Raw genomic sequence first — 57,671 nt, forward strand, 5'->3', positions numbered from 1 at the left:
TTGCTCACTCCGCTTCTGTTGCCACACATTGGTTGGCGTGGCATGTTTGTGTTGGGTATTTTCCCTGCCTTAGTGGCTTGGTATTTACGCAGCCGTTTACATGAACCGGAAATCTTCACTACTCAACGAGCGGTTGCGCCAAAAAGTGGCAAGCTGGAATCCTTTAAATTACTGATTAAAGATAAGGCTACTGCGAAAGTCAGTTTAGGGGTGGTAGTGCTCACATCTGTACAAAACTTCGGCTATTACGGCATTATGATTTGGATGCCGAATTTCCTGGCTAAGCAATTGGGCTTTAGCCTCACTAAATCAGGTATTTGGACAGCGGTTACGGTATGCGGTATGATGGCTGGGATTTGGATTTTTGGCCGCTTGGCGGACAAAGTCGGACGTAAGCCTTCTTTCCTATTATTCCAAGCGGGTGCAGTGGTAAGCATTATCGCCTATTCCCAATTAACCGATGCTGGAGCAATGCTGATTGCTGGTGCCTTCTTGGGGATGTTTGTGAACGGTATGATGGGCGGTTATGGGGCGTTGATGGCGGAAGCTTATCCGACAGAGGCTCGAGCTACCGCACAAAACGTGTTGTTTAATTTAGGCCGTGCAGTGGGCGGTTTCGGCCCCGTTGTGGTGGGAGCTATAGTGTCGGCATATTCTTTCAGTTTAGCGATTGCATTCTTAGCGGTGATTTACTTGATTGATATGGTGGCGACGATCTGCCTAATTCCAGAATTAAAAGGTAAAGAATTACGCTAATTAAATTGGCTCGGAGAAGATTGACTAGGGACGGTTTCTACCGTCCCTTTTTCGTGTGCTGTGAGATGTCGGTTGAGGGAAAACGCTATTTTTTCAATTTTAAAATCAATTTTAATAAAATCAATGGGTTAGCTTGTATTTTTGCAAAAGCTCTGAATTTTGATAGGGCGTTTTATTGATTGATGAAGTCCATCTGACCATTATCGTGTACCGCTAAAATCGATGGGCGGTTGATTCGCCAATCGCCTAACACAATACGCTGACCCGCGTTAGTTTGGTGTTGCGCTTGGCGATGGGTATGGCCGTGAATCAATTGATGTACGCCAAATTGCACCATGCAGGCCGCGGTAAAGGCGGGATTGACATCCATAATGGCCGCACTTTTTCCTTGTTTGTCCCGTTGGCTACGGGCGCGAATTTTCTGGGCAATGCGTAATCGCCAAGCCAACGGCAGATGGCGGAATAGCCATTGTCGCCAAGGTTGATGTACCTTGCGGCGGAATTGTTGATATTTTTGATCGTCAATGCAGAGCGTATCCCCATGGCAAATCAAGGTTTTTTTACCGTATAGATCAATCACTTGATATTCCGGTAGAAGCGTCAACCCACAACTTTGGGCAAAATATTTTCCTAATAAAAAGTCCCGATTACCATGGATAAAATAGCAGGGCACACCGTGCTGCACGAGGGTTCGGATATGGTTTTTCACCAGTTCGATAAGTGGCGACTGCTCATCATCACCAATCCAAAAATCAAATAAATCGCCCAGAATATAGAGCGCATCGGCATTCGGCGCTCGCTGACGCATAAAATCGACGAATAATGTGGTGAGTTCGGGGTGATTTTCACTGAGATGGAGATCGGCGATAAAGTAGGTGGTTTTCATTGAATTAACGGCTAATTTTTTCGTTAGGTTAGCACAAATAGGCCGCTAATTTGCTATACTGCGGCAAAATTTTTTGTCTTGATTTTGGTTAGGTAGCTTATGTTAAAACTGGCCCGTGTGATTTTAGTCGTGATCTGCTGCATTTTAATTTGTGTGCTCGGCACGATTTACTCTTTTATTCGTTTTCGTAATCCCAGCAATGTGGGCGTGATGGCTCGTTGGTTTGGTCGTTTGCATCCATTGTTCGGGTTAAAATTGGATTATCGTTTTTTGCCTCAGGCACCATCCCGTTGTATTTATATCGGTAATCACCAAAACAATTACGATATGGTGACCATTTCTTACATGGTATTGCCACGCACCGTTAGCGTGGGTAAAAAAAGTCTGATTTGGGTGCCATTTTTTGGCATTTTATATTGGGTGACAGGTAATATTTTGTTGGATCGCGATAACCGTTCTAAAGCCCATAGCACAATGAGCGAATTGGCACACAGAATCAACGACGATAATTTATCGATTTGGATGTTCCCGGAAGGTACGCGTAGTCGTGGGCGTGGTTTATTACCGTTTAAGACCGGCGCGTTTCATGCCGCGGTTGCTGCCGGAGTGCCAATTGTACCGGTAGTTTGTTCGACAACGCACAATAAGATCGATTTAAATCGTTGGGATAATGGCAACGTCATTTGTGAAATGATGGAGCCAATTGATGTCTCTACCTATACGAAAGATAACGTGCGCGAATTAGCGAATTATTGCCATGATTTAATGGCTCGTCGGATTGCCGAATTGGATGCGGAAGTTGCCGAAGGAAAATAATATGAAAATGCTTCCTTGTTCTCGCCGAGAGTTTATACAACGTACCCTGCTGGCTGGTGCCTTGGCCGGTTTGCCACAGCCTTTGCTGGCTGCCAACCGCCCGCCCTTGCAATGTCCGCCGTTGATTGAAGCGCGACGTGGTCGACCGATAGTGCTGACAATGGAAGAGATGGGATATAAGTTGGATGGTAAACACTCGGTTGCAGTATGGGGGTTTAATGGTAATTATTTGGGACCAACCATTCGGATTAAGTCAGGTGCTTTTGCAAAATTAAATTATCATAATAATTTGCCGCAAAATGTGGCCCTGACTATTCAGGGCCTGCAGGCCTCCGGTGAGTTATTCGGCGGCGCAGCGCGGGTGCTACGCAAAGGGGATTCTTGGGCACCGATTGTGCCTATTGAACAACCGGCAGCAACCTGTTGGTATCATGCGGCCACTTTGGCCAATTCGGCTTATCAAACCTATCGCGGCTTATTGGGGATGTGGCAAATTGAAGATGATGCCAGCCAAAAAGCCAATTTACCGCACAATTATGGCGTCAATGATATTCCATTGATTTTACAGGATATGGAATTTAATCGTGATGGTTTGCAGCTGTTTAAGCAAAATCAGCCACATTTTGTGGGTAATCGATTGTTGGTCAATGGCTTGGAATCTCCTTATTTGGATGTACCACGTGGTTGGGTGCGTTTGCGCTTACTGAATGGTTCTCTGGCGCGAGCCTATGATTTGCGTTTGGATAACGACCAAACCATGTTATTGATCGCTCGAGATTTAGGTTTTCTCAATGAGCCACAGGCCATTGAATCCCTAGTTTTAGCACCGGGTGAACGGGCTGAAGTTTTGGTTAATCTAAATGAAGGCGATAGCATCTGTTTAATTTCTGGAAGAAAACGGGATTTCTTTGATAAAGTAAAAAATGTATTTGGTTCCGATGGCGATTTCTCCGATAACACGGTATTAGAACTACGCCCGCAAGGGGAAATTTCTGCTTTTGCCAATAAGCCCGGTGGCAATTTTGTTTCCGATGCAGCAACTCTACTCAAAGCAGAGGTGGTCAAAACCCGTCAGTTCCAGTTGGATGTAACAAATGGTTTAATCAACCAACAGCGTTTTGATCCGCGACGGGTCGATGTTTTCGCTAAACAGGGGACAGTTGAGCGCTGGATCATTGATGCTACCTTACCTATTGGTTTTACCTTGCAGGGGGCGAAGTTTATTGTGGAAAGCCGTAATAATGAAATGACATCGGAAGCCATGTTGGCCTGGAAGGATACAGTGTGGATTAACGGCAAAACACAAATCTTGGTGCGTTTTGATAATCAATCCTCAAATAATTACCCGTTCCTGTTCGGTTCATCTAATTTGATGTTAGCTGATATGGGGTGCATTGGTGTGCTAGTCGTGCAATAAACTTTTTTTACAAACTTTTTTTTGTGGTCGGACTTCAGTATAATGCCGAACCTCGATTTAACCTATTATTCTAATAAACCCAAGGATCTCTAAATGAAAAAAATCGCTATTGTGATCAGTGCCTTGCTATTGTCGGCACAAAGTTTAGCTTCATCAACTGAACAATCTCAAAATCAAAACGCTGAACCAAGCAAAGATATCTATTTGTCTGTGTTCGATAAAGCAACGGAACCGATGAATGATCTGAAAAAGCGCGAACTTTCCCGTAGTTTGAAGGCTGAAGCAGTCTGTTGGGTGGTCAGCGGTAAATTCCCAAAAAAAGTGAAAGTCGTGGAAACCTTTAAAACTCAGGCAAAAGCGAAATTCACCATGGAAAACGCTAAAATCGAAGTTTCACCGAATGAAAAATTACATACAATTACCTCGACCATAGATAGTGTCAATAATGGTGATTATGTGATGAATTGCTGGGAGTTTGGTCGTTGGGACCCACTTGGTAAATATCGTCTGACAGTTCAAGTCGGCGATCAAAAATATGAAATGCAAAGCTTTGAGCTGTTGCAGTAGCAATCAAAAAAACGGTGAAAAATACAGATTTTTCACCGTTTTTTAATAAGGACAAATTATGCAATCTTTGACCGGCTATGTGATTTATAGCCCAACTGAACGTTATCAACTTTCCGCTTTTTTACAGGCGGCCGAGCAGGTTCGATTTAAACCTCAGGCAGTTATTGAAGCTGATACGGCAAGCCTTTCCTTAATGTTTAATGAGAAAAAGGCGAAAACGGTATTAGGACGGGCATTAACTCCACAGGAAATGCGGCAAACCCTTTCCCACATTGCAGTATGGCAACAGATCGCAGCTGATTTTAATTTGCAGGACGAAGATTTTGTTTTAATCGCCGAGGCGGCACAGCAACCCCAAGTGGGATTTAGTCAGGCCGCAATTACTTACGCGAATACTTATAATGGGTATGGGCTGATTAATTTACAACATACAGACCCAGAGCCACATTTTACCTGGTATCAGACTGATGAACCTTTGGAAGCCTTAGTTTCTCAGAATAAAGGGTATTACAATGGACATGGTGCGGGTTTTTATTTGTTAAAAAAATCCTTGGCTAAAAGATTGTTGACTGAATTGGCAACAGAAAAGGTGGCTTGGCGGGTAGAGGATTTTGCTGATTATTGTCCCTTATCGCAATTAGCACAGGCTCGCGTGTTATTAAGCCGTTCTCGTCGTCCGTTGATCAATACCAAACAGACACCTCGTTTTAGTATTATTGTGCCAATTTACAACGTCGCTCCTTATTTGGAGCAATGTATTGAGTCGGTATTGTCACAACAATATGCACATTATGAATTGATCTTAGTGGATGATGGTTCGCCCGATCAAGGGTTTGAGATTTGTGCTCGTTATGCCCGCGAATATCCACAAGTTGTCCTGTTGCATAAAATCAATGGTGGAGTAGCGCAGGCACGTAATGATGCTATTCGTTTAGCGCGTGGCGAATATATTATGTTTTTGGATGGTGATGATTATTGGTCGGGGACGCAGATATTAAGTGAACTATCGGCCTTAATCGAGCAGCGGCAGTATCCGGATGTAGTATTTACCTATATGACCAGCGTATATCCTGATCATGTCCATTATCATCAGCTCGCTTGTGAGGTGATGCAGGGGGATCTTCACCAGCATTTTGAGCATTTATATAAAAAAGGGGTTTATGTCGGTTTTTGTATGCCTAAGGTAATTAAACGGACTATTTTTAATCAACCCGATACCTTCTTTCCAGCAGTAGACACTTTTGAGGATGTAGTTTGGAGCTATCGTTTAGTGAAATATTTACATTCCTTTGCTATTTATCCGAATACCTTTTACATGTATCGACGAGAGCGTGAAGGCTCAATTACTTCAACAGTGAGCGTGCCATCACAAATTGATCAGTTTGCCAATTTTATGTTGATTATGGATGAGTTGGAGTTGATTGAAAGTCAGCATCCTACGCTTTATCCGATGATGAAACATTATGCTCGGGAAATTCATCAATATTGTATGAAATGCTTTGAGCTATTGTTACCGGAAAATCAACAGATATTGAGTGAACAAAAAGAGAAACATTTAGCTATTGTGCAGCATTATTTGTCCGATGAATAAAAAAATCCCGCGTGATAAACGCGGGATTTTTCATAGTTAGCATGTTAGCAATCTTGTTTGCCGTAGGCTTCTTGACGTAACAGTTGGCGAACCGCCTGATCAAAGTCGCTTAAGACTTGGTCTGCATCCTTCGGATCTTGTCCGCGGGCATCCAAATAGAATTTGATTTTTGGTTCTGTGCCTGATGGACGAACAATTAAGCGGCCGCCATTTTGTAGCATAAAGACTAAAATATCGCTTTGACGATCAGTTTTGGTGTGGTCGATAAATTGTGCCACAGGAACCACACCAATTTGGCTTGGTGGATTGCTACGTAAGGCACTCATTAGTTTACCGATTTCACTTAAATCGCTAACGCGAATGGAGATTTGGCCACTGACATAAGCACCAAATTCGGCAGTGAATTCGTCGGCGTAATCTGCCAAGGTTTTACCTTGTTTTTTCAGATGACGAACTAAATCCAAGAACATGATAGCAGCAGAAATACCATCTTTATCACGTACTTTATCTGGGTCAACTAAATAACCAAGAGCTTCTTCGAAACCGAATAATAAGCCTTGTACTTTACCGATATATTTAAAACCGGTCAGGGTTTCTTCGGATTGTAAACCGTATCTTTTCGCAATTTCTGCTAGCGCCGGAGAGGAAACCAATGAACAGGCAAGAATACCTTTTTGGCCTGCGGCTTGGTATTGTTTAGCCAAATGCCAACCTAAGAAACAACCCACAGTATTACCGTGTAAAGGTTTCCAGTTGCCTTGTGCATCTGGTACAGCAACCGCTAAACGGTCCGCATCCGGGTCATTGGCAATAATGAATTCGGCATTTTTTTCTTTCGCTAATTTAATGGCTAAATCCAAGGCACCTTTTTCTTCTGGGTTAGGGAAGTTTACGGTTGGGAAATTGCCGTCCGGCCAAACCTGTTCAGCAACCACATAAGGTTGTGGCAATCCTGCTTTTGCTAAGGTTTTACTTAATACTTCATAGCCAACCCCATGCATTGCGGTATACACATAATTAATGTCGCAAGCCGGCTCTTTGGCAATGGCTGCAGTTTTTTCAATATAGGCATTGATGACGGTGTCATCTAATACTTGATAATCTTCACTGCGCGGTAAATCGTTGATATTGCCAGCAGCTACTTTATCGATTAATGCTGCGATATCTTTATCCGCCGGAGAAACGATTTGACCGCCACCGTTGGCTTTACCTAAATAGACTTTATAGCCGTTATCTTCCGGTGGGTTATGGCTAGCGGTCACCATAACACCGGCGGTGGTATCAAAATACTGGATAGCATAAGCTAGCACCGGAGTTGGTAATTTACGTGGCAATAAATAGGCTTTAATACCGGCTCCAGCCATGATTTCTGCGGTATCGCGAGCAAATACATCAGAGTTTTTACGGCCGTCATAACCGATTACGATAGAAGGTTGTTTGTCATAATCTTTTAAATAATCTGCCAAACCACCTGCAGCTTGCGCGACTAAAACACGGTTCATTCCCATAGGGCCTGCTTGTAATGGACCACGAAGTCCAGCGGTACCAAATTGCAAACGGCCATCAAAACGCGCTTCCAATTCCGCTTTGGCCTGGGTATCGCCGCTTTTTGCCGCGTCTAACAAGGCGCTTAATTCAGCATGGGTTTCGGCATCCGGATCTTGAGCCAACCAACGTTGTGCGATATCAAAAATTGCAGTCATAATTACCTCTTTTTAATTAAGCAAGAAAATTCAGAATAGACTAACGGAAAAGCCGCTAAATTGGAAATGACAAAGGGGGCTTTTTTAGCTTTTTTTGACCTAGATACGGGAAATGGTTCGAGTTTGGTTTTGTTTTGTGATGTAGGTCACATTTTTGCGAGCTCAGTTAAAGCTAATATTTTTTGATTTTTAAACAAACTCCAATAAAATCAATGGGTTAGGTGTTGTTTTTTGGAAAAATTTGGTTTTTTGTTGGGGCATTTTAAAAGCAAACAGGCGGAAAATCCCGCCTGCTGGTTAGAGTAATAGGGCTGAACCCCATTTAATAATGTCGAAGAAGAATTTATTTTGGTTGGTGGCAACGCCATCGGGCGAGGTCGACTTGCCGTCAGCAGTTTGTTGGGTTTGAACCATCCCATCGATATATTTCCCTTTCACCACTTCTAAGTCTTCTCGTGCCTGTTTGCGCAATATTGCACATTTTTTCTCGTCTAAGGCATCGACTTCCCCCGTTTGGTCACGGAATTTTTTAAATTGTAGGGTGGCGTAATTCATTGATTTCTCATCTTTTTGGATGATTTTTACATAGTCTTCACCGATGATTTTTTCTAGCGGATAGAAAAATACGTATTGCGAATGAATATAGCTGTCTTCCTTACCAAAATGTTGTTGTTGAATACGGGTTAGGTTCGGGTAAATACATTGTTCGGCCTGTTTACTGGCAAATGCCCATTGTTGGGCATCTTTGTCGCTTAGTAAATAATCGGCGCCGGCATATTCCGCGGGAATCGCGGATTGGGGGGTACTGAATAACGAACAGCCGCTGATCAATACGCTTAAGGCAAAAATTGGAAATAATTTCACAAATGGATCCTTCAAGTAAAAATAATGGGCGCGATTTTAGCAATAAGGCGCCTCCGATCAAAGGGGAAATTTCTTTTTAGATTTAGCAAAGTTTCGCTATAATGCGGCGATTTCATCGGTGGGCTGGCTGTTTTGTCGCTCGCTGCCTGTTTATTAATAGAAGGAATTTTCCATGCAAAATCCAAAAGATGATGTGTTATATGCGCCGGTAGAATGGGTGGATCATAGTGAAGGTTATACCGATATTCGCTATCACAAATCCACCGATGGCATTGCCAAAATCACGATTAATCGTCCGGAAGTGCGTAATGCATTTCGTCCACAAACCGTGAAAGAAATGATCCACGCGTTTTCCAATGCGCGTTTCGATGAGAAAATCGGCGTGATCGTATTAACCGGCGAAGGCGAAAAAGCATTTTGTTCCGGTGGTGACCAAAAAATTCGTGGTGACTACGGCGGCTATAAAGATGAAAGCGGTGTACATCATTTAAATGTTTTGGATTTCCAGCGTGATATTCGTACCTGTCCGAAACCGGTTGTAGCGATGGTGGCCGGTTATGCTATCGGTGGTGGCCATGTATTGCACATGTTATGCGATTTAACAATTGCTGCGGAAAATGCAATTTTCGGCCAAACCGGCCCGAAAGTGGGTTCCTTTGATGGTGGCTGGGGTGCAAGCTATATGGCACGTTTAGTGGGGCAGAAAAAAGCGCGCGAAATTTGGTTCCTATGCCGTCAATATAATGCCCAAGAAGCCTTAGATATGGGCTTGGTGAACACGGTAGTGCCTTATGCCGATTTAGAAAAAGAAACCGTGCGTTGGTGCCGTGAAATGTTGCGTAACAGTCCAATTGCCTTACGTTGCTTGAAAGCAGCATTAAATGCGGATTGTGACGGTCAAGCCGGGTTGCAGGAGCTGGCCGGTAATGCGACTATGTTGTTCTACATGACTGAAGAAGGTCAAGAAGGTCGTAACGCGTTCAATGAAAAACGTGCACCGGACTTCAGCAAATTTAGACGTAATCCTTAAAATAATCTATGCGGCGGATCAGGCAGATTCGCCGTATTTTTTTGGAAAAATAATTAATACAGCCGTTCACAATACATTTTTAATTCATTTCTAATAAAATCAATGTGTTAGCCGTTGTTTTTGGCAAAATGTTGTAATTCGGTAGGGCGTTTATCAGGAGATTGCCATGGAAAATAAATCCTTTAATCTTTACCGCTATTCGATTCCCGTGGATAGCCAGCTGGTGCTACGCGATCGTTTTTTAAAGCGTCGTGAAGGACTCATTGTTCGGGTGGCTTGCAGCCGTGACGGTTGGGGTGAAATAGCGCCCTTACCGGGATTTAGTCGGGAAACCTTAGATGAAGCTCAGGCTCAGGCAATTGAATGGTTAACCGCTTGGCAGAATGCGAGTTGTGAAGCTCCACGCGTACCGCTGGATGGTTGCTATCCATCGGTGGCCTTTGGCATTAGTGCAGCGATGGACGATATGAAAGGTTATTTGCAGGATGCTGGGAATTATCAGGCTGCGCCCTTGTGCTATGGCGATCCCGATGAATTGTATGCCGAGTTAAACAATTTAGAGGGGGAAAAAGTTGCAAAAATTAAAGTGGGTATGTATGAAGCCAATCGTGATGGCTTGATCGCTGATATGTTTTTAGAGGCCATTCCCGATTTGCAATTACGTTTGGATGCCAATCGCCAGTGGAGTCTGGAAAAAGCATTGCAATTTGCCACGAAGGTTAAACCGGAACATCGAACACGTATTCAATTCCTGGAAGAACCTTGTAAAACGCCGGAATTAAGTCGCGAATTTGCTCGGCAAACGGGGATTCCTATCGCTTGGGATGAAACAGTGCGCGAGGCGGATTTTGCGCTGACTCAGGAGGCGCATTTAGCTGCAATCGTGATTAAACCAACATTGGTTGGCTCGATTCAGGATTGTGTGCATTTGATTCGACAGGCGCAGGCATTAGGCATGAAGGCAGTCATTAGTTCTAGTTTGGAAAGTAGTTTGGGATTAGGTCAGCTCGCCCGCATGGCGGCACAATATACGCCAAATGTGACGCCGGGATTGGATACCTTGGATTTAATGAATTATCAAATTTTGCGTCCATGGCCTGGCTCAACATTACCATTATTGAATTTGGACTCGGAATTCATTGAAAAAATTATTTAGAGATTCGACCACCGAAAAATTAGAAAACGTTATAATCAGCGCGTTTCAAAAGGAAAGAAAATGAGTAAAAAATTCAATATCTTGCTGTTAAATGGCCCGAATTTGAATATGTTAGGCGCTCGTGAACCTAAACATTATGGCCATCTTTCATTAGCTGCAATAGAAGAGAATTTGCAACGCTTGGCTACACAACAGCAGGTGCATTTGGAATGTTTCCAAGCCAATAGTGAAGAAAAGCTGATTGATAAGATTCATCAGAGTTTTCAACAGGTTGATTTCATTTTAATTAATCCTGCCGCCTATACTCACACGAGTGTAGCATTGCGCGATGCGCTCTTGGCGGTGGCTATTCCTTTTGTGGAAATCCATTTATCCAATGTGCATAAACGCGAACCTTTCCGTCATCATTCCTATTTTAGTGATGTAGCGGAGGGTGTGATTTGCGGATTGGGCGCTAAAGGGTATGAATGTGCGTTTTCTTTCGCATTGGAATTTTTAGCTCAAAAAGCGTAAAAATTCATATTTTTTCAATAATTTTGTCGCCAAAAGGCTCGTTTTGCGGTAATCTTGCGCGCGCAAAACTCCATTTCTATAAGCCGTCCTTTGAGAGATTTGTACAAAGGGCGGTTCTATTTTCACTTTTTTAGGAAGAACGTATGGACATTCGTAAAATTAAAAAACTCATTGAGTTAGTAGAAGAATCGGGTATTACCGAATTAGAGGTTTCCGAAGAAGAGGGGACAGTTCGCATTAGTCGTGCTGCACCTGCCGCAGCGCCTGTTCAATACAGCGTGCCGGCAGCTGCACCGGTTGCAGCTGCCCCTGCAGCGAGCGCTCCGGTAGCTGCAGCTCCAGCGGCTAGTGCTGCAGCTGCTGAAGTAAGCGGTCACCAAGTGCGTTCACCAATGGTTGGAACCTTCTACCGTAGCCCAAGCCCGGAAGCTAAAGCTTTCGTGGAAGTGGGACAAAGCGTGAAAGTCGGCGATGCATTATGTATCGTTGAAGCGATGAAAATGATGAACCGCATCGAAGCCGATAAAGCCGGCGTCGTGAAAGCCATTCTTGTTGAAGACGGCGAAGCGGTGGAATTCGACCAACCGTTAATCGTTATCGAATAATCCTCCAAACTCAATAATGACGGGGTTTCCCGTCATTTTTTTACAAGCGGAATTTGTTATGTTAGAAAAAGTGGTAATTGCCAATCGTGGTGAAATCGCCTTACGTATTTTGCGTGCCTGTAAAGAATTAGGCATTAAAACCGTAGCCGTGCATTCCACCGCCGATCGTGATTTAAAACATGTTTTATTGGCCGATGAAACCGTCTGCATTGGTCCTGCGCCTTCAACTAAAAGTTATTTGAATATTCCGGCGATTATTGCCGCGGCAGAAGTGACCGGCGCTGATGCGATTCACCCAGGATATGGTTTCTTATCGGAAAATGCTGATTTTGCCGAACAGGTTGAGAAATCCGGATTTATTTTTATCGGTCCAACAGCCGATGTGATTCGTTTAATGGGCGATAAAGTTTCCGCGATTCATGCGATGAAAAAAGCGGGCGTACCTTGTGTGCCGGGTTCTGATGGTCCGGTCGGTAACGATATTGCGAAAAATAAAGAAATTGCTAAACGTATCGGTTATCCGATCATTATTAAAGCTTCCGGTGGTGGCGGTGGTCGTGGTATGCGCGTAGTGCGCAATGAAGACGCATTGGAAGAATCCATTGCGATGACCAAAGCAGAAGCCAAAGCAGCCTTTAATAATGACATGGTGTATATGGAAAAATATTTGGAAAACCCACGTCACGTGGAAATCCAAGTATTGGCAGATACCCATGGTAATGCCGTTTATTTAGCTGAACGCGATTGTTCAATGCAGCGTCGCCACCAAAAAGTGGTGGAAGAAGCACCTGCTCCAGGGATTACTGAGGAAGTACGCCGTGATATTGGTTCGCGTTGTGCTAAAGCTTGCGTAGAAATCGGTTATCGTGGTGCGGGTACTTTCGAATTCCTTTATGAAAATGGCGAATTCTATTTCATTGAAATGAACACCCGTATTCAGGTGGAACACCCGGTTACTGAAATGATTACCGGTGTAGACTTAGTAAAAGAGCAGTTGCGTATTGCTGCAGGCTTACCGATTTCTTTCAAACAGGAAGATATCAAAGTGAAAGGTCATGCAATCGAATGCCGTATCAATGCAGAAGATCCAAGAACCTTCCTTCCTTCACCGGGGAAAGTTGAGCATTTGCATTCACCGGGTGGTTTAGGCGTACGCTGGGATTCCCATATCTACGGCGGTTATACAGTGCCTCCACACTATGATTCGATGATTGCCAAGCTGATCACTTACGGTGATACCCGTGAAGTAGCGATTCGTCGTATGCAAAATGCTTTATCGGAAACTATTATTGATGGTATCAAAACCAATATTCCGTTGCATGAATTGATTTTGGAAGATGAAAACTTCCAAAAAGGTGGTACCAATATTCACTATTTAGAGAAGAAATTAGGAATGCACGATTAAGTGCTAATCTCGTAATAAATAAAATGGCAGATAGTAATATCTGCCATTTTTTTATGTAAACATGAGAAAATGTGATTAATGTCACATAAGTTGTTGTTTTATTTACACTTCTTTACAAAGATTTACACAAATTTACCATTTTCCCTATAGGTTATAAGGGAAATTCTTGTTAAAATTTTCCCCGCAATCTAGGGAACCAAATCCTAATTTGCCTATTTTATAAAATCTATAATTTTAATAATGAAGGGGCAACCCATGAAGAAAAATCTCCTAAAGTTTGGCTTTAGTGTTCTTGCCGCATTTACCTTAGCTGCTTGTAGTAGCGGTGGTGGCAATGATGGTGATCCTGTACCGCAAGCCAATAATAATGCAGTACAAACGCAGACCCCGTCTAACCAGAACCAAACCGGTCAAGATAATACTAATCAACCATCTACTGCAGCTGCAGTAGCTTATACCACAAGCGGTAAAAAATTATCGACAAGCGGTTCGGGGATTAATAGTATTGTGGTTAATGGACAAACTTTACGTTTGGTTCATCCGAACCTTTATGCCGGTACCTGGCAAAACTTGAACGGCCAAAACGTTTGTTGTGGTAAGTTTAGCGATGTGCGTGTAGGTGCGTCTAAGGTGAATGGTGAAGATGTTGTGTTCTACACCGGTAATGCTACTCAGTCTATGCCAAATAATGGTGTGGCAACCTATAAAGGCTATGCTGCTATTCGTGATGCATCTGGTTTGCATACAGCCTCCGCAGAAAATACCGCAGTATTTACCGCAGATTTTGCAGCGAAGAAACTAACAGGTTCCTTTACGGCGGATAGTAAAACGGTAAATGTTGATGCGGCAATTGATGGTAATGGATTCTCTGGCACGGCGAACTCAGCTCAATTAGGCCAAGGTAAAGCGGAAGGTAAATTCTATGGTAACAACGCCAAGGAATTAGGCGGTCTTGCACAGGGTAATGATAATTCTTGGAGTGCAGTCTTTGCGGCACAACAATAGAGCCTAATCACCTTTTAAAAAGCAAGCGTAATGCTTGCTTTTTTATTGTGTAAATTCATTGAATGCTGCTGTCGGTCATTAATGCTGTTTATTGTTTAGTAGGTATGGGGTTTATGTATAGGTTTTTTATAAAACCTCGTAGTTCAATTTATTCCTTTGGTTTAAAAAATGTGAACTAGCTAGCATTATTGATAATAAATCACCATTTTATGGCGAGATTTTATGCTGAACTGTTAATCTCCCTATAGGTCCTAGGGGAATCTTCTGTTAGAATCCGCCACTCAATTTTACGGGACCTCATCCCGATTTGCAGATTTTATAAATTTACAATTATACCTAGGATCCTCTATGAAAAAATTAATCTTAAAATTTGGAATTACAGCCCTGACCGCATTTACGTTGGTTGCTTGTAGTAGCGGTGGTGGTAGCGATAGTGCACCTGCGCCGGCGGCACCACAAGCCAATAACAACGCAGCACAGAATCAACCCCAGCCAAATCCGGCTCAAAATAATCCGGTTCAATCAGTGCCAGCCGTGGCCTCTTATAGTTTATCTGGTGACAAATTATCGGTGACCGGTTCTGGTATTAATCGAATTACTGTTGAAGGGCAAGAATTAGATCTGACCTATGATGCGAATCCAGCCACTATTTGGAGCAGTAAAAGTGGCCTATCTTGCTGTAGTAAATTCACTGATGTGCGTGTCGGTGCTGGAAGAATTGGGGATTTAGTCAATTTTAAAGATGTCGTGTTCTATACCGGTAACGAAACTCAAACTATGCCGGAAAGCGGTGTTGTAACTTATAACGGCTATGGATTGATTCATAGAGTGGCTGCTCCAGGATACACTACAGATGATGCTCAAGGCTATGCAACCTTTACTGCAGATTTTAATACTAAGAAGCTGACAGGTTCTTTTGGTAATGCAGATGTGGAATATGAAACCGTGAGTATCGATGCAGCAATTAGTGGCAATGGTTTCTCCGGTACAGCAAATTCTCCGCAGTTAGGTCAAGGTAAAACCGAAGGTAAATTCTATGGTGAGAATGCCAAAGAATTGGGCGGTGTTGTATTGGGTGATGATAAAACTTGGGCTGGTGCTTTCGCAGCGCAACAATAAACACCTCCGTTCTATCGAAAAAGCAAGCATCGGCTTGCTTTTTTATTCTGTAAGTTTATCGGGGTAATCTCATGAAGTTGAATGCATTAATGTGTTGTTTACTAGCAATACTATCCACACCTCTGGTTCAGGCTGAAGTTGCACAGTCAAAGAATGATAGTTTAGATGAGCGTTTGTCCATTGCTCGGCCGTCTCAGCCTCAATCCCTTTCACAAGCAGCGCAAAAAACATCAGGCCAAACTCTCAATCTCAGCAAGCAGGAACTGGCAAATCGCCCAGATCTTATTGTGCGGGCATTGATTCCGGCGGTGTTAGAAAATAACGCTAATGCGGTGAAATTGCTCCTGCCGTTGTATCAAAATGTGCCGCAGCAGGATCCATTTTTATTGCAATGGGCACAAGCTATTGATGCCCGTGAGCAAGGGCAATATGAGCTGGCGATTCGTCATTATCGTCGTCTGTTTGCCCAAGCACCGGAAAATTTGGCAATTCGTTATCAATTGGCGCAAGCTTTGTTTTTAAATAATGATAATGAAGCGGCTCAGGATCAATTCCAAAAATTACGAGCTACTCAGCAAGATCCTGAAAACTTGCGATTGTTTGATGCTTATTTGAATGCGCTCAATCAACGTGATCGTTGGAAGATTTCCGGCGGGCTTTCATTTCTCAATGAAAGTAATATAAATAATGCACCGAAGGCGGGAACCCGTATTGGTAACTGGCAGGCATGGGAGCGGGAAAGCGCAAGGGGATTATCTTATTCTCTCAATGTTGAGAAAAAATGGTCACTGGCTAATCATTTGTTTAGCAAAGTACTGTTGGAAGGCAATGGTAAATATTATTGGGATAACAAAAAGTATAATGAATTTACAGCCCGAGTTGGTGTCGGCTTAGGTTATCAAAATGCCCGGACAGAATTTTCCGCGATTCCCTTTACGGAGCGTCGTTGGTATGCTGGCGGCTCAAGAGGCAGTAAGTCATTAAAACGTTATTCCCAAAATAGTGGGTTACGCCTAGAACTGAATCATTGGCTCAATCCGCAATGGCAATATGCCGGCGCATTGGAATATGGTGAACAGCGTTACGTTACTCGCAAGCACCTCAATGGTAACAATTATCTCTGGTCAAATACGCTGATTTATTATCCCCAAAATGGTCAGTATTGGTTTGCGGGTGTGGATTATAGTCGGGAAAATACTCGTGATGCGGATAACGCCTACCAACGTAAAAATGTGCGTTTGGGGTGGGGGCAGGAATGGTCTTGGGGAATTTCTACTCGCGTGTCCTTAGGCTATGCGAGACGAACCTACAAAGGTGCCGATCTTTTCCAAATTCGTCAGAAAAATAACGAGTACAGCGGCGCTTTCAGTATTTGGCACCGCGATCTCTATTTTGGGGGAATCACCCCTCGGTTAACTTGGGCATATCAAAAAATCGATAGTAATCATCCGTTTTATAGTTATGACAAAAATCGGATTTACTTAGAAATGAGCAAAACCTTCTAATCCTCTAATCCTCAATACGGGCGGCTTTAGCCGTCCGTGCTTTTTCAAACGCCCCCTCGATTTTAAAAGTTTCTCTAAAAATACAATGTAACTAATTGATTTTATTAGGGTTGTGTTTGAAATCGAAAAATCCTCAGATTTTGTCGTTGTTGTAGCTGAAAAAAGTCTGGTCAACGCATTGCATTTAGCACCTCCATCGCGCAGAATATTTGCCTTTCGATAAATGCCTTGGAGGGATCAAATGACATTATCGCAACGCTATCGCCAAGCGGCGAAGGAAGCCCGTTGGGCGTTGGGATTAAGTTTGTTATATGTGATTGGTTGGTGTGTATGCGCCTATTTGCCAAAGGGGACTGCCGGACCGTTGGGATTCCCGCTGTGGTTTGAGCTTTCCTGCATTTATCTGCCGATTTTATTTATTGTGTTGGCGTATTGGATTTTACGCATTGTTTATCAGGATATTTCCCTGGAGATTCCCACACAGACAGATGAGTCGGAGGATAAACAATGAATTTAGGAATCATACTGCCATTGGTGATCTATTTGGTCTTTGTATTCGGTGTGGCACTTTATGCTTATATCAAACGTACCAAAGGCGATTTTTTAACCGAATATTATGTGGGGAATCGCTCAATGACCGGTTTTGTGTTGGCGATGACCACCGCCTCTACCTATGCTAGTGCCAGTTCTTTTGTGGGGGGGCCGGGAGCTGCCTATAAATACGGCTTAGGCTGGGTGTTATTGGCGATGATTCAAGTGCCAGCGGTGTGGCTGGCATTGGGTGCATTAGGGAAAAAATTTGCGTTATTGGCGCGTGAAACCAATGCGCTAACCCTCAATGATCTTTTTCTTTATCGTTATAAAAATAAATATTTAGTCTGGCTTTCCAGTGTAGCGTTATTGCTAGCATTTTTTGCCGCGATGACCGTGCAGTTTATTGGTGGAGCCCGTCTATTAGAAACCACAATAGGCATTTCATATACGCAGGCGCTATTGATTTTTGCCATTACCGTGGGCATCTATACCTTTATCGGTGGTTTCCGTGCAGTGGTTCTGACCGATACCATTCAAGGGACGATGATGATTGTGGGCACGCTGATTTTGCTCGGGGGCACGATTTATGCCTTGGGTGGCGTCGATGCAGCGATGACTAAATTAACTCACATTGATCCGGCCTTAGTCACGCCTTTCGGGCCCAATAATTTCTTAGATTTACCTTTTATGGCATCCTTTTGGGTGTTGGTCTGTTTTGGGGTTATTGGTTTACCACATACGGCGGTGCGCTGTATGGCATTTAAGGATAGTAAGGCGCTGCATAGCGGAATGCTGATCGGTACTGTGGTGTTGTCGATTATTATGTTCGGGATGACCTTATCAGGCGCCTTGGGACGGGCAATTCTGCCGGAATTAACAATTTCTGATCAGGTTATTCCAAGTTTGATGTTAACCGTGTTGCCACCGATTGTGGCCGGTATTTTCTTGGCAGCACCAATGTCGGCCATTATGTCGACGATTGATGCGCAATTGATTCAATCCTCATCAATTTTTGTCAAGGATTTGTATTTATCGGTGCGCCCAAAGGCAATTGAAAATGAAAAACGCATCAGTCGGATTTCGTCTTTAATTACCTTAGCCATTAGTGCACTTTTGGTGTGTGCTGCGCTTAATCCGCCGGATATGATTATTTGGTTGAATTTATTTGCCTTTGGTGGTTTGGAAGCGGCTTTTCTATGGGTGATCGTATTAGGAATTTACTGGGATAAAGCGAATGCAACGGGCGCACTAAGTTCAATGGTTGTTGGACTCGGTAGTTATATTGCTTTAAGCCAATTTGGCATTAAATTGTTAGGCTTTAATGCGATTGTTCCGGCACTTATTTTGGGGTTGGCAGCCTTTTTAATTGGTAATCGATATGGAGCAGCAAAAAACGCAGATTAAACGGAGGGAATATGATTTATCAAATTCTGGCCTTATTTATCTGGAGTAGTGCTTTCGTCGCCGCCAAGTTTGTATTCGCCATGCTGGATCCAGTATTGATGATTCAAGCTCGTTTGTTAATCGCCACTCTGATTGTGTTGCCTCTCTTTCTGCGGCGTTGGAAAGGCGTATCGGGCGAGATGCGTAAACAGTTGTGGTGGTTGGCTTTTTTAAATTATACGGCAACTTTTTTACTGCAATTTATTGGGCTCAAATATACCAGTGCCGCCAGTGCTAGCACGATGTTAGGACTAGAACCCTTATGTGTGATTTTTATTGGCCATTTATTTTTTCAGGATAAGGCCAAATGGTTCCATTGGTTGTGTGGCTTACTCGCTTTTATTGGCGTGGGTGTATTGATTATCGGTGGGCAAGATAATAGCGGACATAGTGAAATTAATGTATTCGGTTGCCTATTAGTGTTGGCGGCCAGTATTGTTTTTGCAGCTAGTTTGCGTTGGACGAAGAAGGTAATTGCGAGTGTCGGTACCGAAGCCTATACCTCGATTACGATTATGCTGGGCACGATAGCAACGATCCCTTTTACTTTGTTACTCACAGAAAGTTGGCATATTGAATTTAATTGGTTGGGCTTTTTCGGCTTGCTATATCTTGGCATCGCTTGTAGCTGGTTTGCATTTTGGTTATGGAATAAGGGACTAAATTCCGTCGATGCAAAAATTTCCGGTATTTTGGTTGCACTAGAACCAATTTTCGGTAGTTTATTGGCGGTGTTATTGCTTGGAGAACAACTTTCTTGGCTTTCCTCCCTTGGGATTGTACTGATTATTGCTTCTACTATTGGCGCTAGTTTGCTGCCGAAGTTATTAAAAAAGAACTAAGGATTCAAAACAATTTCAACGCTTTCGGGTTTAAACACCGCGGTGATTTTGGAATAATGTAAACAATTTATTAGATAAAAAAGGAAAAGAATATGGCGTGGGTTCAAATTCGAATCAACAGTACTAACGAACAGGCCGAGCAAATGAGCGATTTCCTAACGGATATCGGTGCGGTGTCAGTGACTTTTATGGATAGTCAGGATACGCCAATTTTTGAACCTTTGCCGGGAGAAACCCGTTTGTGGGGTAATACCGATGTTATCGCATTGTTTGATGCGGAAACCGATATGCAGGAAATCGTCGCACAATTGTCTGCAGAAGGACATTTAAATGCGCAAAGCGCCTATAAGATTGAACAAATCGAAGATAAGGATTGGGAACGTGAATGGATGGATAATTTCCACCCAATGCAATTTGGTAAACGTTTATGGATTTGTCCAAGCTGGCGTGAAATTCCTGATCCGCACGCAGTTAATGTGATGCTTGACCCAGGCCTCGCCTTTGGGACCGGCACCCACCCAACCACGGCGCTTTGTTTAGAATGGTTGGATGGATTAGATTTGCAAGGCAAAACAGTCATTGATTTTGGTTGTGGTTCAGGAATTTTAGCAATTGCGGCATTAAAACTGGGGGCGAAACAGGCTATCGGTATTGATATCGATCCTCAGGCAATTTTAGCCAGTCGTAATAATGCTGAACAGAACGGCGTAGCGGATCGTTTGCAGCTCTTTTTATCGGAGGATAAACCGACGGATTTACAAGCTGATGTGGTTGTAGCGAATATTTTGGCTGGCCCATTGAAAGAGCTTTATCCAATTATTTCCCAATTGGTTAAGCCGCAAGGTGATTTGGGATTATCCGGTATCTTAGAAAGCCAATCGGCATCGGTTTGCCAAGCTTATCAAGCGTCCTTTGATTTAGAACCGGTAGCAGTCCGTGAAGAATGGTGCCGCATTACCGGGCTAAAACGTTAAACGCTTTTGATTTTTATAGAGCAATGTCTTGTGGACATTGCTTTTTTTATGCCAATTTTATAGCTAATAAAAATGGGTTAAAGAGGGGGTGAAAACGTATTTGTCAATCAAAAAAAGTGCATTTTTTAAACAAAATTTACTTTGCAAAGGTTGGCAAAGTGCGTATGATAACACCCCTTGTCGACGGGCCAAGGCTTGTCGTAATTGGGTTCTCGGAGGTTTAGCTAACAATGCGGATTGGTTCTTATGAATTAAAAAATCGCATTTTGCTGGCGCCTATGGCCGGAATCACCGATCAGCCGTTTCGCCGTTTATGCGCTCATTATGGTGCCGGTTTAACCTTTTCGGAAATGATGTCCGCCAACCCGCAAGTATGGCATACGGAAAAATCCAAACTCCGTTTAAGCCATAGCCGTGATGCCGGTTTAAATGCCGTGCAAATCGCCGGCGCTGATCCCTTGGAAATGGCTCAAGCAGCCGCGATCAATGTGGAATATGGCGCACAGATCATCGACATCAACATGGGCTGTCCGGCCAAAAAGGTCAATCGTAAACTTGCCGGCTCTGCGCTTTTACAATTTCCCGAATTAGTGGAGCAGATTTTAAAAGCGGTAGTGAGTGCCGTTGATGTACCGGTGACCTTAAAAATTCGTACCGGTTGGGATAAATCCCATCGCAATTGTGTGGATATCGCCAAGATTGCCGAGCAATCGGGAATTGCCGCGTTAACCATCCATGGGCGAACCCGGGCCTGTTTATTTGAGGGCGCTGCGGAATATCAAAGTATTCGGGCAGTAAAACAGGCGGTAGGCATACCGATAATCGCTAACGGTGATATTGGTAGTGCTGAAAAAGCACAGCAGGTATTGGCCGAGACCAATGCCGATGCAATTATGATCGGCCGTGCCGCATTGGGCAATCCCTGGCTATTTCGGTCAGTGGAAGGCTTAATTGAGCATGGCTCGAACGTCCAAATGCCGGACTTACGTGAAAAATGCGCACAAATCTTGCAACATATAAGTGAACTTCATCGCTTTTATGGTTGCCAAAAAGGTTATCGTATTGCCCGTAAGCATGTGGCTTGGTATTTACAGGGAATTCAACCTGATTCCGTTTTTAGACAGACTTTTAATGCCATCACTGAGCCGGCGGCTCAGTTGGCGGTATTGGAAGAGTTTTTAAATTCACTTTTGGATAAAGAAAAATGTTAGAACAACAACGTAGTCCGGCCGAGGCCTTAACGGTTTCGGTGTTAAACTCACAAGCACAAGTGACCAACAAGCCTTTGCGCGATTCGGTAAAACAAGCATTACGCAATTACCTTTCCCAATTGGATGGTCAAGATGTGAATGATCTCTATGAATTGGTTTTGGCGGAAGTTGAGCACCCGATGTTGGATATGGTTATGCAATATACGCGCGGTAATCAAACCCGTGCAGCGAATATGTTAGGCATTAACCGTGGTACCTTACGTAAAAAATTGAAAAAATACGGTATGGGCTAATCGGAACAAACAGTCAAGCGGCATCATTGCCGCTTTTTTTATATCTGAATCCTAACAACATAAAAGGCAGCGTTTAAAACGCTGCCTTGTTTTTTGGAGTTTTTCTTAAAATAACCTGTAACTCATTGATTTTATTATAGGTTGTTAAAAAATCTTAAATCAGCTCAAGAACATTGATATCCAAGCCATTTTCCAGTAATGCGACTAATTGGGGCGCATGTTGTTGGAAAAATGGACTAGCCAAATGGGCGTCTAATGCCTGTTTATCGGCCCAACGTTCAATAAAGCAATAATAACCCGGTTTATCGTTAACCGCACCACAGTCATAACTGATGCAGCCTGCGTGAGTTCTGCTTTCTTTAATAAATTGTTGGGCTAGTTCGATAAAGGCGGCTTGTTGGTCGGTTTTTACCAGACCGGTTGCATAAACACCAATCATTTTCTCCTCCTCTCAATTAAACCGGATCCAATCCTAAAACTTTACGGCCGTTGATGCTGGCGATATTAATCATGGCATCTAAGTGTGGGAAGCGGCAACCGGCAGCCAATAGGCTAAGTTCCTGCCAGAGATCCCCTTCACATAACGGCACCATATAATCGCAAATATTATCGGTACCAAGTGCTACCGTAATTCCTTCCGGGATCATTTCATCCGCCGGCGTTAGCGCATTATGGAATGGTTGTAAATCTTCTTTACGGTTACTGTCAATCCAAGCCATTGGGCAGGCAATCATCATCATTTTAGCTTGGCGCATTTTTTCATAAAGTTGATAACGATACTCTTTGGAATGCGCGCCAATGGAAATGCCATGAATACCAACAACGCGCCCTTGCATACCGTGTTCGATGGCTTTATCACAGAGTTGTTCGGTTTCTTTTTCATTTGGATTATTGAATTGATCCACGTGGACATGGCACATAATGCCTAAGGATTTGGCTTTATCGAGCAAAATATCCATGGCTTCTAAGCCTCGTCCATAATCCAATTCATCACGATAAGGCAATCCGCCAATCATATCGACCATTTCTGAGCCAATGTCAAACCATTTACGCGCGGTTGGTTCGATTACGCCTTTTAAGGTTTGGTTGGCGAATTTTAAGATGATGTCATGTTTATAGACTTCGCGTGCTTTATGTGCAGCGATAATGGCGCGATCTTCGCAAATTGGGTCGATATCCACAAAGGTTCCGAAGGCGGTAACCCCTTGTGAAATCATTAATTCGATGGCTTGACAGAAGCGGGCGTAATAATCATCCACCGATGAAGTACGTTTAACCTCATCCACCAAATCCCATTTTTGTTGCAAGTTACTGGAATGGTAGATGCCGATTTTTTCCGGTGTCATGGTAAAGGCGCGGTCGGCGTGTGCGTGGGCGTTTACCCAGCCCCCTTTTTTGATAATTTCATCGCGGATGTAGGTTTTAAAACTACGCACATGATTTTTCATAATAACTCCGTCAAAAAGAAAAGAAGGGCGACGTTGAAGAGCATTAATTAGAAAAAGGGCGGTAATCCGCTGGGAATGTTTACAATGTTATGAAAAATTCTCTGATTTTAATTAATAACATCTTTTCGTCTTGAACGGGCGCTGAGTATAAGCGTTCAACGCCCAAAAAGCTATTTTTTATTTGTCAAAAAAGCGCCGTTCCAGTTTGAATACATCTAGGAATAATCCGAGCGGTGGCCGACTGGATGACTGTTCATGGTAATCCGCATCAAATTTTTTGTAGTTCCCTTTGTTATCAATATGGTATTGGTTGCCATCCGGTGTAATGATTACGTTCCAGCGATGGTTGGAAGCTAATACCCAATTATCACCAGACAAATTGAATAAATTATGTCCTTGGGCGTAATCAGCGAGAGGATTTTGAGTATTAAAAATATCGTTCATAAGCGCCGGTAGAATATCGGTGTGACTGGTTAATTCGTTACGATGTCCAATAGGCAGCTCCTTCCAATACACGAATAACGGCACTTGAATCATATCTCGCCCGAAATAGTTTTCCTCTGCTTTGTTAGCTTGGGCATCAAAACTAAGACCGTGTTCAGCGGTGATAATCACCATGCTGTTGTTTAATGGGGTCGCGCTTAATAATTTTTCCAATTGGCCATCTAGAGCAGTTAGTGCGCCGCGATATTCGGCTTCGGTGGTACCTTTAAGATCCAGATCAACATAGCTAAACCAAGGCTGTTGCTCATTTTGTTGGGCGATAAAACTGAGATATGCCTGTACCGCCCCCTCATTACCATTATTGACTTTGGTCGTTTTCAAACCCCGGAACAAGGCTTGGCGGAAAAGGCTATCCTTGAAGTTTTGGGCCGAGAATAAACCGAAGCGATATTTTTCACTTTGTAGTTTATCGATTAGTACCGATGGCGTATGGGCACGTAAGATACTGTCGGTGTAATTGGCGTTGAGGCCATAGAAAATGCCTACCAATCCGGCATTATTACTGTTACCAGTACTGTAATGGTTGGTAAAACTTGTCGCGCTTTCGGCAAACTCATTGAGTTTAGGCATTTTTTCGTTATCTACAGCATCAACACGTAAGCCGGAAATCGTGATAATTAGAAGGTTTGGTTTTTGTGTAAGTGCGGCAAACTGTAAGGGTTGTTTCGGGTAGTTAATCTTAGGAGCATCTGGACGCCCCTCTTGCTCCAATTTTTGGCTATATTCTTCGCGGTCAATAAATCCTTGTTTTTCTAAGAAGGTACGCGCAGTCATCGGATAGGAAAGCGGGAAGTTCGAACGCTGCATCGTGATTGGTCGATACACAAAAGCGTCCGCCCAAGCATAGATTAGATGGGTTGCGATGAATGTAAGGGTGAGCGTAAGACCAACTGATTTTAACCACTTTTGTCGTTCCAAACTGCGTAGCTTCTGCCAACTCCAGCGTGAAAATAGCATTTGTAGCATTAAAATAATTGGCATTGGCGCGAAGAAAATCTGCCAATCTCGCGAAAGTTCGCCATTTTCAGGGTTAACCAGCAGATTCCAAACGACTGAGGACAGGTGCAGGTTGAAACGGGCAAATACTTCCGTATCAAAGAGTAACAAGGTACTGCCAAGCGTTGCAATAATTACTGTGAGACCTCGGAAAGTGCGGTTATTCTTGATCAGAAAACTGAGCGGAAAAATGACCAACAAATACAGGGCAAAAACACAGAAACTGAAATGCCCTAACAGGCTGACAAAAAAATACAGTCGTCCCGCTAAAGTATCCGGCCAATCGATGAGAAAGGCGTAACGGGAACCAATAAGAATTGCGATGATGATATTAAAAAAAGCAAACCAATGCCCCCACGAAATTTTTCGTGAAGTTTCTTCGCGGTATTCGCGGCCATTGAAACCTTTCTTAAACCACCACATCGGATTATTTTTTTATTGCATTGATGAGTGAATTGGCAAAAGCCTGAGCAACGGCTTCGCGTTGGGCAACAGGTACATTGGCGGTTAAGATGTTGCTGGCCAAATTACCTAATACGATAAGCGCTAAATCGGCGGGCGCTTTATGATTTTCCAATATGCCAATCATTTCGCCGGCAATCGCGTTAACTTGTGCATCGGAATATTTTGAACGTTGTGCCATGGGAAGATCCAAATCAAAAAATTGCGCTTATGATACCTGATTATTGCCCTGAGCTGAATAGCAATTATTTTTAAAACGGGCAAAATGCGGTAGAATTTTGTTCCCTTTGACTAAGGAAAGAATATGAGTATCAGCGTAAATCAAATCGTGTTGCACCAATTGGTAAAACACAGTGAAAACGAACAAACCAACATGCAATCAATTCTTCGTGAGCAATTACTGAGCGTGACGCCAGAAGTTGAACAAATGATGTTGCAACTGCATCAAGGTTACCAAAATAAAACCAAGGCCTTCGGTTTGTTTAAGGAAGACTCTCTTTTTGCCCAACTATTGAACCGCTTGTTGGAAAATGAGATGGAGTTTTTAGGATTTAGTCAACAGTCCACCAAATTATTAGCAGCAGAGTTGGGCAAATATAATTTTGCCGATAGCGGAACCTTAATTCTTTGCCGCTATAATTTCTTGGCAACCGATTATTTGTTTATCGCGTTGTTGGATAGCCGTAGCAGTATGTTGGTGGATGAACACTTGGATATCCATCGCACGAGTTACTTGGATATTACGCAATTTGATATTGCTGCTCGGATTAATTTGACTGAGTTGCAAATTAATGCAAATTCCAACCGTTACCTGACTTTTATCAAGGGGCGTGTCGGCCGTAAAATTAGTGACTTTTTTATGGATTTCTTAGGGGCTGAGGAAGGTTTTAATCCACAGTTACAAAATCAATGTTTATTACAAGCGGTTAGTGATTATTGTGAAGCCGGTGAATTGAATAAAGAACAGACCCAAGCGGTTAAAAAACAGGTATTTGAATATTGTAAGGGACAATTGGCTGAAGGTGATGACATTGCTTTAACCGAACTTTCTGCCAATTTACCTACTTTAAACGACAAACCGTTTGTCAATTTTGCCGAAGAGCAGGAGTACGGTTTGGAAGAAAATATTCCGCCGTTACGTGCAACGTTAAAAAGTCTCACTAAATTTTCCGGTGCCGGCAAAGGGGTCAGCTTAAGCTTTGATGCCGATTTACTTAATCAACGAATTTATTGGGATCCAATAACGGATACTCTAACCATTAAAGGGATTCCGCCAAACTTAAAAGATCAGTTGCAAAAAGCACTGAAAACCGATAATTAATTTGGCAAGGCTATAAACTTTCGGTATCATTCGGCCAATATTTTCGTCTTTAAAAGGTAGATATTAATGCAATTTAAAACGTTTTTCGGTGCGGCGGTTTTAGCGCTCGCACTCACTTCCTGTTCTAGCGTGCAGAAAGTGGTTTATCGAATTGATGTGCCGCAGGGTAATTATTTAGAAGCGGCAACCGTTGCACAGGTAAAACCGGGCATGACAGCACCGCAGGTACAGTATCTTTTAGGTACGCCGGTATTAATTGATCCTTACAGCAATTTAACTTGGTATTACGTATTCTTAGAGCAACAGTCTTATCAAAAACCGGTTCAACATACTTTTGTAGTGAATTATAACCCACAAGGCGTGGTTACTGCGGTGGATTTGGATAAACCATTGCCGGAAGTGGCTCATCAAGATGCTAACAATACTATTATTAGTACGCCGGAGAGCGCATCGAATAAGTCGAAACGTTGGTGGCAATTCTGGAAATGATAGAATACCTGCTTGATCGCTCAAGCAGGTATTTTTATCTTATTTGCAACTAATCCGTAACGAATTTGTAACAAGATATCTGAATTTTGGAGGAAATAATGTCAAGGATTTTATTGGTTGATGATGATGTTGAACTCACCGAGTTACTGGCTGAAGTATTGCGCTTCAGTGGGTTTGATGTAGATGTTGCCAATAATGGACAGGAAGCCTTGGATAAATTAGACAGTAGCTATCAATTGGTGCTACTCGATGTGATGATGCCGGTGCTTAACGGTATTGAAACTTTAAAGCAAATTCGGCAAAAATCGCAGGTGCCGGTGATGATGCTAACAGCGCGTGGCGAAGATATTGACCGAGTCTTGGGGCTTGAATTAGGAGCCGATGATTATCTGCCGAAACCGTTCAATGATCGTGAACTAATTGCCCGTATTAAAGCGATTTTACGTCGCACTGAACAACAATCGCCATTTGCTGGTCATGCATCTAAAGTACCGGATCGTTTATTTGACGAAGGTACTATCGAATTCGGTGGGCTAAAATTATTAACCGGCCATCAGCAGGCGTTTTATAACGGTAGCGACCTTAATCTCACCGGTACCGAATTTGCGCTATTGCAAAAATTAGCCTGTTCTCAAGGTCGGGTGATTTCCCGTGAAGAACTCAGCTATGAAGTACTTGGTAAAAAATTAATGGCTGCGGATCGTACCATTGATATGCATATGTCCAATTTACGCCGTAAACTGCCGTTGCGTGAAGACGGTACACCTTGGTTAAAAACCATGCGGGGTAGTGGTTATTTGTTGGTTACCGAGTAATGCGCTATAAATTGATCAACTTCAACCATTTAACAGTTCGCACATTCAGTGTTTTCTGGTTTTCTTTTCTAACATTAGTGGCAATGTTGGTAGCATTGCCCTATTTTGATACTCGTACCTATTCCGCCCTGAATGAAAGTGAAATAGCTTTTTATCAAAAGAAATTGGTTGAATCGATCCGTTCTAATAAAATCAAAGCGATTATTTCCGGTGTACCTGTATTGCCTAGCGATCGTTTTGATGCAGCCCGTCCGGTTTTAATCGATACAAAGACCCATCAAATCATGGGCGCGTTAAATAGTGAAAAGCTAGATCTGATCCGCTTTGCTGAAAATACCGATAGTTTTTCTCCACCGAAACGTAAAAATTTTCGTGATTTGCAAATTGCCGGCCCTTTTCCTCTTTATGTTGATGAGGCAGAAGATCCTTATTCATTATTTTTTCTTTCCTATGTAGATAGCCAACAAGAAATTCTCCGCTATATGTTGGATAACCCTTGGTTGTTGCTCGGTCTCGCTTTGTTGATTACGACACCGTTATTATGGTGGTTTACCTACACCATCGTGAAACCGATCACCCGTTTACAAAAAGCAGCCAACAATGTTGCTGCAGGAAACTTTAAGGTAGATCCTCAGCTGGCAGCTAGCGGACCGGCGGAATTTCGCGAAGTCGGAAGTAGTTTTAATAAAATGTCGGCAGCGATTGATAATTTGATTTCTAACCATCACAATTTACTTTCTTCTATCTCCCACGAGTTGAAAACTCCACTTACCCGCTTGCAATTATCCGTTGCATTGATACGTCATCAAGTCGGCGAAACAGAATCGGTACAACGCATCGAAAAAGAAATCGGGCGGATGGATAAAATGATTAGTGAATTGTTGTTACTTTCCCGGCAGCAAATGGATTCACGTATTCAACATGAGATTTTCAGTATCGATCAGATTTGGTTAGATGTTGTGAAAGACGCCCAATTTGAAGCAAAACATCGCGGTATCCGTTTTAATCTAAGTATTCAAATTGAACAACCGGGACAATTGCCAATTTATGGAAATCTGGATTTGTTACAAAGTGCAACCGAAAATATTGTGCGTAATGCCCTCAAATATACGAAGGATGCTATCGCGCTCAAAATTTTTCTGCAGGAAGACGAAAAAAATGAATACTTACGTATTCGAGTTGATGATAATGGGGCAGGGTTGGATCCGTCTGAATTCGAAAATATTTTTAAACCTTTCTATCGGGTGGATGAAACCCGTACCCGTTCTACCGGGGGCACAGGATTGGGATTGGCGATCGTGGCGAACGTGATCAACGAACACCAAGGGAAAGTTTGGGCAGAACAAAGTCCATTAGGCGGTTTGGCCGTCATCATTCAGTTACCACTCTGGCAGTAAACGCCCCTTCAAAAATTTAAGTTTTTTGAAAAATAAAAGCTAAGTTATTGATTTTATTAGTGTTGATTTTAAAAATAATCGCTAATTCATTTTTTCTGAAAAAATACTGATTTGGTTATAAATTCATCATTTCTTATATTTTTTAGAGCTAAAATATAAGCCCTTCAATTGTTTTAATCTATTTATTTTCATTATTTATCGAATAAATCCTTATTTCATATAGGGATATTCTATCTAAAGTCCTTTCTGTTTTCTCTTAAATTAGGATTCAATATATTGTTTTTATTAATAAAAAATAAATTTTAACCATATATTAACAATGTGCGACATTATTCATTCTACATGGTTCAAAATAAAATGGTCTGACAAGCAGGGGTGTTGCAATGTGCTAGAGTCTTGATGTCCAAAGTTGTACAAACTTTGGAGTGTAATCCCGATTAGAGGATTTTTCTCATGGAAAAGCTGTGAGGCAAAAAATGAAGAAACAAACTTTTTGTTTGCAAAAATCACTACTGCTTTCACTAGGAGTTTTGGCTATTTCGTTTAGCGCGATGGCCGGCTCACAAAGGGTTACTGTTAACGGGAATATTTATAATTCCTCTAGCGGTAGCGGTAAGGCAATGGTGAATATTGGTTCTACTGTCGGAAAACGCATTGGTAATAATTCACAAAATGTTTCTGTAAGAGGTAACTTGGTGAATCGCGCCAGCGGTAGAGGCAGAGCCAGTATCAATATAGGTTCAGTGGTCAATGACGGTGGGAGTTATGTCCAAGCCGTGAGCGTCGCTGGCTCTATAGTGAATGCCGCTTCGGGAGGTAAATCCGAGGTGAATATCGGTTCTATAGTAAGAGACTTTTAGTCTATTTAGTATAGGAATTCAGTGAAATAATCATTCATTTAATGGGAATTTAAATTCCCTTTTAAAGAGGAAATACTATGAAAAACTTGATTAAAATCGGTTTAGCTGCAACTTTTGCTGCATCTCTTGCTTTATCAGCTAATGCAAAAATTGAAATCAGAGGAACCAATGATCAGTCAGTGAATGTTCAAGGTGCTGTAACTAATATTGCGGTTAGCAACAGTAAAGCCACTCAAAACTTAGCTTCCAACCATGGTAAAGTGACAATTAACGGTAACAATAAACAGCATGTTGAGATTACTGGTGCAGTGACTAATATCGCAGTCAATGACAGTAAAGCTACTCAAAACTTAGGTTCAAATAGTAGTATTGAATAATATGTAATTAATTGGTTATTGGAGAGATTCCAATAACCAATTTTTCTATTTTAGACCTGAGAACTCTTTTGAGGAGGGTTATCTGATGAAAAGCTATCGATATCTTATCTTTTTCAGCATCTCGTTTTTTGCTGTTAGTTCTTTTGCCGGTAATAATGAAGAGTTGGTGCCACGTAAAGGCTTAGGACCGCTAGATCGAGCAAAGGTGAATAATGTACAGGCTCAGAAGTGGGCGCGTATTGGTATGGGCATCGGTGAAGGGGACGAGCAGGCGGATGATACAAGAAATAATGCTAATTCGATGAGCAGTGGTTATGGTGGTATGCGTTCACGAAACTGTTCAACCAATGTCGGAACAATACAGAATCAAAAAGGTGCAAGCTCTGGACGTTACGGCCCTAGAGGCAAGGGAAATATCGTTGTTGTGAAAGGCGATGTCATTAGCGTTTGTAAATAATTAATAATAACAATTTGGATATATTATGAAGTTGCGTAAGACTTTTATTTCATGTTTCTTAATCTCTAATTTAGTCGGTTGTTCATTGTCACCAACCAACTTAAAGGATGATCGACCATATATTGGTTCAACTACTACACATAATTCGCCGGCAGTAGAACCTGTGCGTGCAATGACCAGTTTTAGTGATAGTTTGAACTGTATGGATGACCTATTACGTCAAACTGGTTTGGGCGAAACAGTTGTTGCGGTTAAGACTGTGAAAGATCCTTCCGGCAAGGCTGCTGCTGCGGCAAACGAGATGATAGTTACAGCACTCTCGCAAATGTCACGAACCAGCGGTGCATTTAAAGTTGTTGATTTTGAGGTTGATCCGTTGAAACAGGATACCGTACAAACATTGACTAACCTTCTACTACCTACCGGCTCTATGCAAATTCCTGCGCCACAACTTTATATTTCCGGTGCCGTATCCTATGTTGATCAAAATGTCCTACGAAAATCCAATAGCGCCGGTGTGTCCTATGGCGAAGATGGTGAGTTGGGTGTTTCCAATGATTTAATGACTACTGCTTTAGGCTTAGAGTTACATATCGGTGATTTCTTAACACGTACACTTTATCCAGGAATTGATTCGGCCAATGAAATTGTGGCGGCGGCTAAGGGACTTGGTGTGGATGCGGGAGCCCGAATTAGTAAAACAGGCGTGCAATTTTCCTTTGAGCGGAATTTATCCCAAGGGATAGGGGGAGCAATTCGAACCTTGGTAGATCTAGGGACTATCGAGTTAGTCGGAAAGCTATCTAAGGTTCCTTATTGGCAATGTTTATCCCTCGATCAGGCGCATCCTGAATTCCAACGGGAGTTGCTCGATTGGTATGGTGGTATGGGAGAACGTGAAAAAATTAAGTTCTTCCAAACAGGGTTGAGAAATTTAGGTTATTACAACGGCTCTGCTAATGGTAAGAGTACGATTGAATTCCGTCAGGCATTATCAGCCTTCCAAAAGGATAATAATGCAACACCATCCGGCTTTATTAATTTTGAAAGCTATGAACGCTTAATGAAAAATTATGTACGAGCTGATGCTAATGGTAATTTCAAAAAAGTAGGAATGACGGCCTCAAATACCAATGATAAAGAAAATGAACCACGTGAAGGATATCCTTACTTCTATTCGGATAAAGAATCACCGATTAACGTGGCTATTCGTTTGGATAAACCAACTTATAATCGTGGTGATAGCTTGCAATTGGATATAGCGGTGGATAATGACTCAACCTATTTGGCCTGTTTCTACCAGGATACATCCAATACAATTAGCCAAATTTATCCAAATCCATTAGAGCCAGAACGTTTGGTTTCTAAAAATAATCCGCTAAAAATTCCTGACTCAGATGCCTTTAACTTAAGTTTAAGCAAGAAGGGGAAAGAATCGGTTATGTGTATGGCTTCTTACTATAGCGTGACAGATAAACTCAATAATAATTTGGGCGCGGCTTTCCAACCATTGAAAGTAAAAAATATGGAACAATTGGCAAACCAATTAAAATCTATTTTTGGCGAGGATATAAAAGGTATACGAACTGTCAACTATCAAGTGAAGTAACACTGCGAGAGGATAAACATGTCGTGTAATTATGTAATGTTAAGAAACTGTATCCCCGCAGTGTTAGCGGGGTTCATCAGCCTTACCACGCAAGCGGAAATTGTGATTAATCGTCCATTGGAGCTGCCACAAACCCCTAGTGAAGCATTATCAACGCAGGATTCTGGCTACTCTTTGGTAATGGCTTATGACAGTTACCATAATAAACAGTATCAAGATGCTTACGAAGAATTTGAGTTTTTTGCGAAGAAACAAGATCCTAAAGCATTGATGGCAAATGCCTATTTGTTATTTAGTGGTTATATTTCTAAAGATTTCGCTAAAGCCTCGGAATACCTTACGAGGGTAGCTTCTTTAAAGTATGCTCGTGCGGTGTATTTGCAAGGATTACTTGAAGCCAATCGGAATTCTGGCCGATTGAATAAAAGTGCGGAGCGTTTTATTAATCAGGCAGCTGTGATGGGGGATTATGTAGCGGCCAATGCATTGGCAAATTTTCATTTTCAACACGGAAATTACGCATTAGCTCAACGCTGGAATGAAAAAGCCGTTGAGTTAGGAAGTCCGGCAGCACGCCAGAATCAGCGAATTATATTGAATTCATCAAGAGAGGTGAGCACTCAACCAACGATTTCCAAAGAGGTTGTGAATTCCTCCAATACAGGCGTTATTGGTGAATTGCGTCAACGTTCATTGGCCGGTGAAGGTGGTGCTAGTTATGATTTAGCGGTACGGTATCATAAAGGGATCGGTGTCGCGGTAAATTTCGGTGAAGCAATTCGGTTATATCAATTGGCGGCTAAGCAGGGAAGCAAAGAGGCGAAAAAAGTGTTACCGATTTTGCTTTCCCGGCGCTCACCAAGTGGTAATTTAAATAGTATGTGGATGCAGGAGATGTCTAATATGATGCCGAGCCCGGTGATCGTTCAAGAAGCTCCAACACACAAGATGACTGAGCATAATTTAGCTGAGCGTGCAGCAGAGCAAGAGAAAATATCTGCAAATATCCAACCATTACAGGAAGATGATCCCTTAGATGGTTTACTGCGTTTAGCTCCTAATCAATAATTTATCAACAATAAATAAAGGAAGGTCTCAATGAAACTCACTTATTCTAAATTGGCTATTGTGCTGTTTGGCTGTTCAGCATTATTTGCTCAAGCGGATAATAATCAATCAGTTTCCATTAAGGGGACGATAATTAATTCTTCTAGTGGTGGTGGCGAGTCCGTACAAACAATTGCAGGTAAAAAAAGTACCGTAGTGAATGGCACAATTATTACGCATAATGGAGAAACTATTGTTAATACCACTAATGAAGGTGGGGCGAGCACTGGCAACATTAATGCAACATTAAATGGTAAGGATTTTTCTGGTCAAAATTTAGCAGGACAGAAATTTGTTAATTCAGATTTAGAAAATACGAATTTTAGTAATGCAAATTTGAGCGGTGCGAATTTTATTAATGCAAACTTGCAAAATGCTAATTTTTCTCAAGCAAATCTGCAAGGCGCCAATTTTACTAATGCGAATTTGGAAAATGCAGATCTACGCGGTGCTAATTTGAAAGATGCAATTCGTGTGAATGCTAATTTAAATGGTGCAAAAACCCAAGGTACACTTTGGGAATAATGCTACTACTAATAAAAAAACCGTCATGATTGACGGTTTTTTTATGGATGATAAATAGCGAATTTTATTAGAGAAATTCTATTCTCCTTTTAATCCAGCCAAAATTGGGCAGTCGGGAGAGCTATCTCCTTGGCAGCTATCATGCCAGGATTGTAATTCCTTAACCATTGCTTGTAATCGTTCGATTTGTTGATTTAGTGTTGCAATATGGGCTGCGGTAAGTGCTTTGACTTCACGACTGCAACGATGAGGATCATCCTGTAATCGTAGGAGCTGTTCAATTTGTTGTAAGGAAAAGCCAACATCCCGCGAATGTCGAATAAAGGCCAAGCGTCCTAAATCCATCTCTTCGTAATAACGATAACCCGCAGCAGTACGTTTGGCTGCACCGAGTAGTCCTAATTTCTCATAATCCCGAATTTGTTTAGTGGAAAGTCCAACAGCCTTTGCAGCTTGACTAATATTCATAAAAAACACTTGACCTTAACCTAATGTAAAGCTTTATAGTAATGATGTTTCAAACAAAATCAACCCAATCTTAGGAGGTCCTATGAAAACTATTACTTTAACTGTTGAAGGCATGACTTGTGGTGGTTGTGTCAAAAGTGTCACCCGTGTATTAGAAGAATTAAGCGGAGTATCGCAGGTAGAAGTGAGCCTGGAAAAGCATAATGCAGAAATTACTTTTGATGAATCACAAGTGAATGTTGCGCAATTAATTGAAGCGATTGAGGAGGCTGGATTCGATGCCAACGAATAAAAAAATTGCTATTCAAATCGAGGGCATGACCTGTCAAACCTGTGCCAATCGAATTGAGAAAGTCCTCAATAAGAAGCCCTTTGTACAACAGGCTGGTGTTAATTTTGCCGCGGAGGAAGCTCTAGTGGAGTTTGACTCGTCGGCTGCATCCGAACAAGACATCTTAACCATTATCCAAAAGGCCGGTTTTTCCGGTAAGGTTAAAACCGATGCCATCGAAGCGCCACAGAAAGTTGCAAAAGTGAGCCTCAGATTGTGGTTGCTATTGGCAATAAATCTGGTTTTTTTAGTCGGCATGGCAGGAATGTTGCTCGGTCGTCACGATTGGATGTTACCGCCGTTGTGGCAATTAGTATTAGCGGGGATCGTCCAATTCGGTTTAGCTTGGCCATTTTATCGTAGTGCTATTGGCAGTTTGCGCGGTGGTATGGCTAATATGGATGTATTAGTCAGTATTGGTACGCTGACAATCTACGGCTATTCGGCCTACATGCTATTTACCCGTGATGCGATGCATGTTTATTTTGAAGCATCGGTGATGGTGATTGGTTTTGTTAGTTTGGGCAAATTCTTGGAAGATCGAACCAAAAAACAAAGCCTAAATAGCTTGGGGTTATTGTTGCAACTGACACCGAATCAAGTGAATGTGCAACGCGATGGCCTGTGGCAGTTGCGATCCTTGGATAGCGTCGCGGTGGGCGATGTGTTGCGCGCTAATCATGGCGAACGTATTGCTGCCGATGGTGAAGTAATTCAGGGGAGTGGTTGGTGCGATGAAAGTCATTTAACCGGTGAGTCTCTCCCATTACAGAAAGTACCGGGGAGTCAGGTATTGGCCGGTGCATTGGTTAGTGAAGGTTCCCTTATTTATCGAGCGCATCAGTTAGGGCGTCAAACCCTACTCGGCGATATGATGCATGCATTGTCTGAAGCACAAGGGACGAAGGCGCCAATTGCCCGTTTTGCCGATAAGGTGGCCGGCGTTTTTGTACCGACAGTATTATTGCTTTCCTTTATCACTTTTTTACTGACACTATGGTTTGTACAGGATGTCACTACGGCGGTTATCCATGCCGTGGCGGTATTAGTGATTGCCTGCCCGTGCGCCTTAGGGTTAGCTACTCCTGCCGCGATTATGGTGGGGATGGGGAAGGCGGTGAATGCTGGTATTTGGTTTAAGGATGCGGCATCCTTGGAAGAAAGTGCCCATGTAAATTGCGTTGTACTAGATAAAACCGGCACCTTAACCAAGGGCGAATTGACGGTCGCTGCAGTTTGGCAAGCACAGGACTATTCGCTAGATGCGGATACGCTTTATCGCTTGGCTGCCAGCGTTGAACAAACTGCTAATCACCCATTGGCGCGCGCTATTGTTCAGGCTGCGCAAGCGCGAGGGCTCACCTTAGCTTCTGCAGAAAATGTACAATCCTTGGCTGGCGAAGGTGTTGCTGCGGATATTGCTGGGGTCGGACGGATAAAAGTCGGTAGTGCAGCTTTCTGTGGTTTAACGCTCCCAACAGATTTACCCTCAATTTGGTCGATTGCTAGTATTGTAGCGGTGGCCGTAAACGATCGACCAATCGGTGCATTTGCTTTGGCGGATAGTCTGAAAGAGGATAGCCGACAGGCGATCACGCGTTTGCAGCAGGCTAATATTGAAGTGGTGGTGATGAGTGGTGATCAGCAGTCCGTGGTCGATCATATTGCTCAGCAATTAGGCATTAAGCAGGCTTTTGGACATTTGTCGCCGCGTGATAAGGCCGCCCGTATTGCCGAGCTAAAAGCGCAAGGGAAGATTGTTGCGATGGTTGGTGACGGAATTAATGATGCTCCGGCCTTAGCGATGGCGAATGTTAGCTTTGCTATGAAAGGGGGAGCCGATGTTGCACAGCAAACGGCGTCAGCAACATTGATGCAGCATTCGGTAAATCAATTGGCGGATGCCTTGGTGATTGCCCGTGCGACCTTGAAAAATATTCGGCAAAATCTCTTTTTTGCATTGATTTACAATGTGTTAGGGATTCCGTTGGCCGCCTTAGGGTTTTTAACACCGGTATTGGCCGGTGCGGCGATGGCAATGAGTTCGGTATCGGTGCTGATGAATGCCCTACGCTTAAAACGGGTAAAAATCCGCTAAATTTCAATGTAAAAGACCCGCAATCCTATCGGTTTGCGGGTCTTTTTTTATTAACTTTAATAAAATCAAAGGGTTATCTGCTGTTTTAGACAAAACTCTGATTTTCATCGGGGCGTTTGGCGAGGCGTTGAAACTAGTAATCCCATTGCTCGGGATCGATGCCTAATTCACGCATTACTAATTTAGCATCCTCGGGGATCTCATCACTGCGTTCTTTCATTAAATCTTCATCGGTTGGTAAGGGTTGACCGGTAAAGGCATGCAAAAAAGCTTCGCAGAGTAGCTCGCTATTCGTAGCGTGACGTAGGCTTTTCAGTTGGCGGCGGGTGCGCTCATTGGTGAGAATTTCCAACACTTTAATTGGAATAGATACCGTAATTTTTTTGACCTGTTCGCTTTTTTTGCCGTGTTCCGCGTAAGGGCTGATGTATTTGCCGTCCCAATTTGCCATAACTCACCTAATAAACGTTAAAAGACTGTGGGTATTTTAGAGAAAATTATCAAAAATAACAATCTAGACGGCTAAACTGCCATCCGTCTTTACAAAAATATCTTAATCTTTACAAAGATTTACCTGAATTTACAGAACTTTAAGGCATATTCTTAGACTAATCACGGCGTTGCAATGGCAACGACATATATTTATTAGAGGATCATTATGTCTAAAAAACTTTTTGCTGAATTTTTCGGTACTTTTTGGTTAGTTTTCGGTGGCTGTGGCTCAGCTTTATTTGCCGCATCCGTTAACTTGGGAATCGGTTATCTTGGCGTTGCTCTGGCTTTCGGTTTAACCGTGTTAACTATGGCATTTGCCGTAGGGCATATTTCTGGCGGGCATTTTAATCCGGCGGTAACCTTAGGCTTGGTTGCGGGCGGCCGTTTCTCAGCCAAGGAAGCGATTCCATACATTATTTCTCAAGTGCTCGGTGGTTTACTCGCCGGTGCCGCTTTGTATTTGATTGCTAGCGGTAAAGCAGGCTTTGATGCAACGGCAGGTTTTGCATCTAACGGTTATGGCGAACATTCGCCGGAAGGCTATTCAATGGCTGCGGTATTTATTGCTGAAGCGCTATTGACCGGTTTCTTCTTGTTGGTGATTCATGGTGCTACCGATAAACGTGCGCCGGCAGGCTTTGCTCCAATCGCTATCGGTTTATGTTTAACCTTAATCCATTTGGTATCTATCCCGGTATCCAATACATCTGTGAATCCTGCACGTAGCACTGCCGTGGCTTTCTTCCAAGGTTCTTGGGCGGTAGATCAATTATGGTTGTTCTGGGTGGCGCCAATTGTTGGCGGTATCATTGGCGGTTTGATTTACCGCGTATTGCTTGAAAAGAAAGATTAATTGAGCAGCAAATAAAAAGCACCGTTAGGTGCTTTTTTTGTTGCTGACAAATCCTTCAAGAGCCTTAATTACCTGCTCAATTACCTCCGGCCAATAAATTAACGGAGAGCTCTGACGGAATGCTTGTATCGATGGATACCATAGATTTTCTCGCTCTAATCCCCAGCGCCAGTCCATGACAAATGGCAGCAATAAGAAAGTGGGCACATTCATGGCGCCGGCCAAATGGGCCACTGAAGTATCTACGCTAATTAAGAGATCCAGATTTGCTAAAGCGGCTGCAGTATCACTAAAATCGCGGCAGTTCGGGCCGATGAGTGGCACACTATAACGCTCCATTAATGCTTGTTCAGCCTCATTCAACTCTTTTTGTAGGCAAAACCACTGATATTCGTTGTGCGATAATAAGGATTCGACTGGCGCCAAATGATGAATTGAGCGACAGTGATCGTTTTCATGGGTCGATGAGCCCCGCCATACCAAGCCGATTTTTAATCCTGTGTTGGCTTTGATACGTGGAGCCATGGTGGCGACACGAGCCGGATCGGCAAATAAATAGGGAATACGTTTTGGTAGTTCGGCAAACGGCTGTGAGACATGAGCTAGAATGCTATGCGGATAAACCCAATAATCGAACTCGATAGATTGCTCACGCCAACTCTCGGTATCGATAATCTGATCAATATCCGGGTGCGAACGCATAATTTCTGCAATTGGCGGTTGCACAATAAAGGTTAACTGCGCCGGCTTTAAGGTTTTGAGGTAATGGGCCAGTTGGCTAAACATAATCTCATCACCGAGGCCGAACTCACTCCATACCACTAAATGTTTCCCCGCCAAGGGTTCTCCTTGCCAACATTTATGAAGTAGCTCAGCGGATGGCGGGATAGTGCTACGGATGGAATGACGCTCTCCCAGAAAGAATTCCCGTTGCCGGAATCCACGTGGGTAATCACCGATGTTTAGGCGTTGCAATAGGGTGAAATAATGCAGATTTGGTTGTGGGTTGCGGAAGAAGTAATGCAACCAGCTGTTGACAGCAGCTTCGGTTACCCCTTGCATATTATAAATTTGAGCTCTTGTATAAGGCGCTAGCCGTTCTCGCGGATAACTTTGCTCTAACTGATTGAGGGCATTTTGTACCCGATAATCGGTAACCGGATAATTAAGTAATTGCGTGCTTAAATTTTGTTGTAATAGCTCTTGGGCGGCCAATGGCTTTTTGCGTAATAACCAAATATCCCGATTATCGGTGACTGGTTGATATTCAAAAATCATCTCCAAATTATCTGCCAACATTTGTGGATTACAGTCTTCAATCGCTTCTAATGCTAAATATCCCCCTGCGCTTAGGGCATCTCCCCAACACAACAGATGTTCTGTATCGTAGGAAAGACCGCTATCGACAAAAATGATATCCATAGAACCGCTTTTGACTCGGGATAAACGATCCCGAGGTCCCATGGATTTATCCCAATCCTTCAGTTCTAAGGAGGCTAGAAAATCAGCTGTAAAATGCTTCAGAAACGCCTCATCACAGAGTTTAAGTCCGGCTGTTGGGTTACTCACCGAGATTCTCCGCATTGCTTGGTTTACGACGTTTACCGATATTCTTACTGTCTTGATGACGAAGTTTGACTTTTTTCTTTTGTGCGTCTTTTTTCTGTTGCGCCTTCTTATCCTTAATCCGCGCTTTCTGTTTTTTCGAAACGGATTTGATTTCACCGTCTTTTGGTGCTTTGGTACGTGGTTCTAATCCTTCAATGACCCGCGCTTTTAGCGGCTCTTCGGTATAGCGTTTGATTTTACCAAGCAATTTATAATCGTGGGCTTCCACCAAAGAAATTGCATTGCCCTTTTTACCGGCACGCGCCGTACGGCCAATACGGTGAAGATAGGTATCGGCGCTATATGGCAGGTCAAAATTAATGACCCAGTCCACATCGGCAATATCAATACCGCGTGCGGCAACATCGGTTGCTACGAGCACATTGACCACGCCATTTTTTAGTTTATCGATTGCATTATTACGCTGGGTTTGTGCCATTTCCCCTTCCAAGTAGGTGGAACGGATACCGCGTTTGCGTAAGGTTTCTGATAATTCCCGTACCGCTTCGCGTCGACGGACGAAAACAATGCCACGAGACACCTGTTCATTGTCGATCAAACGGGCCAGCAGCTTGATTTTGTGTTCCAGATTATCGGCGTGATAGTACCATTGGTTGATTTTTTTACGTTCACGGCGGCTAGGCTCGGCATCAATTTTCACCGGATCATCTAATAAACGGGCAGCAAAGTCCTGTAATAGCTCGCCTTCTAAGGTGGCAGAAAAAAGCATGGTTTGCTTGCGCCAGCGGGTTTCTGCGGCAATTTTTTCCGCATCTTGGCCAAATCCCATGGCCAACAAGCGATCTGCTTCATCCAAAATTAAAATTTCTACCGCCCGGCAGTCAAAGTTTTCTTCTGCGATATATTGCAGCAGTCGTCCCGGAGTGGCGACAACGATATCTTGGTTTTCATTGAAAATTTCACCGTGGTTTTGGTAAGCCACACCACCGGTAATAGTGGCGGTTTTTAAATTGGTGAATTGGCAGAGCTGCTCTGATTGCTCGGCAACCTGCATCGCTAATTCGCGTGTTGGGGTGAGTACCAGTACCCGTGGGGCACCCGGTTTACGGCGCGGATAGTCCAATAGATGTTGAATGGCCGGTAATAAAAATGCGGCGGTTTTGCCGGTACCGGTTGGTGCGCTTCCTAACAGATCGCGTCCTTCCAATGCGGTCGGAATGGCCTCATTTTGTACCGCGGTAGGGCGGCTATAGCCTTTTTTATCAATGGCTTTAAGGAGTTCCGGGGATAGCTCGAAGGCTGAAAATTGGCTGAGATTCATTATTTTGTCGTCGCTTGGTAAAAGTTTGCTAAAATCGCGGCGGATTATACCTGAATAGATATAAAAATGCTGTGAATTTGCAGGATAGAAAGAGATTTCATTGTGGCCGATTTTACCTTTAAACAATTTCAAATTAAGCAACAGAATTGCGCCATGAAAGTGGGAACCGATGGCGTATTATTGGGCGCTTGGGCGCCACTGGATAATGTTCAACATATATTGGATATGGGGACCGGTACCGGGCTGTTAGCTTTAATGGCCGCGCAGCGTGCGCCTCAAGCGACAATTAGTGCGGTGGAATTAGATGCAGCAGCTTGCCACCAAGCAGTACAAAATGTGGCGGCGTCCCCTTGGTCTGAGCGAATTGAGCTGTATCATGCGGATGTAGGGGCGTTTTGTCGCCAGACAACGCAAACCTTTGATTTGATTGTTGCCAATCCGCCTTATTTTCCAGTCGGAGTGGCTTGTGCATCGCCATCCCGCGCGCAGGCTCGCTATCTGCAAGAATCCCATTGGACTTGGTTGAATTGGGCTGGATGCTGTTTAGCTGAACAAGGACGTGTGGCCATGGTGTTACCTATGGAGGCGGGGCAGCAACTGATTGCACAGACACAGAACGAACCGGCTGCTGCTTGGCATTGTATTCGGCAAACTCAGGTGATCACCAAAGCGGGTAAGATGCCACAACGAGTATTACTGCTTTTTGCGCGCTATGCGCAGCTATGTGTGAGCGATAGCTTAACGGTGTATGATGAGAATAATCGTTATACGGAAGGCTTTATTGCACTAACCCGTGACTTCTATTTGGCTTTCTAGAACGCCCCATGGGAAATCAGAGTTTTTTGTTAAAATGCATGTAACCAATTGATTTTATTAGATTTTGTTTTAAAAGTTGGTTTGGAATTTGAATGCCGGGATAAAATAAAAAAGGCGAATTAATATTCGCCTTTTGAGTTTTGGATTATTGTAAAGTAAAGCTGATTGGAACGCTTAATCCGCTTGGGAAGCCTGCCGGTTTCGGGCCAACTGCGTTGGCACTTCTCACAGCTTCTAAGGCTGCATTATCCAAACTTTCGTCACCAGATGATTGGGCTATCCGTTCACCATTTAAGGAACCATCCCCTCCAACGTTAAAGGCTACGGTGACGACACCTTGTTTACGCATCATGCGGGCGCGTGCCGGATAACGTTTTTGCCGTTCGATAGCTTTGCGGATTGCACTACGATAAGCCGCAATTTCATCGGAACTGGCTCCTGAACCGGCGGTTTGTCCGCTATTACCGGTTTGTCCGGTGGTCGTTTGCTTGGAGTTTACCGTGGCCTGTGAATTGACGTTACGATCACCGACCGGCAAGTTTTTCGGCATTTCGACCGGTTTTTCCTGCGGTTTTACCACTTCTTTTTTCGGTTTTGGTTTTGGCTTTTCTTTTGGTTTTTCCGGTTTTTTCTCAGGTTCTTTTTTCTTTTCCGGTTCCGGTTTTAAGGTCGGATCGGCAACCACTTCCTGTTTTTCCGGTTCCGGTTCGCTTTGCGGCTCGGGTTCCGGTGCGGGCTCTTCCATACGCATGCCTTGGATCATTTCCATCGAGATAGTGGTTGAGATTTCACCAGGCATGGAATTGGCTGCTTCCTCGTGCTTTTGCCAACCCCACCAAAGAGCGCCCACGATCAGACCGTGCACTAGTAAAGAAACCAGTAAACCTAAAAGTGATCGTTTGGCTTGTTGCTCGTTCATTGACTATTTCCTGTGGCCGGGACATTTTCCGTTTTTGCGCCTTGCGCGTTTTGCTCTTTTTTGGCCGGAGCGCCCTTATCTTTCATGGAAACAATGGCGACATTTTTAATATCATTTTTCGCCAACATATCGGTAATGGTGACAAAATCTTGGAAACTGGCTTCGGCATCAATTTTTAAACTGACTTTCTGATCCTTATTCCATTTTGCAATTTCTGCTTCCAAGTCTTCTTGAGAAATAGGTTTGTCATTGTAATACAATGACTTATCTGCAGTGACAGTAAGTAGTTTGGCCAATTCATCGGCTTTAAAGGCGACACTAGAACTGGCTTTTGGCACGTTTACCTTGATTTTTCCTTGGGAAATAAAGGAGGCGGTGATCAACACAATCGCCAATAGCACCAACATAATGTCGATGAATGGGATAATGTTAATTTCATCAAATTTTTTCACGGCTTATTCCTTATCTTTTTGCGCGTTTAACACTTTCCATTTTAAGCGGTTAACTTCGGCTTTACGGCCCAATGCGTTGTAGAACATCATGGATGGGATAGCCACCAAAATACCTAATGCGGTTGCTTTTAAGGCTAGCGATAAGTGCATCATCACGACCCCAGCATCCACTTCGCCCCCGCCATGACCAATTTGATAGAAGGTCAGGATAATCCCGATAACGGTACCAAGTAGCCCCACGTAAGGTGCGTTGGCACCTACGGTGGAGATGATCGTCATATTGCGTTGGAGATCGATATCCAAAGCATGAATATTGGAATATTTAGCAACATTAATGCGACTAAAGAAAATGAAGCGTTCAATCACCATTGCCAGCATAATGATGCTCATCAGCAGTAAAAGGCCAATAATAATGAAATCGCTGTAAGCTTGCAGAAATTCGATAAATTGTATCATCGTGAAATCCTTTGATAATGAGAATAAAAAGAAAATTGAGAATGAATTTCAATCAGGTTTGAAATTCTAGCAAAAGCCCGTGGGAGCGACAATAGAAAAATCTGTAGGCTACAGAAGGTTTTTTACGGTATGTTCAGGTTTTATTTTCATCCCTAATAAAATCAATGGGTTAGGGCATTTTTTTAGGGAAACTTGGTAATCCGAGGAGGCGTTGGTAACGAACCATTATGTGCTGTAGCTGTCTACAAACGCGTTCAAAGAAAAAGGAGACAACCATGAAGAAACTGAGCTTAGCTTTGAGCTTAGGCTTGGTCGCGTTAAGTGCCCAAAGTCTTGCTGTCACTCCCGAGGTGACCGATACTCCGGTTTATGGCAATCAACGCGGTGATCTTTTTGAGATGAAATTTTCACCCGATTTCCAATATCGCACCGTTGAGGCTGAAGTGAATGGGCAAAAGATCGCCTTTGTCGCCTATGAAAATTTGGTGTATGTGAAAAAACCATTAGCGCCGGCATATCAATCAATGAAATTGTATATTCCAAAGGCGTATTTTGAGGGCGGAGAAATTAACGGATTTAATGCGAAAACCGCACCGATTTTTATGCCGAATTCAGTAGGCGGTTATTTGCCGGCCAAACCGGCAGCTTACGATGACAAGGGATTCGGTGCACAGGGAGATAAGCCAAATGCAATTCTTAGCGCATTAGCTAAAGGTTATGTGGTGGCTAGTGTTGGCGCGCGCGGACGCACCCTGCAACAAGATGGACAATATATTGGTAAGGCTCCTGCCGTTATTGTGGATTTAAAAGCTGCGGTGCGTTATTTGCATTTTAACGATAAGCTCATGCCGGGCGATGCGAATAAAATTATCAGTAATGGCACTAGCGCAGGTGGGGCACTTTCGGCCCTCTTAGGGGCCGCCGGTAAATCAGCCGATTATGCTGATGCGCTGCGTGAAGCGGGAGCGGTGGAAGCATCTGAGCAAATTTTTGCGGTGTCCGCCTATTGTCCGATCGCCAATCTAGAACATGCCGATAGCGCCTATGAATGGGAGTTTAACGGTGTGAACCAATATCAGCGCGTGGATATGAGCAAGCTGAATGCGCAGAGCTACAACGATCGCAGCAAAGCTATGCAGATGGCGACCGTTAAGGGCAATTTGAGTGCGGCAGAGATTGCCGTCTCCGATGAGCTGAAAGCCGCTTTCCCGGCTTATTTAAACAGCTTGAATTTAAGGGATGCGCAAGGCAATCCATTAACCTTAGATAGCAACGGCGATGGCTCCTTTAAGGATTATCTGGCTGCGGCAGTGTTACGTGGTGCGCAAAAAGCCCAAGCAGCAGGCGTGGATTTACGTAATGTAGCCTATTTACAATGGCAAGATAATCAAATTAGTGGGCTGAATTGGCAGGGATATGTGCATTCTGCCAAACGGATGAAATCGCCACCGGCCTTTGATGCTTTGGATTTAAGCAGCGGTGAAAATAATTTGTTTGGTGATGGTACGGTCAATAATCGCCATTTCACCAGTTTTAGCCAACAACATTCCAGTTTGGATGGGCAAATAGCTGATGCTAAAGTGATTAAAATGATGAACCCAATGAGTTATCTGGCACAAAGCCCAACCCGATATTGGCGAATTCGTGCGGGGTCAATGGATCGTGATACTTCCCATGCGATTAGTGCAATATTGGCGGTTAAATTGGGAATGGCCGGCAAATCCGTGGATTATGCTATTCCATGGGGTGTCGGACATGGTGGGGATTATGATTTGGATGAATTATTCCAATGGACGGATGCCATCACTAAATAGCTGTTAAGCTGGAAAAGGGCGTTTATCACGCCCTTCTTTTTGGCGTGCAAACGCCCCCTCGAAAATCAACGTTTTTCTTTAAAATAATGCTAAATCATTGATTTTATTATGGTTGATTTAAAAATGAATTGCTTTCGGTTATGCCGGTTGTTTTTCCGCTTGTGCCAGAATAGCTTTGTGTTCGCGGATTAAATGTAAGAAGGCTTGGCCGAAGCGATCCAATTTGATTTGGCCGACACCGTTAATTTGTAGCATTTCAGCATTGGAGCATGGCAAATATTGAGCCATTTCCTGCAAGGTGGCATCGTTGAAGACGATATAGGGTGGGATATTTTCTTTGTCGGCGATTTGCTTACGCAGAAAACGCAGACGGGCGAACAGATCCTTGTCGTAATTGGCGGTGCGATGTTGCGGTGCGCGTGTTAATTGGCTAATCGCAGAAATACGCGGTAGTGCCAATTCCAATTCGATTTCACCCTTCAGCACAGGTTTGGCACTTTCGGTTAATTGCAGCGTTGCATGGTTGAAATCACTCAGCACTTGCTGGATAAAACCTAAGTGAATTAGCTGGCGGATCACCGATTGCCAATGTTCTTTGCTTTTGTCTTTGCCAATACCAAACACCGAAAGGCTTTCATGGCCACGTTCGGTGATTTTTTGATTGTGCATGCCGCGCAATACCGCAATTACATATTGAGCCCCAAAGCATTGGCCAACCCGATAAATGGTTGACATGACCTTTTGTGCATCGATCAAGCCATTGTATTTTTTCGGTGGATCTAAACAAATATCGCAGTTTTGACAAGGGGTTTGGCGATGTTCGCCGAAGTAGTTTAGCAACACTAAACGACGACAGGTTTGGCTTTCGGCAAATTCGCCGATGGCTTCCAGTTTATGTTGTTCGATTTGTCGTTGTGGAGTTTCCGGTTTTTCCAATAGCATTTTTTGTTGCCAGGCGTAGTCGGAGGGTTCGTAAAACAGCACCGCTTCCGCCGGCAAGTCATCACGTCCGGCACGGCCAGTTTCCTGATAATAGGATTCAATGCTTTTCGGCAAATCGAAATGAGCAACAAAGCGCACATTGGATTTATTTATTCCCATACCAAAGGCGATAGTCGCCACTACAACCTGAATATTATCGCGCTGAAAATCCTGTTGTACTTTCTCGCGTACCGCAATTTCCATACCGGCATGGTAGGCCGCGGCGGCAATCCCTTTGTGGCGCAAGCTTTCCGCAATGCGTTCAACTTTGTTACGACTATTGCAATAAATAATGCCACTTTTGCCTTTTTGTGCCTGAACAAAGCGCAGCAATTGCTCCATTGGTTTAAATTTTTCCTGCAGCGTGTAGCGGATATTCGGACGGTCAAAACTACCGATATATTGATGGGGTGACTGCAAATGGAGCAGGGTGAGAATATCCTGACGGGTTGCATAGTCGGCGGTGGCGGTGAGTGCCATAATTGGCGCCTGTGGAAAGGCGTTTTTTAGCCCGCCCAGTTGGCTGTATTCAGGGCGGAAATCATGTCCCCATTGAGAAATACAATGGGCTTCGTCAATCGCGATAAAGCTGATTTTAGCTTCAGCGATGAATTGAAAAAAACTATGGGTCATCACCTTTTCCGGCGATACATACAGCAGTTTAAGCTGCCCCGACATGAGTTTATTTTGAACCTGTTGCTGTTGTTCGGGTGTTTGGCTGGAATTCAGAAAATCTGCCGCTACGCCATTAGTTTGTAGCTGATCTACCTGATCCTTCATAAGTGAGATCAGCGGAGAGATGACTAAGGTCAAACCATCAAAACAGAGCGCGGGGATTTGATAACAGAGGGATTTGCCATTGCCGGTTGCCATGACCACTAAGGCATCTTGGCCACGTAGTGCGGCATCGATAACTTCAGCCTGGCCTTTACGGAATGACTGGTAGCCGAAAACCGACCGCAATACCGTTAATGCGGTCGATGAGTTAGGATTGGTGACAGAGGCGTCTTCGGCACTCATGCAAATTGCACCGGCGCACCATGGGCAGCGCAGGCTTCGCTAAGGCGATCCCAGAAGCGTGTGCCATCGGAGGCTATCCAGTCATTATTTTTAAAGACAAAATGGTAACCGCCCAAACGACTCGCCAACCAGAGTTCAAGTAATGGTTCTTGTTTGTTGATAACAACTTGGCTACGGTTATCGAAGGTGATGGTAAATACCGAACCTTGGGTTTCGCAGTCCACATCAGCTTCCTGCGCGTCTAATTGTTCTTCGATGTTCTGCCAAAGGGCTTCGATATTTTGGTGAAATTCTGCAACATTCATAAAAATTTTTCTGCTAAATCTGATAGAATGCCGCGGATTATAAAGCCTTTGACCGGGATGGCAAAGGCGGTTTTAGTTATCAATCGAGAGAACCAAACCTATGCAAAAGCTAATTTCCCTCTTCCTTCTCACGGTTTGTTGTGCTGCAATCAGCGGTTGTGCGGTCAAAGGCCCGCTTTATTTCCCTGATCAGGAACAGCCAAAACATCAAGCCCAACATTAATCAAACCGATTTATTGCAGGATATTTTATGGATTTCTTCCAATTTCAAGATGGTCGCCTGTTTGCTGAAAAACGCGCCGTACAACAACTTGCCGAAGAGTTCGGTACACCACTTTATATTTATTCCCGCGCAACCTTGGAACGACATTGGCACGCGTTTGATAGTGCATTGGGAACGCATCCACATTTGATTTGTTATGCGGTAAAAGCCAATTCCAATATTGCCGTATTGAATGTGATGGCGCAATTGGGTTCGGGCTTTGATATTGTGTCGCAGGGAGAATTGGAACGCGTCTTGGCCGCAGGTGGTGAGCCTGGCAAGGTGGTATTTTCCGGCGTGGCTAAATCCCGTGAAGAAATCATGCGAGCCTTGGAAGTTGGGATTCGCTGCTTTAACGTGGAATCCGTAGCTGAATTGCATAATATCAATCAAATTGCCGGTGAAATGGGCAAGATTGCACCGATTTCATTGCGCGTGAACCCTGATGTGGATGCGCATACTCATCCGTATATTTCCACCGGCCTGAAAGAAAATAAATTCGGTGTGAGTGTGGATGAAGCCCGGGCCGTGTATAAATTGGCGGCCGGTTTGGCGCATGTAAAAATTGTCGGTATGGATTGTCATATCGGTTCTCAGCTGACCGAGTTACAACCTTTTTTAGATGCGACCGATCGTTTATTAGTGCTAATGGAGCAGTTGCAACAGGATGGTATTGAACTGCGTCACTTGGATTTTGGGGGCGGTTTAGGCGTGCCTTACCATGGTGAAACGCCACCACACCCGAGCGATTATGCGCGTGCCCTATTAAATAAATTAAAAGCCTACCCACAATTGGAAATTATCCTTGAACCGGGACGTGCGATCAGCGCAAATGCGGGAATTTTGGTTAGCCAAGTACGTTATTTAAAAAGTAACGAAAGCCGCAACTTCGCAATTGTTGATGCGGGGATGAACGATATGATTCGTCCAGCGCTTTATCAAGCCTATATGGAAATTGTCGAAGTGGATCGCAACAAACCGCGTGATAGCGCCATTTATGATGTCGTGGGGCCGATTTGTGAAACCTCCGATTTCTTAGGTAAGGGCCGTCAATTGGCGATTGCGGCAGGTGATTTTATTGCTCAACGTTCAGCTGGGGCTTATGGGGCCAGCATGTCCTCCAACTACAATTCTCATCCGCGCACGGCTGAAGTGATGGTAGACGGTGAAAAGGCTAAATTAATCCGCCGCCGCGAAGCCTTAACAGAATTATGGGCTTTAGAAAGCTTAATGGATTAAGAAAAAAATCGATAAAGACAACACAGAGGCGGGGTTTTCCCCGCCTTTTTTTGTGCAAAAAAGTATTTTTATGCAACTCTAATAAAATCAATGAGTTACATGTTGTTTTGGGAAAAACTTGTTTTTTCTAGGGGGCGTTTGAGCATTGCGATATTTGGGGGCTCTTAGCAAAAAGCGCTATACTGATTAGCGCTTTATTTTTACTCGGAGTTTTTTATGCCAGATCGTTCCCCCAATATTGTCACCCATGATCCTTTTGGTAGCCTACTTGGTTATGCGCCGGGTGGCGTAGCCATTTATTCCTCGGATTACACCACTGCCGACGATACCGAATATCCCAATGATGCTGCGTTTCGTAGCTATTTAGGCCGTGAATACATGGGCTATAAATGGCAATGCGTGGAATTTGCCCGTCGCTATTTGTATCTTAATTATGGATTGGTATTCACCGATGTCGGCATGGCCTACGAGATTTTCTCCTTACGCTTTTTACGTTGTGTGGTGGATGATGCCTTAGTGCCACTACAGGCCTTTGCCAACGGTTCGCAGCGTGCACCACAAGCCGGTGCATTGTTGATTTGGGCAGAAGGAGGGGAATTTAAAAACACCGGCCATGTGGCGGTGATAACTGAAGTGTTAGCGGATAGAATTCGGATTGCCGAACAAAATGTGATCCATAGTCGTTTACCAACTGGCCAACAATGGACTCGTGAATTACCGTTGCGCCATGATGATTGCGGCTATTGGTTGCAGGATACCTTTCAAGACACCCATATTTTAGGCTGGATGTTACAAACTGCGGATACCCAATATAGTCAGCCACAACCAATGCCATCGGCGGAGAAACTGCCGATTAAGGCGGAATATATTGCTGATCGCGGCCAATTTAATGGCCCTTGGCTGGATGAGCACAAGCCCTTTGATGCGGCTTACGTAAAAGCAATGGGCGGACATCGGGTGAATCGGGGCAGTCAATATCGCTACTTTGCTATTTCTGATAGTGCCCATCAGGAGCTGATTCGGGCCACCAATGAAGTGCATTTAATGTATTTGCACGCCACTGATAAAGTCTTAAAAGACGATAATTTATTGGCTCGTTTTGATATTCCGAAAGTATTGTGGCCACGGTTACGTCTGTCTTGGCAAAATCGTCGTTATCAAACCATTACCGGCCGTTTGGATTTTTGTTTAGATGAACGTGGTTTGAAGGTATATGAATATAATGCCGATTCGGCATCCTGTCATGCGGAAGCCGGCGATATTATGACCCGTTGGGCACAGCAGGCCGGAGTGAATTTAGGCGAAAATCCGGGGGATGGTCTACGTAATGCATTGGCTGATTGTTGGCAGCATAGTGAGGCATCGAAACTGGTGCATATTTTGCAGGATCATGATAATGAAGAGGACTACCATTCATTATTTATGGCGACAGCATTGGCACAGGCGGGATTCCGCGCCAAGATTATTCACGGTACCGAAGGATTGTATTGGGATAATCGGGGGCGTTTGTTGGACGATGATAATAATTTAGTTCAAACTGTATGGAAGACTTGGGCATGGGAAACCATGATCGAACAGTTGCGCCAAGAAACCCGTGGTGATGAAACCGCTCCGCCGATTCGTACCGGTTATGCCGGTGATAAGGTGCGTTTAATCGATGTGTTGCTACGTCCTGAGGTTTTAGTGTATGAACCGTTATGGACAGCAATTCCTAGTAATAAGGCGATTTTGCCGGTGCTTTGGTCACTCTTCCCAAACCATCGTTATTTATTAGAAGCCTCTTTTTCTCCAACGGAGAATCTGAAACTTGAAGGGTATGCCAAAAAACCGATTAGCGGTCGCCGTGGCGATAATGTGACGCTGATTGGTGAGGGGAAAACCCTCGGTGAAACTAATGGTAAATTTGGTGCACAGGAGAATATTTACCAACAGCTTTGGTGTTTACCTCAGGTGGATGATCAATATGTGCAAATCTGTACCTTCACCGTTGGTGGTCATTACGGCGGTAGCTGCTTGCGTTCCGATCCGAGCCGGGTTATTGTCGGTGATAGTGATATGCAGCCATTGCGGGTATTACCGGATAATGCGTTTTAAAGCATAAAAAAAGACCGTTAACTACGGTCTTTTTTATTTAAGGAGAAATCTTTGTGGTGTTGCTATCAACGTCTTAATACATAAAAAATCTGCACCTTCATCAGTTTTTCTTAACCTTCGGGTGCAGGTAATAGATATTTTAAAGCTTTAGCTTATCACGATTATTTCGCGTCTTTGTTATCAGCCGCTTTTTCAGGCGCTTTCAACATGTCTTCCGGAATAAAGCTTTGTTGCACTTTTTCCATGTGTGGAAGGTTGTGAGCAATACCTTTATGACAGTCAATACAGGTTTTGTTTTGTTCCTGTGCAAGGGCGTGCATTTGTTGCGCTACAGTTTTTTGTTGAGTAAAGTCCATATCGTTGAAGTTATGGCAGTTACGACATTCTTGAGAACCATTAGCTTTCATGCGGGCCCACTCGCGTTCCGCCATTTCTAAACGATGTTTTTCAAATTTTTCTTTGGTATCAACTTTACCCGTATAGTACGCAAATACTTCGGTAGAAGCCTGCATTTTACGGATCATTTTTGGAACGAATTCATGTGGTACATGACAGTCTGAACAGATCGCTTTGACACCTGAGCGGTTGCTAAAGTGTACGGACGCTTGGTATTCAGGCACAACATCATTGGTGTGACAATCTGAACAGAATTGTTCCGTATTGGTGGTGGCCATTCCTACATTGAATAGGTTGGTGCCAACGATAGTTCCAATGATGGTTAATAAAATAACGCCGCCAATAGCCATTTTGCTTGGTGAGCGTAACCAACGGCAGACTTTTTGAATGCTTGATTTAATCATGGTGTTGCTCCTTATTTACCTTGCATCTGACGAATGGTTTCAAATTTATTTTGAATAATTGGGTTCACGTCGGTTTGTTGAACGTGGCATTGTAAGCAGAAATAACGACGTGGTGAGGTGCCTTCTGTTTTTTGTCCATCGCGAGTAAGGAAATGGCTTTCCGGTACGCGAGGTGCACCGGTTGTTGGAGCAACATCCGGAGAGTGACAACCTAAACATTGGTTGGCATTCTTAGTGACTTGTAAACCACGAATACTGTGTGGAACAAGTGGGGGTTGGTTAGGGAAGGTCACAGGGATATTGCCCGCATCTTTATAAGGATTAGTAAATGCAGGTGCAATACTTTCTGCAGTTTTATCAATGCTGTTTGCAACTTGCGGAGCATCGGCAAACGCCAATCCGCTACATAAAGCCAGCATGAAAATAAATGTTTTTTTCATGAAATCCACTCCATTAAATATTTTTAATTTTAACTTGTTTCTCAAAACGAGAACCAAACGTAAATACATTTTCAGGGCAAACGTCAATACAACGTCCACAGGTTATACAATCTTTTGCTAACACAATTTGGCTATCTTCTGCATCTCCGTGTAAAGGAAGGCGTAACACTTGCGGTTCAGGGCAGACGTTATAGCAGTCCATACAACGGTCACAGCGATTACGATCAATCACGTTGATTTTGATTAGGCTTTTGGCTCCAATCACGCCGTACATCGCGCCAATTGGGCAAAGGTGACCACACCAACCATGTTCGGCAACCAGTAAGTCAAATAGGAAAATGACTGCTACTAACCAAAGAGTCGCCCCCGTTCCGAAAACGAACACGCGGCCAAAGGCTGCAACAGGGTTTATCCATTCCCATAAGAGAGTGCCGGTTATCGCACTACCAACTAGAATCATCGCTAAAACTACATAACGAAGTTGGCGTGAGATTTTAAGTGATTGGCGAATACCCAATTTTCTACGTAACCAAGCTGCTGCATCGGTGACCATGTTCATTGGGCAAACCCAACTGCAAAAGGCTTTGCTGGCAACGATGGCGTAGAATATGACAATGACCAAGGCACCGATGATCGTTGTGATTTCTGGTAAATAACCAGTCACTAAACTTTCAGCGGTAATCAATGGATCTGTAAATGGCACAGTATCCAAAAGCATACTTGAGCTGTAATTGCCTTTTAGAATCCAAAACTGCCAAATCGGGCCGCTTAAGAACATCAAAATAATGCTCAATTGGCTAATTCGTCGTAGAATCAAAAAGCGATATGCATGCCACCACCCCAGTTTTTGACGAGCTTCTAAGCCTGCATCTTTGGGTTTATTCGGGGTATATTTTTCAGCCATTATTTAACCCCCTTAATGTTTAAGTCCAGATTTGGAAATTGCTCAGCTTCCGGTACCGTTGTTGGATTAGGTACATAATCCATTGTTGCACGATTCGGCGTTGCCACTTTTTGGTTTGGTTGAACCTGCATTGGCTGATAAACCGGCTCATGTAAGCCTTCCGGCATACGAGCATCCATTGCTGGACGTAAACCATCCGGATGTTGTTCCTCAATTAAGGATTTTCCAGCGTTTTGTTTTTCTTTCCAGCCTAAGCGATAGTGGCGGCCGAGTAAGCCTTTGGCGATATCCATCGGTAAGACTTTAATTGCCGCTTCTTCTAATACGCAAGCTTGTTCGCATTTACCACATCCGGTGCAAGCATCGGAATGAACAGTTGGAATAAGCTTCGCATGAATTCCCGTACGATCATTGTGCACACGTTCGAGCGTAATTGCTTTATCCACTAATGGACAAACACGATAACAAACATCACAACGTAAACCTTGCCAGTTAAGACAAGTTTCATGGTCTAGCAAAACCGCCAACCCCATTCTCGCATCATTGATGTCTTTAAGTTCTTCACTTAACGCACCACTTGGGCAGGCATTCATACAAGGAATATCCGGACACATTTCGCAAGGTTTATCCCGAGCGATAAAATAAGGTGTGCCGGCTTCCATTGGAGAAATTAGCGAGGCTAGATACAACATATCATATGGACACGCTTGGACACATTGTCCGCAGCGGGTACAAGCAGCCAAGAAATCCTTTTCCGGTAATGCACCGGGTGGACGTAAGGCGACGCCTTCTTTTGCTTTAGCTTGTTGTTGCTGTAAGCCAAGAATGACGCCTACACCACACACTCCGACAGCCGTTCGGGTCACATTTTTTAAAAATTGACGACGGTTGGGATCAAGTTTCATCAGCGTTTCCTTTTATAAGCGATTTGCTTTCACAACAGCGTTGTTTAGTTCAATCGCTCTTGTTGGTAGTTCGTAAATTTAATATAGGGGCGTACTTGCTACGCCCTTACAGCTGTATTTACGCTTTAACAACTTTAACCGCACATTTTTTGAAGTCGGTTTCGCCTGAAATTGGGTCGGTTGCATCTAAAGTTAATTTGTTAGCAAGCTGACCTGCATCAAAGAAGGTGGTGTAAATTAAGCCCTGAGGACATTTGTTACGACCACGGGTATCTAAGTAAGAAACCATTTCACCACGACGAGTAATTAACTTCACTTTATCCCCATGACGTAAGCCATATTTTTTTGCATCCGCTGGGTGCATCCAAACTAAGTTGTTCGGGAACGCACGGTGTAATTCAGGTACACGACGAGTCATAGTACCGGTATGCCAGTGCTCAAGTACACGACCAGTACATAACCATAATGGATATTCTTCATCCGGTGATTCTGCAGGGTCTTCATAAGGCACACCTAAGATAATTGCTTTTTTATCTGGATAACCGTAGAAAGCAACATCTTCGCCTGCTTTAACGTACGGGTCAAAGCCTTCACGGTAACGCCATAAGGTTTCTTTACCGTCAACAACCGGCCAACGTAAACCACGTACTTGGTGATAAGTATCGAATGGTGCTAAGTCATGACCATGACCACGACCGAAGTCAGCGTATTCTTCGAATAAGCCTTTTTGTAAGTAGTAACCAAAGTGATCCGCTTCATCATTGATGTATCCCGGAACATCTGTTGGTACTTTAAATTTGTTTACTTCACCATTTTCGTAAAGCACTTCATATAAAGTTTTGCCACGATATTCAGGCATTTGAGCTAATAACTCTTCACCCCATACTTCATCCGTTTTGAAGTATTTAGAGAATTCAACAATTTGCCATAAGTCAGAACGAGACTCACCCGGGCCTTTTACTTGTTGACGCCATAATTGGGTACGACGTTCTGCATTACCATAGCCCCCTTCTTTTTCTACCCACATACAAGTTGGAAGAATTAAGTCAGCAGCAACCGCAGAAACGGATGGGTAAGGGTCTGAAACAACGATGAAGTTTTCAGGGTTACGCCAGCCTGGGAAAATTTCTTCATTAATGTTTGGACCGCCTTGCATGTTGTTGGTACAAAGTTGCCATAAGAAGTTTAATTTGCCATCTTTTAATGCACGGCTTTGTTGTACAGCAGAGTATCCAGGTACAGTTGGAATGGTACCTTTTGGTAATTTCCATTTTTTCTCAGTGATTTCAACGTGTTTAGGATTGGTCACCACCATGTCCGCCGGTAAACGGTGAACGAAAGTACCGACTTCACGTGCTGTACCACAGGCTGAAGGTTGACCAGTTAATGAGAACGGGCCACAACCAGGTTTAGAAATTTTACCTGTAAGCAAGTGTACGTTATAGATCATGTGGTTAACCCACACACCACGGGTATGTTGGTTAAAGCCCATTGTCCAGAAAGAAACTAAGTTTTGTTCTGGATCTGCATACATCTTCGCGAGGGTTTCAAGCTGATCTTTTGGTACACCAGAAATGCGGTGAGCTTCATCTAATGTATAAGGCGCAACGATTTTCTTAAATTCTTCGAAATCGGAGTCATACATTTTACCCGCAGTTTTGCGATTTTTTGCTGCAACTTCAAGTGGGTGTTCTGGGCGTAAACCATAACCGATATCGGTTTCACCACGTTTGAATTTGGTATGTTTATTAACGAAATCCCAGTTTACTTTATCGTTTTGGATAATGTAGTTTGCGATGTAGTTAAGGATTGCAAGGTCTGAATGTGGATTAAATACGATAGGCACATCAGCTAATTCAAAAGAACGGTGTTCGAAAGTAGACATTACCACAACACGCACTTTATCATCTGAAAGACGACGGTCAGAAATACGCGACCATAAAATTGGATGCATTTCCGCCATGTTTGAACCCCAAAGCACAAACGCATCGGTTTTTTCGATATCGTTATAGCAGCCCATTGGTTCATCCATACCAAAGGTACGCATAAACGCAACCGCTGCAGATGCCATACAGTGGCGAGCATTAGGATCGATAGTATTAGAACGAAGACCGGCTTTCCAAAGTTTTACTTTTGCATAGCCTTCATAGATGGTGGTTTGGCCTGAAGAGAACATCCCTACAGCATTTGGTTCTTTTTTCTTCAAGATATCTTTGATTTTTTCCGCCATAATGGTGAAAGCTTGATCCCAAGAAACCGGTGTAAAGTCGCCTTCTTTGTGGAATTTGCCGTCTTTCATACGTAATAACGGAGTTTGTACACGGTCTGCACCGTACATGATTTTAGAAAGGAAGTAACCTTTGATACAGTTTAAACCGCGGTTTACCTCTGCATCTGGGTCACCTTGGGTGGCAACAACACGACCGTCTTTAGTTCCTACCAATACGCTACATCCTGTACCACAGAAACGACATGGTGCTTTATCCCATTTGATGCCCATATCTTCTGCCGCATCGACCTGTTTAAC

The 57,671-nt window shown here is 43.4% G+C and carries 58 protein-coding genes (2 of these 58 only partly in view); 37 read left to right on the plus strand and 21 right to left on the minus strand.

Features of this window, described 5'->3' with window-relative positions:
• Positions 1-756, plus strand: partial view of an MFS transporter gene (locus tag CKV74_RS04335; RefSeq protein ID WP_007242190.1) — the 3' portion only. 456 nt of this gene lie to the left of the window's left edge; only the last 756 of its 1,212 coding nucleotides appear in the window; the start codon falls outside the window, past its left edge; it ends in the stop codon at positions 754-756.
• 172 nt (positions 757-928) lie between these two features.
• Here the strand turns inward: CKV74_RS04335 and lpxH are convergent, their stop codons facing one another.
• Positions 929-1,642 (minus strand): UDP-2,3-diacylglucosamine diphosphatase, encoded by a 714-nt coding sequence (lpxH, locus tag CKV74_RS04340; protein ID WP_095176786.1) that lies wholly within the window; start codon positions 1,640-1,642, stop codon positions 929-931.
• A 99-nt stretch (positions 1,643-1,741) separates the two neighbouring features.
• Here lpxH and CKV74_RS04345 point away from each other — a divergent pair, with 99 nt between their 5' ends.
• The 4 genes from CKV74_RS04345 (at position 1,742) to CKV74_RS04360 (ending at position 6,033) form a co-directional block, all read left to right on the plus strand.
• Entirely contained in the window at positions 1,742-2,458 is a 717-nt protein-coding gene (locus CKV74_RS04345; protein ID WP_095176787.1) for a 1-acylglycerol-3-phosphate O-acyltransferase, read from the plus strand.
• Between the two features lie 7 nt (positions 2,459-2,465).
• Positions 2,466-3,875 carry a multicopper oxidase domain-containing protein gene (locus CKV74_RS04350; RefSeq protein WP_039847797.1) on the plus strand — a complete coding sequence of 470 codons (1,410 nt, stop codon included), beginning with the start codon at positions 2,466-2,468 and terminating at the stop codon, positions 3,873-3,875.
• Between the two features lie 93 nt (positions 3,876-3,968).
• Positions 3,969-4,442 carry a PM0630 family protein gene (locus CKV74_RS04355; protein ID WP_007242186.1) on the plus strand — a complete coding sequence of 158 codons (474 nt, stop codon included), beginning with the start codon at positions 3,969-3,971 and terminating at the stop codon, positions 4,440-4,442.
• 58 nt (positions 4,443-4,500) lie between these two features.
• On the plus strand, positions 4,501-6,033 hold the full coding sequence (locus CKV74_RS04360) for a glycosyltransferase (protein WP_007242210.1): 1,533 nt from the start codon (positions 4,501-4,503) through the stop codon (positions 6,031-6,033).
• Positions 6,034-6,077: 44 nt separating this feature from the next.
• On the opposite strand, the gene CKV74_RS04365 is transcribed toward CKV74_RS04360, so the two are convergent.
• Positions 6,078-7,736, minus strand: a complete 1,659-nt coding sequence (locus CKV74_RS04365) for a phospho-sugar mutase (protein ID WP_095176788.1) — start codon at positions 7,734-7,736, stop codon at positions 6,078-6,080.
• Positions 7,737-8,033: 297 nt separating this feature from the next.
• Positions 8,034-8,600, minus strand: a complete 567-nt coding sequence (locus tag CKV74_RS04370; RefSeq protein ID WP_039847798.1) for a DUF5358 domain-containing protein — start codon at positions 8,598-8,600, stop codon at positions 8,034-8,036.
• A 172-nt stretch (positions 8,601-8,772) separates the two neighbouring features.
• Between CKV74_RS04370 and menB the strand changes: the two genes are divergently transcribed.
• From menB to fis, 14 genes are all read left to right on the plus strand, one after another.
• Complete coding sequence (gene menB / locus CKV74_RS04375; RefSeq protein ID WP_007242218.1) at positions 8,773-9,630, plus strand: 1,4-dihydroxy-2-naphthoyl-CoA synthase; 858 nt, start codon at positions 8,773-8,775, stop codon at positions 9,628-9,630.
• A gap of 166 nt (positions 9,631-9,796) precedes the next feature.
• Positions 9,797-10,786, plus strand: coding sequence for an o-succinylbenzoate synthase (gene menC / locus CKV74_RS04380; RefSeq protein WP_095176789.1), 990 nt, complete (start codon positions 9,797-9,799; stop codon positions 10,784-10,786).
• 60 nt (positions 10,787-10,846) lie between these two features.
• Positions 10,847-11,299: a type II 3-dehydroquinate dehydratase gene (gene aroQ, locus CKV74_RS04385; RefSeq protein WP_007242234.1), complete on the plus strand. Its 453-nt coding sequence runs from the start codon at positions 10,847-10,849 to the stop codon at positions 11,297-11,299.
• A gap of 143 nt (positions 11,300-11,442) precedes the next feature.
• Positions 11,443-11,904, plus strand: coding sequence for an acetyl-CoA carboxylase biotin carboxyl carrier protein (gene accB, locus CKV74_RS04390; RefSeq protein ID WP_007242220.1), 462 nt, complete (start codon positions 11,443-11,445; stop codon positions 11,902-11,904).
• Between the two features lie 58 nt (positions 11,905-11,962).
• Positions 11,963-13,309, plus strand: coding sequence for an acetyl-CoA carboxylase biotin carboxylase subunit (accC, locus tag CKV74_RS04395; RefSeq protein WP_007242248.1), 1,347 nt, complete (start codon positions 11,963-11,965; stop codon positions 13,307-13,309).
• 255 nt (positions 13,310-13,564) lie between these two features.
• The gene (locus CKV74_RS04400) at positions 13,565-14,314 is read left to right on the plus strand and encodes a Slam-dependent surface lipoprotein (protein WP_007242241.1); all 750 of its coding nucleotides are present in this window, start codon (positions 13,565-13,567) and stop codon (positions 14,312-14,314) included.
• Positions 14,315-14,662: 348 nt separating this feature from the next.
• The gene (locus CKV74_RS04405; RefSeq protein WP_007242201.1) at positions 14,663-15,433 is read left to right on the plus strand and encodes a Slam-dependent surface lipoprotein; all 771 of its coding nucleotides are present in this window, start codon (positions 14,663-14,665) and stop codon (positions 15,431-15,433) included.
• 71 nt (positions 15,434-15,504) lie between these two features.
• Positions 15,505-16,938, plus strand: a complete 1,434-nt coding sequence (locus tag CKV74_RS04410) for a surface lipoprotein assembly modifier (RefSeq protein WP_007242177.1) — start codon at positions 15,505-15,507, stop codon at positions 16,936-16,938.
• A gap of 241 nt (positions 16,939-17,179) precedes the next feature.
• A complete protein-coding gene (locus CKV74_RS04415) occupies positions 17,180-17,449 on the plus strand; it encodes a YhdT family protein (RefSeq protein WP_007242236.1) in 270 nt (89 codons plus the stop codon).
• Positions 17,446-18,876: a sodium/pantothenate symporter gene (gene panF, locus CKV74_RS04420; protein ID WP_007242256.1), complete on the plus strand. Its 1,431-nt coding sequence runs from the start codon at positions 17,446-17,448 to the stop codon at positions 18,874-18,876. The genes CKV74_RS04415 and panF overlap by 4 nt, the downstream gene beginning before the upstream one ends.
• Positions 18,877-18,887: 11 nt before the next feature.
• Positions 18,888-19,757 carry a DMT family transporter gene (locus CKV74_RS04425; protein WP_007242168.1) on the plus strand — a complete coding sequence of 290 codons (870 nt, stop codon included), beginning with the start codon at positions 18,888-18,890 and terminating at the stop codon, positions 19,755-19,757.
• Between the two features lie 92 nt (positions 19,758-19,849).
• The gene (gene prmA, locus CKV74_RS04430) at positions 19,850-20,731 is read left to right on the plus strand and encodes a 50S ribosomal protein L11 methyltransferase (protein WP_007242222.1); all 882 of its coding nucleotides are present in this window, start codon (positions 19,850-19,852) and stop codon (positions 20,729-20,731) included.
• A 230-nt stretch (positions 20,732-20,961) separates the two neighbouring features.
• Positions 20,962-21,942, plus strand: coding sequence for a tRNA dihydrouridine synthase DusB (dusB, locus tag CKV74_RS04435; protein ID WP_007242205.1), 981 nt, complete (start codon positions 20,962-20,964; stop codon positions 21,940-21,942).
• Positions 21,936-22,235: a DNA-binding transcriptional regulator Fis gene (fis, locus tag CKV74_RS04440; protein WP_007242155.1), complete on the plus strand. Its 300-nt coding sequence runs from the start codon at positions 21,936-21,938 to the stop codon at positions 22,233-22,235. The genes dusB and fis overlap by 7 nt, the downstream gene beginning before the upstream one ends.
• Before the next feature lie 154 nt (positions 22,236-22,389).
• Here the strand turns inward: fis and CKV74_RS04445 are convergent, their stop codons facing one another.
• From CKV74_RS04445 to CKV74_RS04460, 4 genes are all read right to left on the minus strand, one after another.
• Entirely contained in the window at positions 22,390-22,674 is a 285-nt protein-coding gene (locus tag CKV74_RS04445) for a putative quinol monooxygenase (RefSeq protein WP_007242197.1), read from the minus strand.
• Positions 22,675-22,690: 16 nt separating this feature from the next.
• Entirely contained in the window at positions 22,691-23,683 is a 993-nt protein-coding gene (locus CKV74_RS04450) for an amidohydrolase family protein (protein WP_007242228.1), read from the minus strand.
• Between the two features lie 177 nt (positions 23,684-23,860).
• A complete protein-coding gene (locus CKV74_RS04455) occupies positions 23,861-25,606 on the minus strand; it encodes a DUF3413 domain-containing protein (RefSeq protein WP_095176790.1) in 1,746 nt (581 codons plus the stop codon).
• A 4-nt stretch (positions 25,607-25,610) separates the two neighbouring features.
• A complete protein-coding gene (locus tag CKV74_RS04460) occupies positions 25,611-25,826 on the minus strand; it encodes a DUF1414 domain-containing protein (RefSeq protein WP_095176791.1) in 216 nt (71 codons plus the stop codon).
• A 123-nt stretch (positions 25,827-25,949) separates the two neighbouring features.
• On the opposite strand from CKV74_RS04460, the gene yejK reads away from it, so the two are divergent.
• From yejK to CKV74_RS04510, 10 genes are all read left to right on the plus strand, one after another.
• Positions 25,950-26,966 carry a nucleoid-associated protein YejK gene (gene yejK, locus CKV74_RS04465; RefSeq protein ID WP_007242232.1) on the plus strand — a complete coding sequence of 339 codons (1,017 nt, stop codon included), beginning with the start codon at positions 25,950-25,952 and terminating at the stop codon, positions 26,964-26,966.
• Positions 26,967-27,032: 66 nt separating this feature from the next.
• Complete coding sequence (gene bamE, locus CKV74_RS04470; protein WP_007242233.1) at positions 27,033-27,455, plus strand: outer membrane protein assembly factor BamE; 423 nt, start codon at positions 27,033-27,035, stop codon at positions 27,453-27,455.
• 98 nt (positions 27,456-27,553) lie between these two features.
• A complete protein-coding gene (locus tag CKV74_RS04475; RefSeq protein WP_007242216.1) occupies positions 27,554-28,270 on the plus strand; it encodes a response regulator in 717 nt (238 codons plus the stop codon).
• Complete coding sequence (gene cpxA / locus CKV74_RS04480) at positions 28,270-29,667, plus strand: envelope stress sensor histidine kinase CpxA (protein ID WP_095176792.1); 1,398 nt, start codon at positions 28,270-28,272, stop codon at positions 29,665-29,667. Before CKV74_RS04475 ends, cpxA begins: the two co-directional genes overlap by 1 nt.
• 476 nt (positions 29,668-30,143) lie before the next feature.
• Positions 30,144-30,527, plus strand: a complete 384-nt coding sequence (locus CKV74_RS04485) for a hypothetical protein (protein WP_007242250.1) — start codon at positions 30,144-30,146, stop codon at positions 30,525-30,527.
• 77 nt (positions 30,528-30,604) lie between these two features.
• Complete coding sequence (locus CKV74_RS04490) at positions 30,605-30,904, plus strand: hypothetical protein (protein ID WP_007242173.1); 300 nt, start codon at positions 30,605-30,607, stop codon at positions 30,902-30,904.
• A gap of 85 nt (positions 30,905-30,989) precedes the next feature.
• On the plus strand, positions 30,990-31,361 hold the full coding sequence (locus tag CKV74_RS04495; protein WP_007242255.1) for a hypothetical protein: 372 nt from the start codon (positions 30,990-30,992) through the stop codon (positions 31,359-31,361).
• A gap of 25 nt (positions 31,362-31,386) precedes the next feature.
• A complete protein-coding gene (locus CKV74_RS04500) occupies positions 31,387-32,970 on the plus strand; it encodes a DUF4384 domain-containing protein (protein ID WP_164703783.1) in 1,584 nt (527 codons plus the stop codon).
• A gap of 18 nt (positions 32,971-32,988) precedes the next feature.
• Positions 32,989-34,038 (plus strand): tetratricopeptide repeat protein, encoded by a 1,050-nt coding sequence (locus CKV74_RS04505; RefSeq protein ID WP_007242161.1) that lies wholly within the window; start codon positions 32,989-32,991, stop codon positions 34,036-34,038.
• A 30-nt stretch (positions 34,039-34,068) separates the two neighbouring features.
• On the plus strand, positions 34,069-34,602 hold the full coding sequence (locus tag CKV74_RS04510; RefSeq protein WP_095176793.1) for a pentapeptide repeat-containing protein: 534 nt from the start codon (positions 34,069-34,071) through the stop codon (positions 34,600-34,602).
• Between the two features lie 78 nt (positions 34,603-34,680).
• On the opposite strand, the gene cueR is transcribed toward CKV74_RS04510, so the two are convergent.
• Positions 34,681-35,070 carry a Cu(I)-responsive transcriptional regulator gene (gene cueR, locus CKV74_RS04515; RefSeq protein ID WP_007242029.1) on the minus strand — a complete coding sequence of 130 codons (390 nt, stop codon included), beginning with the start codon at positions 35,068-35,070 and terminating at the stop codon, positions 34,681-34,683.
• 82 nt (positions 35,071-35,152) lie between these two features.
• Between cueR and CKV74_RS04520 the strand changes: the two genes are divergently transcribed.
• Both CKV74_RS04520 and CKV74_RS04525 read left to right on the plus strand, forming a co-directional pair.
• Complete coding sequence (locus tag CKV74_RS04520) at positions 35,153-35,362, plus strand: heavy-metal-associated domain-containing protein (protein ID WP_007241944.1); 210 nt, start codon at positions 35,153-35,155, stop codon at positions 35,360-35,362.
• Entirely contained in the window at positions 35,349-37,499 is a 2,151-nt protein-coding gene (locus tag CKV74_RS04525) for a heavy metal translocating P-type ATPase (RefSeq protein WP_095176794.1), read from the plus strand. The genes CKV74_RS04520 and CKV74_RS04525 overlap by 14 nt, the downstream gene beginning before the upstream one ends.
• Before the next feature lie 133 nt (positions 37,500-37,632).
• On the opposite strand, the gene metJ is transcribed toward CKV74_RS04525, so the two are convergent.
• Positions 37,633-37,950, minus strand: a complete 318-nt coding sequence (gene metJ / locus CKV74_RS04530) for a met regulon transcriptional regulator MetJ (RefSeq protein WP_007241935.1) — start codon at positions 37,948-37,950, stop codon at positions 37,633-37,635.
• Between the two features lie 207 nt (positions 37,951-38,157).
• On the opposite strand from metJ, the gene aqpZ reads away from it, so the two are divergent.
• Entirely contained in the window at positions 38,158-38,847 is a 690-nt protein-coding gene (gene aqpZ / locus CKV74_RS04535) for an aquaporin Z (protein WP_007242026.1), read from the plus strand.
• Positions 38,848-38,871: 24 nt separating this feature from the next.
• Here aqpZ and CKV74_RS04540 read toward each other — a convergent pair whose 3' ends face one another.
• Together CKV74_RS04540 and srmB are read right to left on the minus strand one after the other, a co-directional pair.
• Positions 38,872-40,416, minus strand: coding sequence for a glycosyltransferase family protein (locus CKV74_RS04540; RefSeq protein WP_007241950.1), 1,545 nt, complete (start codon positions 40,414-40,416; stop codon positions 38,872-38,874).
• The gene (gene srmB, locus CKV74_RS04545; RefSeq protein ID WP_095177134.1) at positions 40,409-41,737 is read right to left on the minus strand and encodes an ATP-dependent RNA helicase SrmB; all 1,329 of its coding nucleotides are present in this window, start codon (positions 41,735-41,737) and stop codon (positions 40,409-40,411) included. Before srmB ends, CKV74_RS04540 begins: the two co-directional genes overlap by 8 nt.
• A 102-nt stretch (positions 41,738-41,839) precedes the next feature.
• Here srmB and CKV74_RS04550 point away from each other — a divergent pair, with 102 nt between their 5' ends.
• A complete protein-coding gene (locus tag CKV74_RS04550; RefSeq protein ID WP_039847772.1) occupies positions 41,840-42,553 on the plus strand; it encodes a tRNA1(Val) (adenine(37)-N6)-methyltransferase in 714 nt (237 codons plus the stop codon).
• Between the two features lie 145 nt (positions 42,554-42,698).
• Here the strand turns inward: CKV74_RS04550 and CKV74_RS04555 are convergent, their stop codons facing one another.
• Genes CKV74_RS04555 through exbB form a run of 3 tightly spaced genes read right to left on the minus strand, consistent with a single transcriptional unit; the run spans position 42,699 to position 44,380 of the window.
• Entirely contained in the window at positions 42,699-43,472 is a 774-nt protein-coding gene (locus tag CKV74_RS04555; RefSeq protein WP_095176795.1) for an energy transducer TonB family protein, read from the minus strand.
• Positions 43,469-43,924: a TonB system transport protein ExbD gene (exbD, locus tag CKV74_RS04560; protein WP_007242056.1), complete on the minus strand. Its 456-nt coding sequence runs from the start codon at positions 43,922-43,924 to the stop codon at positions 43,469-43,471. The genes CKV74_RS04555 and exbD overlap by 4 nt, the downstream gene beginning before the upstream one ends.
• A gap of 3 nt (positions 43,925-43,927) precedes the next feature.
• Positions 43,928-44,380 carry a TonB-system energizer ExbB gene (gene exbB, locus CKV74_RS04565; protein ID WP_007241970.1) on the minus strand — a complete coding sequence of 151 codons (453 nt, stop codon included), beginning with the start codon at positions 44,378-44,380 and terminating at the stop codon, positions 43,928-43,930.
• Positions 44,381-44,655: 275 nt separating this feature from the next.
• Here exbB and CKV74_RS04570 point away from each other — a divergent pair, with 275 nt between their 5' ends.
• A complete protein-coding gene (locus CKV74_RS04570) occupies positions 44,656-46,194 on the plus strand; it encodes a subtype B tannase (RefSeq protein ID WP_007242021.1) in 1,539 nt (512 codons plus the stop codon).
• A 138-nt stretch (positions 46,195-46,332) separates the two neighbouring features.
• Here CKV74_RS04570 and recQ read toward each other — a convergent pair whose 3' ends face one another.
• Together recQ and cyaY are read right to left on the minus strand one after the other, a co-directional pair.
• Complete coding sequence (recQ, locus tag CKV74_RS04575; protein WP_095176796.1) at positions 46,333-48,195, minus strand: DNA helicase RecQ; 1,863 nt, start codon at positions 48,193-48,195, stop codon at positions 46,333-46,335.
• Complete coding sequence (gene cyaY / locus CKV74_RS04580; protein ID WP_007241967.1) at positions 48,192-48,500, minus strand: iron donor protein CyaY; 309 nt, start codon at positions 48,498-48,500, stop codon at positions 48,192-48,194. The genes recQ and cyaY overlap by 4 nt, the downstream gene beginning before the upstream one ends.
• Positions 48,501-48,600: 100 nt before the next feature.
• Between cyaY and CKV74_RS10585 the strand changes: the two genes are divergently transcribed.
• The 3 genes from CKV74_RS10585 to gss all read left to right on the plus strand — a co-directional run bounded on the left by CKV74_RS10585 (position 48,601) and on the right by gss (position 52,095).
• Positions 48,601-48,723 carry an LptM family lipoprotein gene (locus CKV74_RS10585; protein WP_007241937.1) on the plus strand — a complete coding sequence of 41 codons (123 nt, stop codon included), beginning with the start codon at positions 48,601-48,603 and terminating at the stop codon, positions 48,721-48,723.
• A gap of 27 nt (positions 48,724-48,750) precedes the next feature.
• On the plus strand, positions 48,751-50,001 hold the full coding sequence (gene lysA, locus CKV74_RS04585; protein ID WP_007241925.1) for a diaminopimelate decarboxylase: 1,251 nt from the start codon (positions 48,751-48,753) through the stop codon (positions 49,999-50,001).
• Positions 50,002-50,217: 216 nt separating this feature from the next.
• Entirely contained in the window at positions 50,218-52,095 is a 1,878-nt protein-coding gene (gss, locus tag CKV74_RS04590) for a bifunctional glutathionylspermidine amidase/synthase (protein ID WP_007242000.1), read from the plus strand.
• Positions 52,096-52,256: 161 nt separating this feature from the next.
• Here gss and CKV74_RS04595 read toward each other — a convergent pair whose 3' ends face one another.
• The 5 genes from CKV74_RS04595 to napA all read right to left on the minus strand — a co-directional run.
• Positions 52,257-52,895 carry a NapC/NirT family cytochrome c gene (locus CKV74_RS04595; RefSeq protein ID WP_007241960.1) on the minus strand — a complete coding sequence of 213 codons (639 nt, stop codon included), beginning with the start codon at positions 52,893-52,895 and terminating at the stop codon, positions 52,257-52,259.
• An 11-nt stretch (positions 52,896-52,906) separates the two neighbouring features.
• The gene (locus tag CKV74_RS04600) at positions 52,907-53,335 is read right to left on the minus strand and encodes a nitrate reductase cytochrome c-type subunit (RefSeq protein ID WP_007242057.1); all 429 of its coding nucleotides are present in this window, start codon (positions 53,333-53,335) and stop codon (positions 52,907-52,909) included.
• Positions 53,336-53,348: 13 nt separating this feature from the next.
• Entirely contained in the window at positions 53,349-54,239 is an 891-nt protein-coding gene (gene napH / locus CKV74_RS04605) for a quinol dehydrogenase ferredoxin subunit NapH (RefSeq protein WP_007242012.1), read from the minus strand.
• Positions 54,239-55,144, minus strand: coding sequence for a ferredoxin-type protein NapG (gene napG, locus CKV74_RS04610; protein WP_095176797.1), 906 nt, complete (start codon positions 55,142-55,144; stop codon positions 54,239-54,241). Before napG ends, napH begins: the two co-directional genes overlap by 1 nt.
• A gap of 118 nt (positions 55,145-55,262) precedes the next feature.
• Positions 55,263-57,671 carry the 3' portion of a nitrate reductase catalytic subunit NapA gene (gene napA / locus CKV74_RS04615; RefSeq protein WP_007242032.1) on the minus strand. Its footprint extends 78 nt past the window's final position, so only the last 2,409 of its 2,487 coding nucleotides appear in the window; its start codon lies off the right edge, out of view; its stop codon occupies positions 55,263-55,265.

This window comes from Haemophilus pittmaniae (assembly GCF_900186995.1).
GTDB lineage: Bacteria > Pseudomonadota > Gammaproteobacteria > Enterobacterales > Pasteurellaceae > Haemophilus_D > Haemophilus_D pittmaniae.

Excerpts from the sequence above, each read along its gene's own strand:
- CKV74_RS04600 (WP_007242057.1), bottom strand. The coding sequence starts at position 53,335 with ATGAAAAAAACATTTATTTTCATGCTGGCTTTATGTAGCGGATTGGCG.
- fis (WP_007242155.1), top strand. The coding sequence starts at position 21,936 with ATGTTAGAACAACAACGTAGTCCGGCCGAGGCCTTAACGGTTTCGGTG.
- accB (WP_007242220.1), top strand. The coding sequence starts at position 11,443 with ATGGACATTCGTAAAATTAAAAAACTCATTGAGTTAGTAGAAGAATCG.
- cpxA (WP_095176792.1), top strand. The coding sequence starts at position 28,270 with ATGCGCTATAAATTGATCAACTTCAACCATTTAACAGTTCGCACATTC.
- CKV74_RS04520 (WP_007241944.1), top strand. The coding sequence starts at position 35,153 with ATGAAAACTATTACTTTAACTGTTGAAGGCATGACTTGTGGTGGTTGT.
- prmA (WP_007242222.1), top strand. The coding sequence starts at position 19,850 with ATGGCGTGGGTTCAAATTCGAATCAACAGTACTAACGAACAGGCCGAG.
- gss (WP_007242000.1), top strand. The coding sequence starts at position 50,218 with ATGCCAGATCGTTCCCCCAATATTGTCACCCATGATCCTTTTGGTAGC.
- dusB (WP_007242205.1), top strand. The coding sequence starts at position 20,962 with ATGCGGATTGGTTCTTATGAATTAAAAAATCGCATTTTGCTGGCGCCT.
- CKV74_RS04355 (WP_007242186.1), top strand. The coding sequence starts at position 3,969 with ATGAAAAAAATCGCTATTGTGATCAGTGCCTTGCTATTGTCGGCACAA.
- CKV74_RS04490 (WP_007242173.1), top strand. The coding sequence starts at position 30,605 with ATGAAAAACTTGATTAAAATCGGTTTAGCTGCAACTTTTGCTGCATCT.
- cyaY (WP_007241967.1), bottom strand. The coding sequence starts at position 48,500 with ATGAATGTTGCAGAATTTCACCAAAATATCGAAGCCCTTTGGCAGAAC.
- CKV74_RS04400 (WP_007242241.1), top strand. The coding sequence starts at position 13,565 with ATGAAGAAAAATCTCCTAAAGTTTGGCTTTAGTGTTCTTGCCGCATTT.
- CKV74_RS04360 (WP_007242210.1), top strand. The coding sequence starts at position 4,501 with ATGCAATCTTTGACCGGCTATGTGATTTATAGCCCAACTGAACGTTAT.
- CKV74_RS04525 (WP_095176794.1), top strand. The coding sequence starts at position 35,349 with ATGCCAACGAATAAAAAAATTGCTATTCAAATCGAGGGCATGACCTGT.
- aqpZ (WP_007242026.1), top strand. The coding sequence starts at position 38,158 with ATGTCTAAAAAACTTTTTGCTGAATTTTTCGGTACTTTTTGGTTAGTT.
- CKV74_RS04510 (WP_095176793.1), top strand. The coding sequence starts at position 34,069 with ATGAAACTCACTTATTCTAAATTGGCTATTGTGCTGTTTGGCTGTTCA.
- CKV74_RS04500 (WP_164703783.1), top strand. The coding sequence starts at position 31,387 with ATGAAGTTGCGTAAGACTTTTATTTCATGTTTCTTAATCTCTAATTTA.
- CKV74_RS04365 (WP_095176788.1), bottom strand. The coding sequence starts at position 7,736 with ATGACTGCAATTTTTGATATCGCACAACGTTGGTTGGCTCAAGATCCG.
- lysA (WP_007241925.1), top strand. The coding sequence starts at position 48,751 with ATGGATTTCTTCCAATTTCAAGATGGTCGCCTGTTTGCTGAAAAACGC.
- CKV74_RS04450 (WP_007242228.1), bottom strand. The coding sequence starts at position 23,683 with ATGAAAAATCATGTGCGTAGTTTTAAAACCTACATCCGCGATGAAATT.
- CKV74_RS04495 (WP_007242255.1), top strand. The coding sequence starts at position 30,990 with ATGAAAAGCTATCGATATCTTATCTTTTTCAGCATCTCGTTTTTTGCT.
- CKV74_RS04445 (WP_007242197.1), bottom strand. The coding sequence starts at position 22,674 with ATGATTGGTGTTTATGCAACCGGTCTGGTAAAAACCGACCAACAAGCC.
- CKV74_RS04410 (WP_007242177.1), top strand. The coding sequence starts at position 15,505 with ATGAAGTTGAATGCATTAATGTGTTGTTTACTAGCAATACTATCCACA.
- recQ (WP_095176796.1), bottom strand. The coding sequence starts at position 48,195 with ATGAGTGCCGAAGACGCCTCTGTCACCAATCCTAACTCATCGACCGCA.
- menB (WP_007242218.1), top strand. The coding sequence starts at position 8,773 with ATGCAAAATCCAAAAGATGATGTGTTATATGCGCCGGTAGAATGGGTG.
- CKV74_RS10585 (WP_007241937.1), top strand. The coding sequence starts at position 48,601 with ATGCAAAAGCTAATTTCCCTCTTCCTTCTCACGGTTTGTTGTGCTGCA.
- accC (WP_007242248.1), top strand. The coding sequence starts at position 11,963 with ATGTTAGAAAAAGTGGTAATTGCCAATCGTGGTGAAATCGCCTTACGT.
- CKV74_RS04455 (WP_095176790.1), bottom strand. The coding sequence starts at position 25,606 with ATGTGGTGGTTTAAGAAAGGTTTCAATGGCCGCGAATACCGCGAAGAA.
- CKV74_RS04595 (WP_007241960.1), bottom strand. The coding sequence starts at position 52,895 with ATGATTAAATCAAGCATTCAAAAAGTCTGCCGTTGGTTACGCTCACCA.
- srmB (WP_095177134.1), bottom strand. The coding sequence starts at position 41,737 with ATGAATCTCAGCCAATTTTCAGCCTTCGAGCTATCCCCGGAACTCCTT.
- metJ (WP_007241935.1), bottom strand. The coding sequence starts at position 37,950 with ATGGCAAATTGGGACGGCAAATACATCAGCCCTTACGCGGAACACGGC.
- panF (WP_007242256.1), top strand. The coding sequence starts at position 17,446 with ATGAATTTAGGAATCATACTGCCATTGGTGATCTATTTGGTCTTTGTA.
- CKV74_RS04570 (WP_007242021.1), top strand. The coding sequence starts at position 44,656 with ATGAAGAAACTGAGCTTAGCTTTGAGCTTAGGCTTGGTCGCGTTAAGT.
- CKV74_RS04345 (WP_095176787.1), top strand. The coding sequence starts at position 1,742 with ATGTTAAAACTGGCCCGTGTGATTTTAGTCGTGATCTGCTGCATTTTA.
- yejK (WP_007242232.1), top strand. The coding sequence starts at position 25,950 with ATGAGTATCAGCGTAAATCAAATCGTGTTGCACCAATTGGTAAAACAC.
- CKV74_RS04475 (WP_007242216.1), top strand. The coding sequence starts at position 27,554 with ATGTCAAGGATTTTATTGGTTGATGATGATGTTGAACTCACCGAGTTA.
- napH (WP_007242012.1), bottom strand. The coding sequence starts at position 54,239 with ATGGCTGAAAAATATACCCCGAATAAACCCAAAGATGCAGGCTTAGAA.
- CKV74_RS04350 (WP_039847797.1), top strand. The coding sequence starts at position 2,466 with ATGCTTCCTTGTTCTCGCCGAGAGTTTATACAACGTACCCTGCTGGCT.
- CKV74_RS04405 (WP_007242201.1), top strand. The coding sequence starts at position 14,663 with ATGAAAAAATTAATCTTAAAATTTGGAATTACAGCCCTGACCGCATTT.
- lpxH (WP_095176786.1), bottom strand. The coding sequence starts at position 1,642 with ATGAAAACCACCTACTTTATCGCCGATCTCCATCTCAGTGAAAATCAC.
- bamE (WP_007242233.1), top strand. The coding sequence starts at position 27,033 with ATGCAATTTAAAACGTTTTTCGGTGCGGCGGTTTTAGCGCTCGCACTC.
- CKV74_RS04505 (WP_007242161.1), top strand. The coding sequence starts at position 32,989 with ATGTCGTGTAATTATGTAATGTTAAGAAACTGTATCCCCGCAGTGTTA.
- exbB (WP_007241970.1), bottom strand. The coding sequence starts at position 44,380 with ATGATACAATTTATCGAATTTCTGCAAGCTTACAGCGATTTCATTATT.
- CKV74_RS04555 (WP_095176795.1), bottom strand. The coding sequence starts at position 43,472 with ATGAACGAGCAACAAGCCAAACGATCACTTTTAGGTTTACTGGTTTCT.
- aroQ (WP_007242234.1), top strand. The coding sequence starts at position 10,847 with ATGAGTAAAAAATTCAATATCTTGCTGTTAAATGGCCCGAATTTGAAT.
- cueR (WP_007242029.1), bottom strand. The coding sequence starts at position 35,070 with ATGAATATTAGTCAAGCTGCAAAGGCTGTTGGACTTTCCACTAAACAA.
- CKV74_RS04460 (WP_095176791.1), bottom strand. The coding sequence starts at position 25,826 with ATGGCACAACGTTCAAAATATTCCGATGCACAAGTTAACGCGATTGCC.
- CKV74_RS04485 (WP_007242250.1), top strand. The coding sequence starts at position 30,144 with ATGAAGAAACAAACTTTTTGTTTGCAAAAATCACTACTGCTTTCACTA.
- CKV74_RS04415 (WP_007242236.1), top strand. The coding sequence starts at position 17,180 with ATGACATTATCGCAACGCTATCGCCAAGCGGCGAAGGAAGCCCGTTGG.
- menC (WP_095176789.1), top strand. The coding sequence starts at position 9,797 with ATGGAAAATAAATCCTTTAATCTTTACCGCTATTCGATTCCCGTGGAT.
- CKV74_RS04425 (WP_007242168.1), top strand. The coding sequence starts at position 18,888 with ATGATTTATCAAATTCTGGCCTTATTTATCTGGAGTAGTGCTTTCGTC.
- napG (WP_095176797.1), bottom strand. The coding sequence starts at position 55,144 with ATGAAACTTGATCCCAACCGTCGTCAATTTTTAAAAAATGTGACCCGA.